51 protein-coding genes (2 of these 51 cut by a window edge) are annotated in these 57,394 nt (G+C 71.6%); 29 read left to right on the forward strand and 22 right to left on the reverse strand.

Annotation, left to right across the window (positions count from 1 at the left end):
• Nucleotides 1–221: the 5' end (the start) of a putative bifunctional diguanylate cyclase/phosphodiesterase gene (locus ACFQV6_RS24645; RefSeq protein ID WP_378029938.1), read on the reverse strand. It extends 2,041 nt beyond the left edge of the window; only the first 221 of its 2,262 coding nucleotides appear in the window; it begins with the start codon at nt 219–221; its stop codon lies beyond the left edge, outside the window.
• 124 nt (nt 222–345) lie between these two features.
• On the opposite strand from ACFQV6_RS24645, the gene ACFQV6_RS24650 reads away from it, so the two are divergent.
• From ACFQV6_RS24650 to ACFQV6_RS24660, 3 genes are all read left to right on the forward strand, one after another.
• Entirely contained in the window at nt 346–3,138 is a 2,793-nt protein-coding gene (locus ACFQV6_RS24650) for an FAD-binding and (Fe-S)-binding domain-containing protein (protein ID WP_378029939.1), read from the forward strand.
• 99 nt (nt 3,139–3,237) lie between these two features.
• Nucleotides 3,238–6,108 (forward strand): RICIN domain-containing protein, encoded by a 2,871-nt coding sequence (locus ACFQV6_RS24655; RefSeq protein ID WP_378029940.1) that lies wholly within the window; start codon nt 3,238–3,240, stop codon nt 6,106–6,108.
• Nucleotides 6,108–10,604, forward strand: coding sequence for a glycoside hydrolase family 2 TIM barrel-domain containing protein (locus ACFQV6_RS24660; RefSeq protein WP_378029999.1), 4,497 nt, complete (start codon nt 6,108–6,110; stop codon nt 10,602–10,604). Before ACFQV6_RS24655 ends, ACFQV6_RS24660 begins: the two co-directional genes overlap by 1 nt.
• A 10-nt stretch (nt 10,605–10,614) precedes the next feature.
• Here ACFQV6_RS24660 and ACFQV6_RS24665 read toward each other — a convergent pair whose 3' ends face one another.
• Nucleotides 10,615–11,532, reverse strand: a complete 918-nt coding sequence (locus ACFQV6_RS24665) for a saccharopine dehydrogenase (protein ID WP_378029941.1) — start codon at nt 11,530–11,532, stop codon at nt 10,615–10,617.
• A 71-nt stretch (nt 11,533–11,603) separates the two neighbouring features.
• On the opposite strand from ACFQV6_RS24665, the gene ACFQV6_RS24670 reads away from it, so the two are divergent.
• From ACFQV6_RS24670 to ACFQV6_RS24680, 3 genes are read left to right on the forward strand one after another with little or no spacing between them, the layout of a single operon-like run.
• The gene (locus ACFQV6_RS24670) at nt 11,604–12,551 is read left to right on the forward strand and encodes a helix-turn-helix domain-containing protein (RefSeq protein ID WP_378029942.1); all 948 of its coding nucleotides are present in this window, start codon (nt 11,604–11,606) and stop codon (nt 12,549–12,551) included.
• 3 nt (nt 12,552–12,554) lie between these two features.
• A complete protein-coding gene (locus ACFQV6_RS24675; protein WP_378029943.1) occupies nt 12,555–12,935 on the forward strand; it encodes an ArsR/SmtB family transcription factor in 381 nt (126 codons plus the stop codon).
• Nucleotides 12,932–13,411 (forward strand): SRPBCC family protein, encoded by a 480-nt coding sequence (locus ACFQV6_RS24680; RefSeq protein WP_378029944.1) that lies wholly within the window; start codon nt 12,932–12,934, stop codon nt 13,409–13,411. The genes ACFQV6_RS24675 and ACFQV6_RS24680 overlap by 4 nt, the downstream gene beginning before the upstream one ends.
• 106 nt (nt 13,412–13,517) lie before the next feature.
• Here ACFQV6_RS24680 and ACFQV6_RS24685 read toward each other — a convergent pair whose 3' ends face one another.
• Nucleotides 13,518–14,402 (reverse strand): alpha/beta fold hydrolase, encoded by an 885-nt coding sequence (locus ACFQV6_RS24685; protein WP_378029945.1) that lies wholly within the window; start codon nt 14,400–14,402, stop codon nt 13,518–13,520.
• Between the two features lie 124 nt (nt 14,403–14,526).
• Here ACFQV6_RS24685 and ACFQV6_RS24690 point away from each other — a divergent pair, with 124 nt between their 5' ends.
• On the forward strand, nt 14,527–15,312 hold the full coding sequence (locus tag ACFQV6_RS24690; protein WP_378029946.1) for a polysaccharide lyase family 7 protein: 786 nt from the start codon (nt 14,527–14,529) through the stop codon (nt 15,310–15,312).
• Nucleotides 15,313–15,403: 91 nt separating this feature from the next.
• On the opposite strand, the gene ACFQV6_RS24695 is transcribed toward ACFQV6_RS24690, so the two are convergent.
• On the reverse strand, nt 15,404–15,739 hold the full coding sequence (locus ACFQV6_RS24695; RefSeq protein WP_378029947.1) for an STAS domain-containing protein: 336 nt from the start codon (nt 15,737–15,739) through the stop codon (nt 15,404–15,406).
• A 293-nt stretch (nt 15,740–16,032) separates the two neighbouring features.
• Between ACFQV6_RS24695 and ACFQV6_RS24700 the strand changes: the two genes are divergently transcribed.
• The 6 genes from ACFQV6_RS24700 (at nt 16,033) to ligA (ending at nt 23,432) form a co-directional block, all read left to right on the forward strand.
• Nucleotides 16,033–17,184 (forward strand): sensor histidine kinase, encoded by a 1,152-nt coding sequence (locus ACFQV6_RS24700; RefSeq protein WP_378029948.1) that lies wholly within the window; start codon nt 16,033–16,035, stop codon nt 17,182–17,184.
• Nucleotides 17,181–17,840, forward strand: a complete 660-nt coding sequence (locus ACFQV6_RS24705) for a response regulator transcription factor (RefSeq protein ID WP_378029949.1) — start codon at nt 17,181–17,183, stop codon at nt 17,838–17,840. The genes ACFQV6_RS24700 and ACFQV6_RS24705 overlap by 4 nt, the downstream gene beginning before the upstream one ends.
• Nucleotides 17,841–18,155: 315 nt before the next feature.
• Nucleotides 18,156–18,557: a hypothetical protein gene (locus ACFQV6_RS24710; protein WP_378029950.1), complete on the forward strand. Its 402-nt coding sequence runs from the start codon at nt 18,156–18,158 to the stop codon at nt 18,555–18,557.
• Nucleotides 18,554–20,767 carry a hypothetical protein gene (locus ACFQV6_RS24715; RefSeq protein ID WP_378029951.1) on the forward strand — a complete coding sequence of 738 codons (2,214 nt, stop codon included), beginning with the start codon at nt 18,554–18,556 and terminating at the stop codon, nt 20,765–20,767. The genes ACFQV6_RS24710 and ACFQV6_RS24715 overlap by 4 nt, the downstream gene beginning before the upstream one ends.
• Before the next feature lie 115 nt (nt 20,768–20,882).
• Nucleotides 20,883–21,404: a winged helix-turn-helix transcriptional regulator gene (locus ACFQV6_RS24720; protein WP_378029952.1), complete on the forward strand. Its 522-nt coding sequence runs from the start codon at nt 20,883–20,885 to the stop codon at nt 21,402–21,404.
• Between the two features lie 51 nt (nt 21,405–21,455).
• The gene (gene ligA, locus ACFQV6_RS24725) at nt 21,456–23,432 is read left to right on the forward strand and encodes an NAD-dependent DNA ligase LigA (protein ID WP_378029953.1); all 1,977 of its coding nucleotides are present in this window, start codon (nt 21,456–21,458) and stop codon (nt 23,430–23,432) included.
• A gap of 498 nt (nt 23,433–23,930) precedes the next feature.
• Here ligA and ACFQV6_RS24730 read toward each other — a convergent pair whose 3' ends face one another.
• Nucleotides 23,931–24,755, reverse strand: a complete 825-nt coding sequence (locus ACFQV6_RS24730) for an AraC family transcriptional regulator (RefSeq protein WP_378029954.1) — start codon at nt 24,753–24,755, stop codon at nt 23,931–23,933.
• 180 nt (nt 24,756–24,935) lie between these two features.
• On the opposite strand from ACFQV6_RS24730, the gene ACFQV6_RS24735 reads away from it, so the two are divergent.
• Both ACFQV6_RS24735 and ACFQV6_RS24740 read left to right on the forward strand, forming a co-directional pair.
• Nucleotides 24,936–25,571: a class I SAM-dependent methyltransferase gene (locus tag ACFQV6_RS24735; RefSeq protein WP_378029955.1), complete on the forward strand. Its 636-nt coding sequence runs from the start codon at nt 24,936–24,938 to the stop codon at nt 25,569–25,571.
• 50 nt (nt 25,572–25,621) lie between these two features.
• Entirely contained in the window at nt 25,622–27,097 is a 1,476-nt protein-coding gene (locus ACFQV6_RS24740) for a hypothetical protein (protein WP_378029956.1), read from the forward strand.
• Nucleotide 27,098: 1 nt separating this feature from the next.
• Here the strand turns inward: ACFQV6_RS24740 and ACFQV6_RS24745 are convergent, their stop codons facing one another.
• Together ACFQV6_RS24745 and ACFQV6_RS24750 are read right to left on the reverse strand one after the other, a co-directional pair.
• Complete coding sequence (locus tag ACFQV6_RS24745) at nt 27,099–27,539, reverse strand: hypothetical protein (protein WP_378029957.1); 441 nt, start codon at nt 27,537–27,539, stop codon at nt 27,099–27,101.
• A 150-nt stretch (nt 27,540–27,689) separates the two neighbouring features.
• On the reverse strand, nt 27,690–28,247 hold the full coding sequence (locus tag ACFQV6_RS24750) for a GtrA family protein (protein WP_378029958.1): 558 nt from the start codon (nt 28,245–28,247) through the stop codon (nt 27,690–27,692).
• Between the two features lie 76 nt (nt 28,248–28,323).
• On the opposite strand from ACFQV6_RS24750, the gene ACFQV6_RS24755 reads away from it, so the two are divergent.
• A complete protein-coding gene (locus tag ACFQV6_RS24755; protein WP_378029959.1) occupies nt 28,324–28,764 on the forward strand; it encodes a pyridoxamine 5'-phosphate oxidase family protein in 441 nt (146 codons plus the stop codon).
• A gap of 148 nt (nt 28,765–28,912) precedes the next feature.
• The gene (locus ACFQV6_RS24760; RefSeq protein WP_378029960.1) at nt 28,913–30,109 is read left to right on the forward strand and encodes an FAD-dependent oxidoreductase; all 1,197 of its coding nucleotides are present in this window, start codon (nt 28,913–28,915) and stop codon (nt 30,107–30,109) included.
• Between the two features lie 393 nt (nt 30,110–30,502).
• Here the strand turns inward: ACFQV6_RS24760 and ACFQV6_RS24765 are convergent, their stop codons facing one another.
• A complete protein-coding gene (locus ACFQV6_RS24765) occupies nt 30,503–31,000 on the reverse strand; it encodes a hypothetical protein (RefSeq protein WP_378029961.1) in 498 nt (165 codons plus the stop codon).
• Between the two features lie 121 nt (nt 31,001–31,121).
• Between ACFQV6_RS24765 and ACFQV6_RS24770 the strand changes: the two genes are divergently transcribed.
• Nucleotides 31,122–32,084: a helix-turn-helix transcriptional regulator gene (locus ACFQV6_RS24770; RefSeq protein ID WP_378029962.1), complete on the forward strand. Its 963-nt coding sequence runs from the start codon at nt 31,122–31,124 to the stop codon at nt 32,082–32,084.
• Here ACFQV6_RS24770 and ACFQV6_RS24775 read toward each other — a convergent pair.
• A complete protein-coding gene (locus tag ACFQV6_RS24775; RefSeq protein ID WP_378029963.1) occupies nt 32,075–32,989 on the reverse strand; it encodes an SDR family oxidoreductase in 915 nt (304 codons plus the stop codon). The genes ACFQV6_RS24770 and ACFQV6_RS24775 overlap by 10 nt on opposite strands.
• A gap of 727 nt (nt 32,990–33,716) precedes the next feature.
• Nucleotides 33,717–34,379: an HAD family hydrolase gene (locus ACFQV6_RS24780; protein ID WP_378029964.1), complete on the reverse strand. Its 663-nt coding sequence runs from the start codon at nt 34,377–34,379 to the stop codon at nt 33,717–33,719.
• Nucleotides 34,380–34,437: 58 nt separating this feature from the next.
• Here ACFQV6_RS24780 and ACFQV6_RS24785 point away from each other — a divergent pair, with 58 nt between their 5' ends.
• A complete protein-coding gene (locus tag ACFQV6_RS24785; RefSeq protein WP_378029965.1) occupies nt 34,438–34,767 on the forward strand; it encodes a hypothetical protein in 330 nt (109 codons plus the stop codon).
• A 368-nt stretch (nt 34,768–35,135) separates the two neighbouring features.
• Nucleotides 35,136–36,029, forward strand: coding sequence for a DUF6745 domain-containing protein (locus tag ACFQV6_RS24790; protein WP_378029966.1), 894 nt, complete (start codon nt 35,136–35,138; stop codon nt 36,027–36,029).
• 80 nt (nt 36,030–36,109) lie between these two features.
• Here ACFQV6_RS24790 and ACFQV6_RS24795 read toward each other — a convergent pair whose 3' ends face one another.
• The 8 genes from ACFQV6_RS24795 to ACFQV6_RS24830 all read right to left on the reverse strand — a co-directional run bounded on the left by ACFQV6_RS24795 (nt 36,110) and on the right by ACFQV6_RS24830 (nt 44,164).
• Nucleotides 36,110–37,048 carry an STM4011 family radical SAM protein gene (locus ACFQV6_RS24795; RefSeq protein ID WP_378029967.1) on the reverse strand — a complete coding sequence of 313 codons (939 nt, stop codon included), beginning with the start codon at nt 37,046–37,048 and terminating at the stop codon, nt 36,110–36,112.
• Nucleotides 37,045–38,349 carry an STM4012 family radical SAM protein gene (locus ACFQV6_RS24800; protein ID WP_378029968.1) on the reverse strand — a complete coding sequence of 435 codons (1,305 nt, stop codon included), beginning with the start codon at nt 38,347–38,349 and terminating at the stop codon, nt 37,045–37,047. Before ACFQV6_RS24800 ends, ACFQV6_RS24795 begins: the two co-directional genes overlap by 4 nt.
• Nucleotides 38,346–39,143 carry an STM4013/SEN3800 family hydrolase gene (locus tag ACFQV6_RS24805; protein WP_378029969.1) on the reverse strand — a complete coding sequence of 266 codons (798 nt, stop codon included), beginning with the start codon at nt 39,141–39,143 and terminating at the stop codon, nt 38,346–38,348. Before ACFQV6_RS24805 ends, ACFQV6_RS24800 begins: the two co-directional genes overlap by 4 nt.
• Nucleotides 39,128–40,183, reverse strand: coding sequence for an STM4014 family protein (locus ACFQV6_RS24810; protein ID WP_378029970.1), 1,056 nt, complete (start codon nt 40,181–40,183; stop codon nt 39,128–39,130). Before ACFQV6_RS24810 ends, ACFQV6_RS24805 begins: the two co-directional genes overlap by 16 nt.
• Nucleotides 40,184–41,104, reverse strand: coding sequence for an STM4015 family protein (locus ACFQV6_RS24815; protein WP_378029971.1), 921 nt, complete (start codon nt 41,102–41,104; stop codon nt 40,184–40,186).
• A gap of 94 nt (nt 41,105–41,198) precedes the next feature.
• Nucleotides 41,199–41,978: an MBL fold metallo-hydrolase gene (locus ACFQV6_RS24820; protein ID WP_378029972.1), complete on the reverse strand. Its 780-nt coding sequence runs from the start codon at nt 41,976–41,978 to the stop codon at nt 41,199–41,201.
• Between the two features lie 40 nt (nt 41,979–42,018).
• Complete coding sequence (locus tag ACFQV6_RS24825; protein ID WP_378029973.1) at nt 42,019–43,437, reverse strand: sensor histidine kinase; 1,419 nt, start codon at nt 43,435–43,437, stop codon at nt 42,019–42,021.
• A 46-nt stretch (nt 43,438–43,483) separates the two neighbouring features.
• Entirely contained in the window at nt 43,484–44,164 is a 681-nt protein-coding gene (locus ACFQV6_RS24830; protein WP_378029974.1) for a response regulator transcription factor, read from the reverse strand.
• Nucleotides 44,165–44,230: 66 nt separating this feature from the next.
• Here ACFQV6_RS24830 and ACFQV6_RS24835 point away from each other — a divergent pair, with 66 nt between their 5' ends.
• The gene (locus ACFQV6_RS24835; protein WP_378029975.1) at nt 44,231–44,809 is read left to right on the forward strand and encodes a hypothetical protein; all 579 of its coding nucleotides are present in this window, start codon (nt 44,231–44,233) and stop codon (nt 44,807–44,809) included.
• Here the strand turns inward: ACFQV6_RS24835 and ACFQV6_RS24840 are convergent.
• Nucleotides 44,806–45,843, reverse strand: coding sequence for a DMT family transporter (locus ACFQV6_RS24840; RefSeq protein ID WP_378029976.1), 1,038 nt, complete (start codon nt 45,841–45,843; stop codon nt 44,806–44,808). The two genes, ACFQV6_RS24835 and ACFQV6_RS24840, sit on opposite strands and share 4 nt — an antisense overlap.
• Nucleotides 45,844–45,913: 70 nt before the next feature.
• On the opposite strand from ACFQV6_RS24840, the gene ACFQV6_RS24845 reads away from it, so the two are divergent.
• Nucleotides 45,914–46,462 (forward strand): CGNR zinc finger domain-containing protein, encoded by a 549-nt coding sequence (locus ACFQV6_RS24845; protein ID WP_378029977.1) that lies wholly within the window; start codon nt 45,914–45,916, stop codon nt 46,460–46,462.
• 25 nt (nt 46,463–46,487) lie between these two features.
• Here ACFQV6_RS24845 and ACFQV6_RS24850 read toward each other — a convergent pair whose 3' ends face one another.
• Nucleotides 46,488–47,651: a CynX/NimT family MFS transporter gene (locus ACFQV6_RS24850; protein WP_378029978.1), complete on the reverse strand. Its 1,164-nt coding sequence runs from the start codon at nt 47,649–47,651 to the stop codon at nt 46,488–46,490.
• 254 nt (nt 47,652–47,905) lie between these two features.
• On the opposite strand from ACFQV6_RS24850, the gene ACFQV6_RS24855 reads away from it, so the two are divergent.
• The 5 genes from ACFQV6_RS24855 (at nt 47,906) to ACFQV6_RS24875 (ending at nt 52,418) form a co-directional block, all read left to right on the forward strand.
• A complete protein-coding gene (locus tag ACFQV6_RS24855; protein WP_378029979.1) occupies nt 47,906–48,916 on the forward strand; it encodes an agmatine/peptidylarginine deiminase in 1,011 nt (336 codons plus the stop codon).
• The gene (locus ACFQV6_RS24860) at nt 48,913–49,836 is read left to right on the forward strand and encodes a nitrilase-related carbon-nitrogen hydrolase (RefSeq protein ID WP_378029980.1); all 924 of its coding nucleotides are present in this window, start codon (nt 48,913–48,915) and stop codon (nt 49,834–49,836) included. Before ACFQV6_RS24855 ends, ACFQV6_RS24860 begins: the two co-directional genes overlap by 4 nt.
• A gap of 159 nt (nt 49,837–49,995) precedes the next feature.
• On the forward strand, nt 49,996–50,664 hold the full coding sequence (locus ACFQV6_RS24865) for a hypothetical protein (protein ID WP_378029981.1): 669 nt from the start codon (nt 49,996–49,998) through the stop codon (nt 50,662–50,664).
• A gap of 286 nt (nt 50,665–50,950) precedes the next feature.
• The gene (locus ACFQV6_RS24870) at nt 50,951–51,160 is read left to right on the forward strand and encodes a dodecin (protein WP_378029982.1); all 210 of its coding nucleotides are present in this window, start codon (nt 50,951–50,953) and stop codon (nt 51,158–51,160) included.
• 250 nt (nt 51,161–51,410) lie between these two features.
• Nucleotides 51,411–52,418 (forward strand): hypothetical protein, encoded by a 1,008-nt coding sequence (locus tag ACFQV6_RS24875; protein ID WP_378029983.1) that lies wholly within the window; start codon nt 51,411–51,413, stop codon nt 52,416–52,418.
• A gap of 163 nt (nt 52,419–52,581) precedes the next feature.
• On the opposite strand, the gene ACFQV6_RS24880 is transcribed toward ACFQV6_RS24875, so the two are convergent.
• The gene (locus ACFQV6_RS24880) at nt 52,582–54,066 is read right to left on the reverse strand and encodes a diguanylate cyclase domain-containing protein (RefSeq protein WP_378029984.1); all 1,485 of its coding nucleotides are present in this window, start codon (nt 54,064–54,066) and stop codon (nt 52,582–52,584) included.
• A 201-nt stretch (nt 54,067–54,267) separates the two neighbouring features.
• A complete protein-coding gene (locus tag ACFQV6_RS24885) occupies nt 54,268–55,755 on the reverse strand; it encodes a hypothetical protein (protein ID WP_378029985.1) in 1,488 nt (495 codons plus the stop codon).
• A 158-nt stretch (nt 55,756–55,913) separates the two neighbouring features.
• On the opposite strand from ACFQV6_RS24885, the gene ACFQV6_RS24890 reads away from it, so the two are divergent.
• Nucleotides 55,914–56,471: a hypothetical protein gene (locus tag ACFQV6_RS24890; protein ID WP_378029986.1), complete on the forward strand. Its 558-nt coding sequence runs from the start codon at nt 55,914–55,916 to the stop codon at nt 56,469–56,471.
• Between the two features lie 70 nt (nt 56,472–56,541).
• Nucleotides 56,542–57,394, forward strand: the 5' portion of a protein-coding gene (locus ACFQV6_RS24895; RefSeq protein ID WP_378029987.1) for a phosphatidylserine/phosphatidylglycerophosphate/cardiolipin synthase family protein. The gene runs 251 nt beyond the window's last position; only the first 853 of its 1,104 coding nucleotides appear in the window; it begins with the start codon at nt 56,542–56,544; its stop codon lies off the right edge, out of view.

Below are 57,394 nucleotides of genomic sequence, written 5' to 3' on the forward strand. Positions count from 1 at the left end.
AGGATGGTCGCCGCCGAGACCAGGCCGACGGAGGCGTAGAACAGGTTCGACGCGAGGCCTCCGGTGGGCAGCAGGTAGTAGCCGACGGTGGCCAGGACCCCCGCCGCGACCCACCAGCGCCACAGCGTCGAGAGTTGCACGAAGGTGTAGATCGGTGCGGCTCGTTCGAAGTTGAGGGTCTTCCGGGCCACACCCGGCGGATTCCAGGCGAGAGACCTCACACCGCCCACGGCACCGCGCGGGGGTCATCGGGGCGGCGACTACCATGTGCGCGACGTCCGGAGCGCGTTCACCGCCGAACCCAGGCCCGGGGCGGACCAGCCACCAGACAGCCTTGGAGATCGCGTGACCAGTGCTGACCTCGCCGCCCGCCTGCGCGCGGCCGGTGTCGCCGACGTTCTCACCGACGCGGCGCACCGGTCCGCCTACGCCAGTGACGCCTCGCTCTACCGGGTGGTCCCGCAGGCGATCGTCCGGCCGCGCCACGACGAGGACGTGGCGGCGTCGCTGGGCGTGTGCCGTGAGCTGGGGGTGCCGATCACCGCCCGTGGTGCGGGCACCTCGGTGGCCGGCAACGCCATCGGGCCGGGCCTGGTGCTCGACTTCAGCCGGCACATGAACCGGGTTCTGGAGGTGGATCCGGGGTCGCGGACCGCGCGGGTGCAGGCCGGCACGATCCAGGCGACGCTGCAGGCCGCGGCCAAGCCGCACGGGCTGCGCTTCGGCCCGGACCCGTCGACGCACACCCGCTGCACCATCGGCGGCATGATCGGCAACAACTCGTGCGGTTCGCGGACCCTCGGGTACGGCCGCACCTCGGACAACGTGGCTGGCCTGACCGCGTTCACCATCGACGGCGAGCAACTGATCACGGCACCGCTGACCGGTGCGGAGAAGGTCACCGGCGCGCTCCGCGAGCTGGTCGGGGCCAACCTGGCCACCGGCCGGACCGAGTTCGCCACGTTCGGCCGGCAGGTCTCCGGTTACGCCGTCGAGCATCTGCTGCCGGAGAACGGCTTCAACCTCACCGAGTTCCTGGTCGGCAGCGAGGGCACCCTCGCGGTGATCACCGAGGCGACGGTGAAGCTGGTCGCCGACCCGGTCCACCGAACGCTCGTCGTGCTCGGTTACCCCGACTTCGGCACCGCCGGTGACGTCATCCCGTCGATCCTGGAGTTCCGGCCGACCGCCTGCGAGGGCCTCGACCACCGCATCTGTGACGTGGTCCGCAGCCGCCGCGGCCCGGGCGCCGTCCCGCCGCTGCCGGCCGGCGCCGCCTGGCTGATGGTGGAGATCGCCGGTGACGACCTGGGCGACGTCCGCGACCGGGTCGCGAAGCTGGTCGCGGCCGCCCAGGCGGTTGACCACCGGGTCGTGGAGGACACCGCCGAGGCCGCACCGCTGTGGAAGATCCGTGAGGACGGCGCGGGGCTGGCCGGTCGCGCCCCGTCCGGGCTGCCCGCGCACGCCGGCTGGGAGGACGCCGCCGTCCCGCCCGCGCGGATCGGCGCCTACCTGCGTGACTTCGACGTCCTGGTGGACCGGCACGGGCTGACCGCGATGCCGTACGGGCATCTCGGCGACGGCTGCGTGCACGTGCGCCTGGACTTCCCGCTGGACCGGCCGGGCGGCCCCGCCAAGTTCCGCGCGTTCCTGGAGGACGCCGCGGACCTGGTCGTCAGCTACGGCGGGTCGCTCTCCGGGGAGCACGGTGACGGGCGTGCCCGCAGCGAGCTGCTGACCCGGATGTACTCGCCCGCGGCGATCAGCCTGTTCCGGCAGATCAAGCAGACCTTCGACCCGCGCAACCTGCTCAACCCCGGCAACCTCGTCGACCCGGACCCGGTGGACGCGAACATCCGCGTGTCGCAGGCACGCCCGGTCACCACCGAGCTGGCGCTTGCTTACCACCACGACGGCGGCGACTTCAACCAGGCGGTGCACCGCTGCACCGGCGTCGGCAAGTGCCGGGCGGACACCACGGTGCTCGGCGGGGTGATGTGCCCGTCGTACCTGGCCACCAGGGAGGAGAAGGACTCCACCCGGGGCCGGGCGCGGGTGCTCCAGGAGATGCTCGACGGTGACCTCGCACCGGATTGGCGCGCGGACGCCGTACACGATGCGCTTGATCTGTGTTTGTCCTGCAAGGGTTGTGCGTCCGACTGCCCGACCGGCATCGACATGGCGGCTTACAAGTCGGAGGTTCTGCACCAGAGCTACCAGGGGCGGGTCAGGCCGCGGTCGCACTACTCGCTCGGGTGGCTGCCGCGCTGGTCGCGCCTGGCGTCGCGGATGCCGAGGCTGGCGAACCTGATGACGAGCCTGCCCGGCATCCGTGGCCTCGCGCTGTATCTCGCCGGCGTGGACAAACGGCGCAACATTCCCGCCTTCGCCGATCGGACCTTCCGCTCGTCCTTCACGCCGGGGCAGACCGGCAAGCCTGTCGTGCTCTTCGTGGACAGCTTCACCGACCATTTCTCGCCGGAGGTCGCGCGGGCCGCCGTCGACGTGCTGACCAGCGCCGGCTACGCGCCGCGGATCACCAGCCGGAAGGCCTGCTGCGGGCTGACCTGGATCTCCACCGGTCAGCTCGACGCCGCCCGCCGGATTCTCGGCGCGACCGTCGAGGAGCTGCACGAGGCCGCGAAGCAGGGCATTCCGATCGTCGGCCTGGAGCCGTCCTGCACCGGCGTGCTGCGCGCCGACGCGGTCGAGCTGGTGGACAACGACGCGGCTCGGGCGGTCGCGAAGGCGACCATGACGGTGGCCGAGCTGCTTGCGGCCACTCCCGGCTGGGAGCCTCCGTCGCTGGCGGGGGTACGGGTGATCGCCCAGCCGCACTGCCACCACCACGCCGTGATGGGTTGGGACGCCGACGCCCGCCTGCTCAAGAGGGCCGGTGCGACGGTGAAGCGGCTCGGTGGCTGCTGCGGGCTGGCCGGGAACTTCGGGGTCGAGCGCGGGCACTACGAGGTGTCGGTGCAGGTCGCCGAGCAGCAGCTGCTGCCCGCGCTGGAGAAGGCCGAGGAGGGTGACATCTTCCTGGCCGACGGCTTCTCCTGCCGCACCCAGGCCGAGGACCTGGCCGACACGCCCGGCAAGCACCTCGTGCAGCTGCTCCAGGAGCACCTCCGCTGATCCCCGCCGGCGCCTGAGCGCTGGCGTGTGATCCGCCGAATGGTAACGTAACCATCGATGGTGCTCCATGCGCCGCGTTGCCGTTCGAAGGAGCCCGCCATGGCCGGACGTGTCGCCCAGCGCCTCGTGGCGGGAGTGGCCGCCGCTCTGCTCACCGTGACGCTCCCGGCCGTTCCCGCGACGGCCGCCGACGACCCGCTTCCCGGCGTCACGATCGGCATCGACCCGTCCTACCAGCAGCCGGCCTTCGAGGGGTGGGGGACCAGCCTCGTCTGGTTCGCCAACATCACCGGCGGCTATCCGGAGCCGATCCGCCGCAGGCTCGCCGACATGCTCTTCGGGGACGACGGGCTGCGGCTCAACATCGCCCGCTACAACATCGGCGGCGGCAACGCTCCAGGCGTTCGCGACGACTACATGAAGCGGGGCGCGACGATGCCCGGCTTCTGGCGGGCCCCGCCCGGCACCACCCAGGCCGATCGGGACTGGTGGGATCCGGCCGACCCGGACCACTGGGACCTGGACGCCGACGGGAACCAGCGCTGGTGGATCGACCAGATCAAGGACAAGGTCACGCACTGGGAGGCGTTCAGCAACTCCCCGCCGTGGTTCCAGACGGTCAGCGGTTACGTCTCCGGCGGTTTCAACGCCGGCACCGACCAGATCCGCACCGAGACCCTCGACGACTTCGCCACCTATCTGGTCCGGGTCGCCGAGCACATCGAGGACACGCACGGCATCACCTTCGACACCATCGACCCGCTCAACGAGCCGAACACCAGCTACTGGGGTACCACGCTCGGCGCGGACGGGCAGCCCACCGGCGGGCGGCAGGAGGGCGCGCACGCCGGGCCGGCCCTGCAGCAGCAGGTCATCCTGGCCCTGCGCGACAAGGCCCGGGCCGCGGGGCTCGGCGTCTCCGCGATGGACGAGACCAACCCCGGCATCTTCATGACCAACTGGAACGCGTACACCGCCGAGGCGCGGGCAGCTGTCGACCAGCTCAACGTGCACACCTACGGCACCGGCCAGCGGACCAGCGCCCGGGACGCGGCGAAGGCGGCCGGTAAGACGCTCTGGATGAGCGAGGTCGAGGGCAACTGGGGACCGGGTACGACCGACTACACCGGGATGCTGCCGGGCCTCGGCATCGCCACCCGGATGATCGACGACATCCGCGAGCTGGAGCCGTCCGCCTGGGTGCTCTGGCAGCCGATCGAGGACGCCGGGCCGCAGCAGGCGGGCAACGGCAACTGGGGCAGCATCCACGTCCCGTTCACCTGCACCGGCGCGGACACCCTGGAGACCTGCCCGGTCCGGACCAACACGAAGTACGACACGATCCGCAACTTCACCCACCACATCCGGCCCGGCGACCGGTTCGTCAAGGTCGACGACACGTCGAGCGTCGCCGCGATCAAGCCGGCCGGCGCGAGGGCGACGGTGGTGCACGCCAACTCGGGCACCACCGCCCGGTCCGTCACGCTGGACCTGTCGCGCTTCCGTACCGTCCGGCCCGGCGCCACGGTCACCCCGATCGTGTCGAGCGCCGCCGGTGGCCTGGTCCGCGGCACGCCGGTGCGGGTCCGGCACCACCGGGCCACGCTGACCGTGCCCGCCCAGTCGGTGACCACGTTCGTCGTCGACGGCGTGGCGGGGGCCGCCCGCGACGCCGCGCTGATCCAGCCCGGGCACGTCTACCGCCTGGAGGGTGTGCCCAGCGGCCTGTCGCTCGCCCCGGACGCCTCCGGCACTGGTGCGGTGCTGCGCGACGGCGCTCTCTGGGAGTTCCGCGCCTCGGGCGAGGTGGTGAGCGCGACGAACGGAAAGCGGCTGGCGGTCCGGGACAGCGCGCTGGTCCTGGAGGGCGTAGGGACCGGAACCGACGAGGCGGCCCGGTGGCTGAGATCCACCACCGGCGACGGCACCTGGACCCTGGTCAACGCCGGGACCGGCCGGCTGATCGACGTCACCGGGCAGGCCACCACCAGCGGCAGCCCGGTCGGCACCTTCACGCCGACCTCGGGGGCCAACCAGCGCTGGACCATCGTCGACGAGACAGTCCTCCGCACCGTGACCGCTGAAGCCCACACGGTCCCGAGGCTGGCACCCGTGCTCCCGGCGACGGTCACCCCGGTCTACCGGGACGGCGCGCGGGGGAGCCTGCCGGTCACCTGGAAGCTGCCATCCGAGCGTGCCTGGCGCCGGCCGGGTCAGGTGAAGGTCACCGGCGTCGCGACCGATCCGCTCGGCGGCAGGCACCGGGCCATCGTGGTGGTCACCGTCGACACCTTCACCCGCACGCTGCCCACCGAAGCCACGACCTACACCGGCGGGCGCCCGTCGCTGCCGGCGACCGTCACCGGCATCGGCCGCCATGGCGGCCGCGCCGACCTCCCGGTTTCCTGGGAGACACCGCCGGCGGGCACGTTCGACCAGGTCGGGGACGTTATCGTACGGGGAACCGCACACGTCGCCGACGGCTCCACCCGCACCGCCACCGCCCGGGTCCGCGTGGTCCAGCCGGTCGAGGTGAACGCGGCGCTCGACAACGGTGTGGCGGTGACCGCGACCTACACCGAGAGCGGCTACTCGCCCGCCGCGCTGCGTAACGGCAACCGCACCGAGAAGGCCTGGTCCAACTGGCGCTCCGGCACCAAGAACCCATCGGACACGATCACCGTGGCGCTTCCCGCCGAGAAGGACCCGACCCGGGTCGTCACCTGGTTCCACCGGGACGGCACCAACGTCAGCTTCCCGCAGAGCCTGCGGATCCAGACTCGGGACCCGGCCGGCACGTGGTCCGACGCGAGCGCCGAGATACCGGTCGGCAGCGAGGGCACACCCGTGATCGACGTTCCGTTCAACAGCGGCCCGGTCACCGGGGTACGCGTGGTGATGACCGCCCGCCCGTCGGGCTACATCACCGCCAGTGAGGTCGAGGTCTACGTGAAGGCGGTGCCCCGGTGATGAACCGGCTCCTGCACGCGGCGGTCGCCGCGGTGCTGCTGCTCAGCTTCCCCGCGGTGCCGCAGTTCGCCTCCCGGGTCGCTCCCGGTGACGGTCCGCGCAGCGTCGAGGACGTCTACCGCTACCTCGAGAACCCGGAGATGACCGCCGAGGGCCAGGAGGCGCCGCACGCCGACCTGCGCCCCTACGGTGACCTCGCCACCGCCGCGAAGGACACCACCGAGCACGCCGCCCGCTCACCGTTCGTCACCAGCCTGAACGGCGGCTGGCGGATGCGGCTGTTCGACCGGCCGGACGACGTGCCCGCCGCGTTCGCCGCCGCCGGGTTCGACGCCTCGTCGTGGCCGAAAGTGACAGTGCCGCACACGTGGCAGTCCGATTTCGCCGACCACCCGATGTTCCGCAACATCCCGGAGGAGGTCTGGCCGGACAGCCCGCCGAACGTGCCCCGCGACGTCAACCCGACCGGCGCCTACGTGCGGGACTTCGAGGTGCCGCGAAACTGGGACGGTGGCCGGGAGTTCCTCCGCTTCGAGGGCGTGACCAGCGGTTACTTCGTCTGGGTGAATGGCTCCTACGCCGGTTACGACCAGGGCGGCTACACGCCGGCCGAGTTCGACGTGACGAGCCTGGTCAAGCCGGGCCGCAACACGGTCGCCGTCCAGGTGCACCGCTGGGGCTCCGGCTCCTACCTGGAGGACTTCGACCAGTGGCGGTACAGCGGCATCTTCCGGGACGTGTGGTTGTACCGGACGGAACAGGTGCGGCTGCGGGACGCGTACGTCACGACCGATCTTGACGACGCCCACCGGGACGCGCTGCTCTCCGCCCGTGTCGACGTGGCCGGCGAAGCGGAGGGTTACGCGGTGCGCGGCACGCTGCGCGACGCCGGCGGCCGGACTGTCGTCACCATGAGTGAGCCGGTGGGGCAGGACGGGCGGGTCACCCTGAGCGCGCCGGTGAGCAACCCGGCGAAGTGGACGGCCGAGGAACCCAGCCTCTACACGCTGGGCCTGGAACTGCTCGCGCCGGGTGGGCGCGCCGCGCACATCACCGCGCAGGCGGTCGGGTTCCGCGAGATCTCGGTACGGGACAAGCAGCTCCTCGTCAACGGACAGCGCATCCTGGTCAAGGGCGTGAACCGGGCCGAGACCGATCCGGACACCGGCCGTCACGTCACCCGCGCCGCGCAGCGCAACGACGTGTTCCTGATGAAGCGGCTGCACCTGAACGCGGTCCGCACCGCCCACTACCCCTCCGACCCGCACCTCTACGACCTGGCGAACCGATACGGGCTCTGGGTCGACGACGAGGTCGACATCGAGACGCACTCCCGGGAGAACTGCCCCGCCAACTGCCTGGCGTCGCGCCCGGAGTGGCAGGCCGCGTTCGCCGACCGTTTCCAGGCGATGGTGGCCCGGGACAAGAACCATCCGAGCGTGCTCATGTGGGACACCGGCAACGAGGCCGGGCTCGGTACCGCGCACCACGCGATGGCCGCCTGGGCGGACACCGCCGAACCGACCCGGCCGCTCTACCACCAGTCGAACTCGCCGGACGGTGACGCGCCGTTCGCCGACGTCAGCGGTCCGCGCTATCCGACACCCGCGTCGGTGGAGAACAAGGCCCGCACCGGCACCAAGCCGATCGTGATGGGCGAGTACGCCCACGCCATGGGCAACAGCATGGGCAACTTCGACCAGTTCTGGGCGATCGCCCGGCGCGAGCCGTCGATGCAGGGCGGCTTCGTGTGGGACTGGGCCGACCAGAACCTGCGCCAGCCGCTGTTCACCACCCCCGACTCGTCGGGCAACCGGATCCAGGCGTTCCTCGTCGGCAAGCCCTCGCTGGTCGCCGGGCACCGGGGGCAGGCGGTCAGCCTGTCCAGCCTCGACGACTTCGTGGACGTGTTCCGCGACCGGCGGCTGGACGTCAGCTCGGCGGTGACGCTCGACGCCTGGGTACGGCCGGGGCAGTGGGCGAGCAGCTTCCCGATCCTCACGAAGGGCCGGGCGTACGCGCTGCAGATGCGTGACCAGGACACCCTGGAGTTCGGCGTCGACACCGGTTCGTTCACGACCGTCGCCGCTGACGTTCCGGCCGACTGGTACGACAACTGGCACCGGGTCACCGGCGTCTACGACGGGTCGGCTCTACAGCTCTACATCGACGGCACCCTCGCGGGTTCCGTCGCGCAGACCGGCGCTGTCGACCCCGGGCTCTACGAGGTCAACGTCGGCCGCAACGCGGAGACCCAGCAGGACGACCTGCGCGGGCGCACCGGTCGCGGGCTCGTCGACGACGTACGGATCTACGGCTCGGCGCTGACACCGGCGCAGCTCGCGGCGGACCCGTCCGGCGACGCGCTGCTGGCTCTCGGCTTCGACCGGGCCGATCGCCGCGGTGACTTCCTCAGCCTCGGGCTCAGCCTCTCCGGCACCGACGGCATGGTCACCTCGGACCGGCGGCTCCAGCCGGAGACGAACGAGGTGGCCTGGGCGCACTCGCCGCTGCGGATCACCGCGGTGGACGCGGCGGCCGGCCTGGTCCGGGTGCACAACGAGCAGCCGGCGGGGGAGTTGAGACTGCGGCTCAGGTGGTCGCTGACCGAGGTTGACCGGCGGTTGCGTGGCGGGGCCCGGGACGTGGTCCTGGCACCCGGGCAGAGTGTCGACCTGAGTCTCGGCGCGGTGCCGGCGAACCCGTACGACCGGCAGCGGTGGCTCACCGTGGCGGCCGAGACGCTCACCGATCTTCCCTGGGCGCGGCGAGGGTGGAAGTTCGCCGAGGAGCAGTTCGCGGTGGGCGGCCGCGTGGTGCCGGGCATCCTCCCGGGACCGCCGGCGGGCGGGGCGCCCGCGCTGACCCGGGACGGCGACGCGATCACGGTGCGCGGGGACGGCTGGCGGTACCGGTTCGAGGACGGAGCGCTCACCTCGTTCGCCGCCGACGGGCGTGAGCTGCTGAAGGCCGGGCCGGAACTGGATGTGATCCGGCCGCCGACGAGCAACGAGACGTACGGCTGGGGCACCGCCGACCGCAACGTCTGGCACGACGTCGGTCTCGACAACCTGCGCACCACTGTCGAGGAGGTCACCACGTCGGCCGGGGGCGGCGCGGCGGTGATCACGGTGAAGAGCACGGCGGCGGGAACCGGCGTGTCGTTCCGGCAGACCATGAGCTACCGCATCGACGCCCGGGGCACGGTGACGCTGGCGCACGACGTGCGGGCCGCCGGCACCATGCCCTACCTGCCGCGGCTCGGTGTCGCGCTGAAGGTGCCCGGGTCGATGGACGACTTCGCCTGGTACGGGACCGGGCCGCACGAGACCTACAACGACCGGCAGAGCGCGGCGACGACCGGGGTGTGGCGGAGCACGGTGGACGAGCAGTACGTGCCGTATTCGCGGCCGCAGGCGTACGGCAACCACACCGGCACGCACTGGGCGACCCTGAGCGACGGGCGCCGGTCCGGCCTGCTGGTCGGCAGCCCGGTGGGGTCGGACCTGGACGTCAGCGTGACCCGCTACGACGACCTGGACCGGGCCGAGTACGACCATCAGCTGCCGCTCGTTCGCAACCGGGACTGGGTCACGCTGCACGCGGCGACGGGCGAGACCGGCATGGGGGAGACGCCGAACTCGGTGCTCGCGCCCTACCGGCTGTCGCCGAACGGCACCTACAGCTACGAGCTGGTGCTGCGGCCGCTGACCGCCCGGGAGATCCGCGCTGGTGGGGTGGTCGACTCCCGGGCCGCCGCGCCGTGCCCGCCGGACGTCGAGCTGCTCACCGACGGTGAGATGGCGGCCGGGGCCACCGAACGGGTCACGGTACGGGTCACCGAGCGCTGCGCGGCCGGACTGCGCGACGTCACGGCGGCTCTGGCGGTGCCGGCCGGCTGGGAGGTTTCGCGGGACGGCCTCGCGTTCGACGTCACGGTTCCGGCGGGTGCCGACTGGGGGAGTCATCAGCTGACGGCCACCGTCACGTCGACGTCCGCGGACGGGTTCCGCAGCACGGTGGCGGATACGGCGACTGTGCGTACGCCGCTGCCGGCCGGGTCGCTGTGGGTGAGCGATCTGCCGTTTGTGGAGTCCGTCAACGGCTGGGGGCCGGTCGAACGGGATCGCAGCAACGCCGAGCAGCCCGCGGGTGACGGCCGGCCGCTGACCGTCGGTGGTGTCGTCTACGACAAGGGCCTCGGCGCGCACGCGGTGTCCCGGGTGGCCGTCGACCTGGCCGGGCGTGGGTGTACGGCGTTCCGGGCTGATGCCGGGGTGGACGACGAGATGGGGTCGTCGGGGTCGGTGACGTTCGAGGTGTGGGTGGACGGGTCGCTGCGTGCGCAGAGTGGGCGGCTCACGGGGTCGGCGGGCGCCCAGGCGATCGAGGCTGACGTGACCGGCGGCAGCCGCCTGGAGCTGCGGCTGACCGACGCCGGTGACGGCAACGGAGCCGATCACGGTGACTGGGCGGCCGCCCGGCTGACCTGCTGAAGGCCGCCGTTCACCACTCGCCCGTCAGGAAGGACGGGCTCAGCGACTCCAGGAAGTCCTTGGCGTCGAACCGGGCGCCGGCCGTTGCCACGCCCGCCCAGGCGCCGTCGCCGGCCAGCACCCGGCACGCCGCCTCCACCACCAGCGGAGCGGTCACCGCGTAGATGTCCCGGCCGCTCGCGACCGCCCGGCGCTGCTCGCCGCCCGATCTGGCGGTCACCTCCACCAGGAACCGCTGGTCGGATCGCGGTCCGAGCGGGTTCCCGGCGCGCAGGTCCGCCACGGCGTTGCCGGTCATGTACGTGGCGATCTCCGGCACGTCGAGGTGCGTCGGGATGGTCGCGCTGTCGGCCATGGTGAACTCGCCGATCACCGGCTGGGTCCCGATCGGAGCGGGGAAGGTCCACTCGCCCCGCGGTGCGTCGCCGGCCCGGAAGCGCAGGCGGCTGCCGGTGTAGGCGATGCGGCGACCGTCGCGGCGCTGCGCGGACACCCGGCCCGTCGCCAGGGTGCCGGCCGTGGGGTGCCAGCTGCTCAGCGCGTACGCGATGGTGATCTGCTCCAGGGCCGGCCACGTCCCCGCCGCAGCCGTCGCGAGAAGGTCTCCGAGCCCGCCGTAGAAGGCCACCGCGGGCACGATCGGGATCGGCGCGCCGGCGAAGCCCGCGAAGGTGTCCGCGACGACCTCGAGTTCCGCGGTGACGTCGAGGTAGGGGATGCCGGCCCGGATCGCCGCCTCGATCACCGGCCGTGCCGTCGCCGCGAACGGCCCGGCGCAGTTGATCACGGCGTCGGCGTACCGCAGGGCGGTGTCCAGGTCGGTGCCGCGCCCGCAGGGGATCGGGGTCAGGCCGCGCCGCCGCAGCTCGCCGACGACAAAACCGCCGGTGTGACCGGATGCGCCCATGACCGCTACTCGCTTGTTCATGCTGATCAGCGTTCCTCCCACGGCCGGGAGCCGACAGTGTCCGTAACGACGTCTCCCGTACAGTTTCGGACATGGCCTCGGTCGCCCTGGCCGTCACCGACGGCACCCCCCTGTTCGAGCTCGCCCTGGCGTGCGAGGTCTTCGGCGTCGACCGGGACCTCGCCGAACCCTGGTACGACTTCACCGTGTGCGGCGAGGACGACGCGCGGGTCGGCGGCTGGCTCCGGGCCGGGATCAAGGACGGCCTGGACGTCCTGGCCGGCGCGGACACCGTGATCGTCCCGTCGGTCGGCGACATCGCCGGTCCGCAGCCGCCCGCGCTGGTCGAGGCCGTCCGCGCGGCCCACGAGGCCGGGGCGCGGGTGGCGTCGCTCTGCACCGGAGCGTTCGTCCTCGCCGAGGCCGGGCTGCTCGACGGCCGCCGCGCGACGACCCACTGGGCGCACACGGAGTTGCTGCACGAGCGGTTCCCCGGGCTGTACGTCGACCCGGACGTGCTCTACATCGACGAGGGCAGCGTCCTGACCTCGGCGGGCAAGGCTGCCGGGCTGGATCTGTGCCTGCATCTCGTACGTCTTGATCACGGCGCCGCGGTGGCCAACGCCCTCGCCCGCAGCCTGGTGGTTCCGCCGCACCGGGAGGGCGGCCAGGCGCAGTTCATCCCGGCCGCGGTGACGCACGGGCGCAACCACGCGCTGGCCGGTCTGCTGCCCTGGGTGCTGGACCGTCTCGATCAGCCGCTCACCGTGCGTGAGATGGCCCGCCAGGCCGGGATGAGCTCGCGCAACCTGGCCCGGCACTTCACCGCGGTGACCGGTACGACGCCGTTGCGCTGGCTGCTCACGCAGCGGGTGCGGCGGGCTCAGGAGCTGCTCGAGACGTCGGATCTGAGCGTGGAGCAGGTCGCCGCCCGCACCGGGATGGGCACCGCGACGACGCTGCGCCGGCACTTCAGCTCGCGGGTGGGCGTGCCTCCGGAGAGTTATCGGCGCACGTTCCGGGGGTCGCCAGAAGCGTAACCGATGGGTTACGCTTCCGCGGTGGACGACGTCGCGGCAGCCATCGCCGACCCGGTGCGCCGCGGCATCCTGGAGATGCTGCGGGACGGGCCGCTGGCCGCACGCCTGATCGCCGGGCGGTTCTCGATCACCCGGCCCGCCGTCAGCCGGCACCTGCGGGTGCTGCGCGAGTGCGGCCTGGTCCGGGATGCGCTGGTCGGGCGCGAGCGCGTCTACTCGGCGGATCCGTCGCGGCTGGCCGAGCTGCGCGACTGGATCGACAGCTTCGACCGGGCCGCCGCGTGGGACCAGCGACTCGACGCGCTGCGGATCGAGGTCCACCGCACCCGCCGCGATCGCCGTCAGGGTGGCGTGGCTCCCGACCGGCACGAGGAGACAGCGTGAGGCGTTTGGTCCGTACCGACAAAGGCAGTGATCTTGTCTTGACCCGCAGCTTCCGTGCGGAGATCGAGGACGTCTGGGCGAGCGTCACCGAGCCGGAGCGCACCGCGAGGTGGTTCGGCGCCTGGGAGGGCGAGGCGGCGCCGGGCCGCACCATCAAGGTCCAGATGGCGTACGAGGAAAGTGCACCCTGGATGGACATGCGCATCGAGGCATGTGAACCGCCACGCAGGCTCGAACTCTTCAGCAGCGACGAGAACGGCGAGTGGCGGATCGAGCTGCTGCTGACCCACGACGGCGGCCGCACCGAGCTCAGCCTGATCCATCACCTCCTCAGCGACGAGGGTGTCGGCGAGTTCGGCCCCGGCTGGGAGTATTACCTGGACATGCTCGTCGCCGCCCGCGACGGCACACCCCGGCCCACCTTCGACGACTACTACCCGTCGATGAAAGCCGACTTCGAGGCCCTCCGCAACTGACCGCGGTGCGGGGAGGCGGGGTACGCGCACACGGTTGGGATTGTGTGCGCGTCCACCCTCGTCCCGGGCCCCACCCGCGCACACGCAACCCCAACGTGCGCACCTGCTAACGCCGGTGAAGCGCGTCCAGGGCGTCCACGACCGCCTCCGGGTTCTCCTCCGCCATGTGATGACCCGACTCGACAGCCAACCCCTGAACCTCACGCGCCCAGGACCGCCAGATCGCCAGCGGATCCCCGTAGAGATCCTCCATGTCGTCCCGGGCCGACCACAGGAACAGCGTGGGACACTGCACCACCCGCCCGGCCGCCCGATCCGCCTCCTCGTGAGCCCGATCGACTCCGAGACCGGCCCGATAATCCTCCAGCATCGCCCGCACCGTCTCCGGGTCGTGAATCGCCGCCCGGAACTCCTGGTAGTTCTCCTGCCCCATCACGTCCGGATCCCCGCCGTACCAGGCATCCGGGTCCGCCATGATCGCCCGCTCCGGCTTGTCCGGCACGGCGAAGAAGAACCAGTGGTACCAGTCCCGGGCGAACTTCGCGTCGCACCGGGCCAGCGCCTCGCTGATCGGCACACCGTCCATCACGGCGAGCCGGGTGACCGCCCACGGATGGTCCAGGGCGAGCCGCAGCGCCACGTAGCAGCCGCGATCGTGCCCGGCGACCGTGAACGTGTCGTGCCCGAGACGCCGCATGAGCTCGGCCAGATCACCGGCGACGGCCCGTTTGGACTGCTGGGAGTGGTCGGGAAGCAGGGCCGCCGTGCCGGACCGCCCGTAGCCCCGCATGTCCGGGCAGACCACGGAGTACCCGCGTTCCACCAGCGAGGGCGCGACCCGGTGCCAGGTCGAACCGGTCCGCGGATGACCGTGGATCAGCAGCACGGGTGGTCCCTCGCCGCCGTGCCGTACCCGCAGTTCCACCCCGGCGACCCGGATGCGCTCGTCCTCGAAACCTTCGAACATGACCTCTCGGTTACCCGAGATCACGCGCCGATCGTACATTTAAGGTTATTTAAGGTTGGAAGAGCCGGGGGATTCTTGAGCGTCGATCGAGGGGCTGATTTCATTTAAGTGTCTTACCGATTCCCCCCACCGGTAAATGAGGTCCCCCATGCGCAGGCGTACCCTGCTCGCCGTTGCCCTGTCCGCCACCGCTGCCGGCGCTCTCGGCGCCGTCGGGATGACCAACGCGTCGGCCGCGACGCTCGACCCGAACCTGCCGCCCGGCGGCAACTTCGACCTCTCGGTCTGGTCGCTGCAGCTGCCCGTCGGCTCGCCCGGCAGCCCCGAGACCATCTCACCGGCGCGTCTCAAGGGCGCCGGCGGTTACACCAACCCGACGTTCTTCTGGACCGACAAGAACGACGGCTCGATGACCTTCTGGGCGCCGGAGAAGGGCGTGACCACGCCCAACTCGAAGTACGCCCGGTCCGAACTGCGGGAGATGAACGCCAACGGCAGCGCGGCGAACTGGACCCTCGCGGGCAACCACACGCTCAGCGCCCAGCTGCGGGTGGTGTCGGTGACCAAGAACGTCGCGGTCGGCCAGGTCAAGCTCGGCACCGGCGGCTCGTCGACCAAGCCGCTCGCGGAGCTCTACTACCGGCCGAACGGCGACATCTACTTCGGCACCCAGAACTCGCCGGACGCCAGCGGCCAGACCCTGCACAAGGTAGGTAACGTGCCGCTCGGCGTGAAGTGGACCTACGTCATCAACGTCAACGGCAACAAGATCAACTTCACCATCAACGGTACGAAGACGACCTACACGATTCCGTCGGCGTTCAACCCGTACCGGCAGTACTTCAAGGCCGGCTCCTACAACCAGTCCTCCTCGGAGAGCACCTCCAACGGCGCGAAGGTCAAGTTCTACAGCCTGACCGTCCAGCACGCCTGACCGGGGGCGAAGGCCGGCTCCCGGCGCTGCACTCGGGGCGAGGCCGGCTCCTGGCGCTGCACTCGGGGCGGCGCCGGGAACCGGCCGCCCATCACCGATCCACGAGGTGCCCGAGCCCGACGACCGTGATCACCCGGTCGACGATGCCGGTGGTGCCGGCCAGCCGGAACACGATGCCGGCCTGCTCGGCGGCGAGAAACGCGTCGATGATCGCGCTGATCGCCTCGGAGTCGATGAACCGCACTTTGCGCATGTCGACGACGACGCGGCCACTCGTACCGGCGTCGATGGGTGCGAGCATGGCGTCGCGGAGCTGGTCGCGCGAGTCCAGGTCGAACTCGCCGCTGAGCAGAATCCGCGACGTCACCACGCCGTCGGCGCCGGTGCCCGGAGGCTCCGGGAGAATGGTGAAGTAATCGTCCGTCACGGCTATTTGTCTACCAGCAAATATTTACAGTTCCACAGCGGCTCGGTCACGATCCCGACGAGTTCACCCGCTTCTTGACGGTCCGGCCGGGCGCGGGGTCCGGCTCACCCGCGGCGAGCACGCTGAGAGCCGCGACGGCGAGGGCGGCCAGGCGGGCGGGGCTGCGGTAAGACGTCCACTCCGCAGTAGTGATGTGATGCTGTGCATGCCGCCGTTTCTACGGCGCGGGCGGTAACACGGCGGGAACGGGCGCTGTCACCCCCCTGTTATGCGCGGCCGGGCATGCTGGGCGGATGTTCGGGTTACGCCGCGGCACCGTGGGCGCACAGTTCACCCTCCTGTACGCCACCGTCTTCCTCGTCTCCGGCGCGCTCCTGCTGGTGCTGAACCTCCTGCTCTTCGAGGGCGGCATGAGCCAGACCGTGCCGGCGGGCGACCCGCTGGTCCTGGCCGGCCCGTCCGCCGCGCAGCAGCGCATCCAGGCTCTGGAGAGCCAGCTGACCGAGGCGCAGACACAGCAGAGCCGTCAGCTGCTGACCGGGGCGCTGGTCGCGCTGGTCGTGATGGCGCTGGTGTCGCTGCCGCTCGGGCGGCTGCTGGCGCGGCGCGTCCTCCAGCCGCTGCGGCTGATCACCGGGGCGACCCGGCGGATCTCCGCGGAGAGCCTGGACCGGCGGTTGTCGGTCACCGGGCCCGCCGACGAGGTGAAGGACCTCGCCGACACCATCGACGAGCTGCTGGAACGGCTCGAGGCGTCGTTCACCGCGCAGCGCCGTTTCGTCGCCAACGCGGCCCATGAGCTGCGGACGCCGCTGGCGACCATGCGCGCCTCGGTCGACGTCGCCGCCGCGAAACCCGAGCCGCACGCGTCGACGGTTGCGCTCGCGGATCGGGTACGCGTACAGCTGGATCGTGTCGACCATCTGCTGGATGGGTTCCTGGTGCTGGCGCGTGCCGAACATGGGGTGCCGGCGGACACCGTACCCATCGATCTGAAGCCTTTGATCGGCACTGCCCTGGGTGAGCGAAGCGCTCAGATCGCCGCGAAACGGCTCGGTGTGACCACCGATCTGCCGGAGGGTGCCGTTGTGCTCGGTAGCCCGGTGCTGCTGGCTCGGCTGGTGTCGAATGTCGTCGACAACGCGGTCACCCACAACGGGGACGACGGCTGGATCACCGTCACCGCGTCGGTCGCCCCGGGTGAGACGGCCTTGGTGGTCGAGACGGGTGGGCCGGTGCTGGACCAGGGTGAGGTCGACCGGCTGGCGCGGCCTTTCGAACGGCTCGGCACCCCGCGCGTCGGCTCGGTCGGGCTCGGGCTGTCGATCGTCGACGCGGTCGCCGGCGCCCACGGAGGGCGGCTCACCCTGCATGCCCGCCCCGAAGGTGGTCTTCGCGTCACGGTCACCCTGCCCGGGCCCGCTGGTGATGTGGAGCGCGCATGAGGATCCTCGTCGTGGAGGACGACCACCCGCTCGCCGACGTCGTCGCCGAAGGACTGACCGACGCCGGGATGGCCGTCGACCTCGCCCACGACGGACTGAGCGCCGCCGCCAAACTCGACCTCACCGACTACGACGTGGTGGTCCTCGACCGTGACCTGCCCGGACTGCACGGCGACGCCCTCTGCCAGATGATCACCGACTCGGCGGCCCGGCCGATGGTCCTGATGCTGACCGCCGCCGGCGCGCCCGGCGACCGGGTCAGCGGGCTCACCCTCGGCGCCGACGACTACCTCGGCAAGCCGTTCCACTTTCCCGAACTGATCCTGCGCGTCCGCGCCCTGGCCCGCCGCAAACCCGACGCCCGCCCGCGCACCCTGCGCGCCGCCGGCATCGAGCTGGACCCGGTTCGCCGCACCGCCGTACGCGACGGCCGCGACCTGAACCTGTCGGTCAAGGAGTTCGCCCTGCTCGAAGCGCTGCTGCGGGCCAGCCCCGGCTTCCTCAGCGCCGAATCCCTGCTCGACCAGGTCTGGGACGAGAACGCCGACCGCTTCACCAACACCGTCACGGTGACGATCGGCCGCCTCCGCCGCAAACTCGGCGACCCACCGATCCTCACCACCACTCCGGGGGTCGGCTACCGCATCCAGCTCTAGTTCGCTCGGCTGGCGCTCAGTGGTGCTTTTCGGGCGCGGGGGCACCGCTCACGTCCAGCCGGTTCGCTCGGCTGGCGCTCAGTGGTGCTTTGGCGGCGCGGGGGCACCGCTCACGTCCAGCCGGGGTGGGGGACACGGATCGGGGACCCTCGATCGAGGGAATCTGGTGGGTGGGGGTGGGTGTTCGCGCTGGTCAGGCGTTCAGGGTGGAGGGCTCGGACGTCTGCCCGGCTTGCCGCGCGCCGGCGGCGGGTCAGAATGTGCGTGCTCCCGGCCGAGCGCGACCAAGCATTCACCCATGCCCGAAGGCAGATGATGTCCACTCATCCTCAGGGCGGTTCAGCCGTCCCCACCGACCGGCCGGAGTACTACCAGAACGTCGTGTCCGGCAACGCGCACGTCGGCGTCCAAATAGGCAAGAACACCGGGAATGTCACGGTCGGCCAGGCTGCCGTACCGGACGGTGTCGCCGCCGAACTGGACCGGCTCCTCGCCGAGATCCGGCAGGCGCACCGCCGCGGCCAGATAGACACCGGCACTCTCGCGGACGCCCAGCACGAGGTCGAGGTGACCCGGGCCGCGATGTCCGAGCCCGCACCGGACTCCGGCCGGGCGATCCGGGCGATGCGCCGGGCGGGCGGCATGCTCGACGGCATCGCGGGCCTCGGCGCGCTCGCCGGCAGCGTCGTCGCCGCAATCGAAAGCCTGACCCCGTGACCGCCCCCCATCACCAGCCCGGCCCGGGTTACCAGAACGGCCCGGGTTATCAGAACGGCCCGGGTTACCAGAACGGCCCGGGTTACCAGAACGGCCCCGGTGGCCAGTACACGAACTCCGCCGACGGCAACGCGCACGTCGGGCTGCAGGTCGGCGTCCTGCACGGGAACGCCTACGTCTATCAGACCAAGGACCAGGCCACCCCCGAGGACAGGCTGCGGGTGGCGATGCACTACCTGCGGGGCGGGTCGCCGGGCGAGGCACGCCGGCGGTTCCACGCGCTGGTGGCCGAGGACGGGATGAGCTCCGCGGAACTCGCCTACCAGTGGGTGTTGTCGCTGCTCAGCGGCCGGTCGCTGACCAGCCTGGGCGAGCCGGACATGCGGCTTCTGGAGCAGGCGTTCGCGATGGCCGACAGGCACGCGAGCGGGCGGTGGTGGCGCTGCGTGGCGACGCTGCGGATGCTGGTGAACGCCCTGCTGGACGTCGGCCCGGACGGCCAGCCGGCGACAAAGGGCCTCAGTGAGGCACTGCATGTGTACGGGTCGCTGCCCGGCGACGACCGGCAGGACATCGAGCGGCACCTCAGTCTCACCCTGTCCGGAATGGCGCAGGACCACGTCGAGAACCTGAACGCCGAGCATGTCCGGGTCGAGCGGATGGCCTCCGACCGTACGGTGCGCGTACCAAAATTCTTTGAACCTGATCCGGCGCAGCCGGTTGCCAAGATCGCCCGCGGGGCCGCCGCCGAATCGACCTGGCTGCCCCTCGCCGGCGGTGGATTGATGTTGCTGGCCGGGGTCGCGATCCTCGTGCAGGCCGCGGCCGCGACGAACGTCCTGGCCGGCGTCGTGGTCTTCGGACTGCTGGCGGGCGGCGGTTACGCGGTCGTCCGGCATGGCCTGGAGCGAGCCTTCCTGCGAGAGCGGCGAGCGGCGAGGGAGGCCGAGTTCGCCGCCGGGACGCGGCCCCCGTTCATTGGACCAGGCGGCGATTCGCTGCGCGGAGACTTCGTGTCGTCGATATCAGCGATGATCGATGCGGCCTTCGCCGGGCACCAGCCGCGGGAGGAACACCTGCGGTCCGCGTTCTGGCGGGACACTCACGGTCTGCGGGTGGCATTGCAGGGCGACTGCATCGATCTGTACGGGCGAAGCGGTACCCGCGCCGACGCCGTGCGGTGGCTGGTCCACCATCACGCCGACGACATAGCCTGCCGCTGGCGTGACGGTTCGCTGGACGACTTCCGCCGCCGCGACCAGCCGTCCGCGATGCCGCCGGCCCTGCTCGCCGGCCTCGCCGCGCTGGCCGGCGCCGCTGTCGTCGTGGTGCTGTCGATGAACTCGATGACCTTCTGCTCGCTGGTGTTCGCCGGTCCGCTGCTGTATTTCGGTGGCCGGTTCGCGCACCGCGGCGGCATCGCCCTCTACGGTGAGCGGCGCCGGATCGCCCTCGACGGTGCGGAGTTCGAGCAGCGCCATCAAGCGGAGTGCGCGGCGTACGAGCGCTGGACCGCCTGGCTCGCGGACCGTCCCACCGACGTCGAGATGGGACGCTGGCTCAGCCTCGACATCGCCTTCTGGAAGCGCGGTGTGATGGCCGACTACCGACTGACCAACCGCGACACGCTCGCCCACCTGGCGCTCACCGAGGCCGCGCCGGGTAGCCGCCGCGCCCGTGATGTCGGCGGCCCCTTCCGGCACTCCGCCTACACCGTGTTGCTCTTTCTCCTCACCGAGGGCGGCGTACGGCAGGTGCAGGCCCGCCTCGACTTCGCCACCGGCATCTTCACCGGGGAGAAGCGGACCACCTTCCGGTACGACGCGATCGGTTCCGTGCAGGTCACCGAGGTCGGACTGCGCTTCGACGACGGGCGTGAGACACCGGCCGCCGACGAGTACGGCCGGGCGCTGCCCCAGAAGATCGTGACCCGGCAGGCGTTCCAGCTGTCCCTGGTCCACGGGCAGAACATCCGGGTGCTGCTCGACGACTTCGCCGGTGAGACGATCGACCACCTGCGGGAGAGCCCGGAACGCCTCGCCGAGCTGATCTCGGACGCCGCCGGTGTCACCAGCGCCCTGCACATCCTCGAGGCGGTGGCCGCCGACGGCCGGGACTGGATCGCCCTGGAACGCCAGCGGATGCACCGGCGGATGCCCCGGCAACAGCGCATGCCGATGCCCGTCACCTATCCCCAGCTGCCCACCTGACCAGCGGTTGTCACCCGGCGGTTGGTACCCCGGGTGACAACCGCCGGGTGACAACCGGCGGTTGGTACCCCGGCCGATACCGGTTGTAGGCTGCAAGTGGTTCGGAGGGGGAGCAGTGGGAATTGTCGAGGAGCACCGGTCCGGGTGCCCGATCAACCTGTCGCTCGAGGTTCTCGGTGACAAGTGGTCGCTGCTGGTCATCCGGGACATGATGTTCGGCGACCGGCGTCATTTCCGCGCGCTGCTCACCGGGTCGGAGGAGGGCATCGCCTCCAACATCCTGGCTGACCGGCTTCAGCGGCTGACCGCGCTCGGGATGATCTCGTCGGCGCCGGATCCGGGGCACAAGCAGCGGATCCGGCTCAGCCTGACCGAGCCGTCGATTCAGCTGGTTCCGGTTCTGGCGCATCTCGGTGCGTGGGGGCGGCGGCATCTGCCGGTGACGCGGGAGCTGGCGATCCGGGCGGAGCTGCTGGAGCGTGGGGGTCCGGAGCTGTGGGAGCGGTTCATGGACGAGTTGCGGGAGCTTCATCTCGGGGTGCCGCGGGCGGTGGGGACGCCGTCGGTGCTGGCTGAGTTGACGGCGGCTTATCTTGCTGAGGTTGCCGCGGTGCCGGGTGGTTCCGCGGCTCATTAATGTCGGACCCCGGCCGTATTCTCCTGGCATGACGATCCCTTTCCTCAGCGCATGACGATCCCTTTCCTCAGCCGTGACGAGTTCGACGGAGCGGTGAAGGAGGCGCGCCGGGCCGCTCAGGCCTATTACGACACCGGTGACGCGCTGCTGACCGACGCCGACTACGACCTGCTCGCGGACCGGATCGCCGCCACCGTCGCGGCCAACCCGTCGTGGGACGACCACGGCATCACGACCGCTGTGGCGGCCGGTGCGTCGGCGGGCGGCGACGTGCGACATCCGACGGCGATGCTCTCCCTCGACAAGATCAAGACGCCGGAGGAGGTGGCAGCATTCGTGACCACCCTCGGCGGCGACGGCTGCCTGGTCGAGGTGAAACTGGACGGGCTCGCGATCCGCGCCGAATATGTCGAGGGCCGTCTCGCGCTGGCGGCATTGAGGGGAGACGGCACTACCGGGGAGGACGTGACCACCCAGGTGCGGCGCGGGATCGCCGGGCTGCCCGCGGAGCTGCCCTCGGCGTGGAGCGGTGAGGTGCGCGGCGAGGTCTACATGACGGTCACCGACTTCGAGGCGGCCAGCGCCAACCGGGTTGCCGCCGGTGGCAAGGCGTTCGTGAATTCGCGCGGGGCGGTCGCGGGGGCGATCCGGGCGATCGATCGGACTTACGAGGCGCCGATGACGTTCGCGGCCTATGAGGTCAGCGGCACCTACGGGAGTCATCTGGCAGCCATGGCGCACGCCGGGAGCCTCGGCTTCCCGCCGGCCTGCGAGCTGATCGCCGAGGCGGCGGGTGAGTGCTTCACCGCCGAGCAGGTGATCGCGGCCGTCGAGACGATCGGGGCGCGCCGTTCCGGCCTGGCGTTCCCGATCGACGGGGCGGTCATCAAGGCCAACCAGGAGAGCACCCGGAGGCGGCTCGGGCTCGCCAGCCGTACCCCGTATTGGGCTGTCGCCTTCAAATACCCGCCGGACACCGCTTCCACGGTGCTGCGCGACATCGAGGTGCGGGTCGGGCGGACCGGGCGGATCAGCCTGCGCGCGATCATCGACCCGGTCATGGTCGGCGGGACCACCGTCACCAAGGCCACCCTGCACAACCCGCAGTGGGTCGCCGAGCAGGGGCTCGCAATCGGGCAGACCGTGGCGGTGTGGCGCGCCGGTGACGTGATCCCCCGCGTGACCTCACCGATCGGCGAGCAGCCGCACGGGCTGACCCCGTGGCTGGCGCCCGAGGTGTGCCCGCAGTGCGGCGAGCCGTGGGACAAGACCAGTCTGCTCTGGCGCTGCCACACCGCCTCGTGCGCCGCCGCCAACGCCCTGGCCTACTGGTGCAGCCGCGACGCCCTCGACGTCGACGGCGCCGGCGACGCGTTCTGCGACGTGCTCGTCGAGGCGGGAATCGCCCGCACCGTCGCCGACCTGTACGACTTGACCGCCGACTCCATCGCCGAACTGGCTGTCGGCAAGACAGCCGCCGGCGGCACGGTGACGCTGGGCCGCAACAACGCGGAGCGCATCATCGCCGGCCTGGAGGCGAGCAAGAAGCAGCCCTTCAACAGGGTCGTCACCGGCCTCGGCATCCGAATGACCGGCCGCAGCGTCGGCCGGTGGCTGGCCGCCCGCTTCAAAACGATGGACGCACTCCGGGCAGCCGGCGTCGAGGAGATCGCCCAGATCGACAAGATGGGCCTCATCAAGGCCCAGCACGTGGTCGACGGTCTCGCCGGCCTGAGCGAGGTCATCGACCGCCTGGCCGCACACGGCCTGACAATGCGCGTCGACGACGACGGCGGGGAGAAGCCCCTCGCCGGGAAGACCTACGTGGTGTCCGGGTCCGTGCCCGGCTACACGAGAACCACAGTGAGCGAACGCATCGAGGCCCTCGGCGGGTCGGCCAGCAGCAGCGTGTCCGCCAAGACGACAGGGCTGGTGACGGCGGAGACGACGACGAGTAAGGCCAAGAAGGCAGCTCAGCTGGGAATCCCGGTCATCGATCCCGAGGAGTTCGCCAAGTTACTCGCCTAATGCCCCGCGCCCACCCGAGGCTCCGGCGCGGGTGCCGGCTTCGGCATGAGCTCACCGTCAGCTCACTGCCCGCCGCCGGCCGCGCCTGCGCCGCCAGGCCCGCGCGCCTGCGTCGTCCGTGCCGCGCGTCTGTGCCGCCAGGCCCGCGCGCCTGCGCCGCCAGGCCCGCGCGCCTGCGCCGCCAGGCCCGCGCGCCTGCGTCGTCCGCGCCGCGCGCCTGCGCCGCCAGGCCCGTGCGCCTGGCCCGCCCGCGCCGCTTGCCCGCGTCGAGCGCTCGTCCTCGTCCGGGGCGGTGTGTTGCGAGCTGTTGGGTGCCTCAGCTACGGCTCATTGTTTCTCGGCCGTAGCGCAGGTACCTGACGGCGGGCTCATTTGGTGGCTCGGCTACGGCTCGGCCATCCCGGCTGTCGGTCAGCCACCTAACCGGGCTCGTGAGAGAGCGGGTCGGCCGGGGATGAGCCCGGCCCGGGGCCGGTCGGCGAGCGGGGCCGCAGGGTGCTATGACCGATCGGTCCGTGCATCGGTGACAGCGGGCCCGCCACGCCACCGCGCCGGGGTCATGCCGTGGTCGGTGCGAAACCGCCGGATGAAGTACCCCGCATCCGGATAGCCGACCCGCCGCGCGATCGCCGCGACCGTCAGATCGGTCTCCGCGAGCAGCCGCCGGGCCTGCTGCATCCGCCGCTGCGCGAGCCACTGCTGAACCGTGCGACCCGTCTTGCGGCGCACCACAGTGGTGAGATGCCCGGGGGAGATGGCCAGCTCAGCCGCCACATCCGCCAGTGACACCGGCTCGGAGAACCGCCGCTCGACCACCTCGAACACCGCCGCCAGCAACGGCTCGTCCGACGCCCGCAGCGCGTCGGCGACGCCGGTCAGGCGCGACACCGCCACCAGCATCAGCGTCAGGTGCGCCAGCGCCGCCTCCCGGTAGCCGTCGCGCCGGTCCCGCAACTCGTCGTCGAGCGCGGCGAACCGTTCGATCCACGTCGCGCGCTCCCCGGCGGGGACTCTCAGCCGTTGCGCGCGATCCGCTCCGCGTGCGAAGGGAAAGAGCAGGGGATGCGTACGCCATGACGGGTACGCCTCCGCCGCCCGGATCACGTCGGCCGGGAACCACACCACCCACCCGTCCTCGACGGACGCCCCCGACGCACCGGTGAAGCGCACGACCTGCCCCGGCGCGATGACGAACAGGTCGCCGTCGGACACCGTCCAGCTCCGCCCGTCGAGTTCGAACCGGCTGTCGGCACGTTCCGCGTAGAACAGCACGAGGAAGTCGTGCGCGTGTGCCCGGTCGTCGGCGGGTTCCGCACCGCGCATCCGGGTGACGGCAACGGGTGGCGCTCCAGGCCTGCGGTCATAACCAACAACACCCGAGCGCAGTCGGTCGGGGTCGATCCCCGCCGGGTGGTGGCCGTGACCATCAGCAACCGAAGAATGTCCCATCGCCCCCACAGATCCGCCATCGTCAGCACGTTGCCGGCCCATGAGGCTGATCCTATGACCAAAACTTCCTCCCATCCGGATGACTACATCCCCGCGATGGGCAAGCACTGGCTGCTCTTCCTCTACGAACCGCTGACCCGCTTCTGGGGCGTTCCCCGGGTGCACGCCGAACTGCTCGACCGGGCCCGCATCGAGGAGGGTCACCAGGTGCTGGAGATCGGCTGCGGACCCGGCGACCTGCTGAGGGCGCAGGGTCGGCGCACTCCAGGCGTACAGCTGCATGGCATTGATCCGGACCCGGCGGCGCTGCGGCGTGCCCGGCGTAAGTCCCGGCGGGCGGGTCTCGAGGTCTCTTTCAAGCAGGCGTACGCGGGAAGCCTTCCCTTCCCCGACGCCGTTTTCGACCGGGTCCTGTCCTCGCTGATGCTGCACCACCTGGACCCGGAGGAGACCGCTCGCGCCGTGGCAGAGGTCCGGCGGGTGCTGCGCCCGGGCGGTGAGCTGCACATCGTCGACATCGCCGGGCTGCCGCCGGGCCACCGGGCCGCCCGCCGCCACCCGCAGCTCGTCGGCGATCTGCCCGCGCGCGTGCTCACCACCCTGCGCGACGCCGGCCTGACCGATGTCGCCGAGACCGGGCGCGGCCACCGGCGCTTCGGCGACTACGTGTTCTACCGCGCCCGTGCCTGACGTTTCCGGCGGGACTCCGCGCGGGACCGAACATCGATACTCTTCCCCGCGTGGAGTTCGTCCGGATGTTCGTCAGTTACTGCCAGTACGAGGTGTTAACCGCGACGGGCAGCGACCGTCGCCTGGACATCTACACGGTCGGCGACGAGCTGCTGCATGTCGGCGGGCGGTCCGTGTGCACCGCGTTCACCGGGCTGCACACCGGACACATCGAGCTGCGCGTGGTGGTCAGCGACGAGGCGCCGCCCGGCCCGGACCGGGAGGACTGGGACGCCGTCAGTGAGACGACGATCTGGTGCCCGGACGGCCGGTTCACCGTGCTCGGCCTGATGGGTAACCCGATCGACCAGCTCCGCCACGTGGCGGTTCCGCGGCCGGGCCTGATCCGGGTGCGGGTGCACGCCCGCGACCGGATCCACGAGTCGGTCCGTACTGATGACGACCCGCCCGAGCAGCACGAGGTCCACGTGTGGCCGGTCGAGGAGGAGACCGGGCACCGCACGGTGTTCGCCGACGGCATCCGCGCCGGCTGGGCGCAGAAGACCGGGCAGGCCGCCGGATGGGCGATGGCCGGGCTGGTCACCCCGCAGCAAGCCGGTCCCGGCCAGGACGGCGCCGAGCTGCCGCGGGTGACGGTGGTGCGGCGACGGCCCGCGCCGGTGCGGCTGCCGGAGGAGGCGGTGCTTCCGGCGGGCGATCTGGAGATCCGGCTGAGTGCCGGTGCCGGGAAGGACACCCTGACCTGGGAGTGGGCCGTGGCCGCGGCGCCGATCTTCCCCGTTCCGGTGACCGCCCTGCCGGACGACCGGCCGACCACCGTACGGCTGCACCTCGACGAGGCCGGCGATCTGACCCTGCGTCACGAGGACGTTCCCGGCAAGGACGCGGTCACCCTCGGTCTGCTCTGGGATCACCTGCTCGACGGGCCGGCCGTTCCGGCCTGGCAGGCGCCTCTCGAGGCGGAGGCGGCCGCCGCCACGGAACGCGCCGAGAGCTATCGCCGGCGCAATACCGAACGCCTCGCGGCGGCCTGGGGTGGCACCCCGCCTTCGGAACGGGTTCGCACGCTGATCGGCCGCGCGAAGGCGCTGGCGAAACTCGACCGCCCGCTGCTCGACCGCCTCGCCGAGCTGCCGCCCGCACGCCAGCGCGAGGTCGCCCGCCGGGCCGCCCGGCGCGCCATGGAGGTGGCCGGCCTGGACCGGATCGACTGGATCGCCGAGGCGCTGACCGCTGCCGACGCGGGTGAGCCGCTTCCGCCGGGGTTCGCCGACTTCCACACCGTCTTCAACCGGCTCCTCAGCGACCCGGGCCTGCCGCAGGAGACCGTCCGGATCCCGGCCGCCCCGGCCGGCATGCGCGGCGGGCCGGGGAACATGCTCCGGGCGGCCCTGGCCTTCCCCGCCCTGCTCGCCGTCGGCAAGGACGATCCGCTCGCCGCGGCCGTCGACGCCACCTACATAGCGGCGATCTCGTTCGGCGACGACTACCGCCAGTTCCTCGCCGGCCTGCGCGAAGAACTGTGACTCAGCAGCCGTCCTGGCGCCAGTTCCCGTCCTCGCGGACCCACGGTTCGTCGAGCTGATTGACGGCGGTCACGGAGAAGGTGTAACTGACCTGTGCCGAATCGCCGGAAACGGCGGCGGCGAAGGTGACGAAAGGCAGGGCGGTGCCGTACATCCGCTGGGCGGCGGTGAGCATGGCGGCGAACCGTTCCGGCGATGTGCGCTTGCGGCAGCGTTCGGAGAGCAGTGTGTACCCGGCCGTCGCCTGCCCGGTCAGGAACGCGTCGCTGTAGGCCTGGGCCGCCGCTCTGAGCTGCCCCTTCGCGGTCGGGGCCGACGTCTCGACCGCTGCCGGAGCGGCGGGCGCGGAGGTGCCGGCGGCCGGCACCGGCGAGGGGGACGAGGAGCATCCGGCGGTGACCGAGCAGGCGGCCAGTACCGCAGTGATGATCTTGTTTCGCACCGGCACATGGTGCGCTATCGCGACGGGCGTCGAATCCACGATCAGGGGTCGGCCGAACGGCCGGAACGGCTACCGCATCGGCCCCTGAAACCGGTCCGACACGCCATGCGCGCGCCCGATTCCGGCAAGCATTGGGGGCAGCGGGCCCGTTCAGGGATGCGGTTCCGGGTCGCGGGCCTCGGACTCATGCCGCAGGACGCCGCTGCGCAGGACACCACTGCGCGGGCCGCGCCTCATCCGCCGCGCCGGCCGGACCCGGGCCTCGGCGTGCGGGAAGACGAACCGCTTGAACGCCCAGAGGCGGAAGCACATCGCGATCAGCGTACCGATGATGATGCCGCTCACGAAGTCGGCGATCTCCTGCACCGGCCGGGTCACCAGCGGTACCTGGAGGTCCAGCACATACCGCGAGACGGCCAGTGGCAGCGAGTTCAGGGCGATGCCGACCGCGCTGACCGAGAAGAACAGCGCTGCCTCATGGTGGCGTTCCCGCCCGCCGCGGGTGCGGAACGACCACTCACGGTTCAGCACATAGGACAGCACGGTGCTCACGAGGGTGGCCACGGCGAGGGCCGTCACCGGCTTCTCGTGCAGGACGGTCAGCTTGAGCGCGTAGTTGACGACAGTCGTGGTCAGGAAACAGGCCCCGCCGACCACCAGGAACTTCGCCACTTCGTGATGCTTGCGCACCAGGCCGGTAAGCCACATTCCGGCGAGCATAGGGCATCACCGGCCGCGGCGCCGACCCCCGCGGTGTGAGCCGGATCGCTGGCATGCTGAACGGGTGGACCCTCAGGAGATCATCGACGCGAATCACTACATGACCCTCGGTACGGCCGACGCGTCCGGCCTGCCGTGGCTGTCACCCGTCTACTTCGTGGCCGACGGCTACCGCGACTTCTACTGGATCTCGAAACCGTCCGCCCTGCACTCGCGCAACCTCGCCGTGCGCCCCGAGCTCAGCATCGTGATCTACGACTCCACGGTGCCGGTGTACCACGGCGAGGCGGTCTACCTCGCCGCCGAGGGCGCGCTCGTGCCGGACGAGGAGCTGGACACCAGCCTGGCGATCTACAACAGCCCGGCCGGCGTACGCGGCGCCCCGCTCTTCGATCGCACCGAGCTCGAAGCCGGCGCCCGGCTGCGGTTGTACCGGGCTTCGGTCCGCGAGGCTTGGGCGCTGGACAACACCAGGGACGAGCGGATCCCGGTACAGCTGTCCTGAGCGCGCTCTCCCCCGCGGGCAGCAGGTCCGCGCGGCGGGTGCCGTGCGGGCCGCACTTTGCGTAACGTCGGCGGGAAACCCGCCCGGCCCCATCGACAGCGCGAGTCCCAGCGTCCACTATGGCCTGGGAAATCGAGTGAGGGAGATCATGACGGATCCGACGTACGACGTCATCGTGGTGGGTGCGCGCTGTGCCGGTGCGCCGCTCGCGATGCTGATGGCCCGCCGCGGCTACCGGACCCTGCTGGTGGACCGGGCGACGTTCCCCAGCGACACGGTGTCCACCCACGTCATCCACCCACCGGGTGTCGCCGCGCTGCAACGCTGGGGCCTGCTCGACCAGATCGCCGCGACCGGCTGCCCGCCGGTCGGGCGCTACTCCTTCGACTTCGGGCCGGTCACCGTCGCCGGTGCGCCGGGCACCACCGAGACGCCGTACGCCTACGCGCCCCGCCGCACCCTCCTCGACAAGATCCTGGTCGACGCCGCCGCGGCCGCCGGAGCCGAGGTGCGCGAAGACTTCACCGTCGACGAGGTCTTCCTCTCCGACGGCAAGGTCTCCGGCATCCGTGGCCACGACCGCAGCGGCGTCTCGTTCGTGGAGCGGGCGCCCGTCGTGGTCGGCGCGGACGGCCGCAACTCGGTGGTGGCGAAAGCCGTCGAACCGGCCGTCTACGAGGACCAGCCGCCGCTGACCGTCGGGTACTACGGTTACTGGAGCAACCTGCCGACCGACACCTTCGAGGCGTACAGCCGGCCCGGGCGGGGCTGGGCGGTGTGCCCGACGAACGACGACCTGACGCTCGTCATCGGCGGCTGGCCGTACGCGGAACTCGCCACCCACCGCAACGACATCGAGACCGAGCTCCTGAAGACGTTCGACCTGTCACCCGCGTTCGCCGACCGGATCCGCGAGGCCAAGCGCGAGACACGTCTCGCCGGGACGTCCGTGCCCAACTACTTCCGCACACCCTTCGGACCCGGCTGGGCACTGGTGGGCGACGCCGGTTACAGCCGGGACTTCATCACGGCCCAGGGCATCACCGATGCCTTCCTCGACGCCGAGAATCTCACGCTGGCACTGGACGAGGCCTTGGGGCAGGGCATCCCGTACGCCGAAGCCCTGACCGGTTATCAGACGCGCCGCGACGCCCGCGCCATGCCGGTCTACCAGATGACCCTGGGGATCGCCTCGCTCCAGCCGCCGGACCCGCAGATGGTCGGCCTGGTCACCGCCATCGCCGGCAACCAGGCGAAAATGGACGCCTTCGCCCGGCTGAATTCCGGCGTGACGTCCCCCGCCGAGTTCTTCGCCCCCGACCACATGGCCCGCCTCCTCAGCTGACCCCACCCATCCCCGCCCCGCCGCCCATCCCCGCCCCGCCGCCCGGACCCGGCCGGCCCCTCTGGCCGCCAGCCGATCAACCCAGCTGGCTCTGAGGGGTGCCTTTCGGCCGGAAAGGCACCGCTCACGCCCAGCCGATCAACCCAGCTGGCTCTGAGTGGTGCCTCCAGGCCCGAAAGGCACCGCTCACGCCCAGCCGGGCGACCCGGCTGGCCGTGAGGGGTGCCTTTCGGGCCCGAAAGGCACCGCTCACGCCCAGCCGGGCGACCCGGCTGGCCGTGAGGGGTGCCTCCAGGCCGAAAAAGCACCCCTAAGGGCCAGCCGAGCGAGCGCCCAGCCCAGCGAGCGCCCGGTCAGCGAGCGAGCGGCCGGGGACCTCCGTGCGGGGAGGTGTCAGCTGTTGCGGCGGCGCTTGTCGGCGTAGGTGGTCTCGACCTCGGCGATGGTGACGGCCTCCCGCCAGCCGTCGGGGAGCGTGCCCGGTCCGGGGCGGGTGCGTTCGGCCCTGCCGCCGACGTGGAGGCGCATCGTGATCGACTCGGGGGTGCCGTCGTAGAGGGTCCGGCAGACGTCGATCCGCCGCACCTGCGAGGCCGGAACGGTGGTCCGGCTGCCGTCGCGGCGGACCAGCGTGAACTCGGTGCCGGCGAGCTCGACGTCGACCAGCGCGCGGCGGTCCCGGAAGATCGACCAGCCCGCGTAGGCCGCCGCGACCGGCACGAGCAGCAGCGCGAGCCAGAACGCGCCGGTGAACGCGTCCATGGCGGCGCCGGCGCAGAGGATCAGGACCGCCGGAATGAGGGAGGCGGCGACGAGCTGGCCACCCTCGCGCCACGCGTGCCCGGGATCATCCGTCTTCGCACGCCAGACCACCGGCTCGCTGATGTTCACGCCGCCATCATCACGGTCGCTGTCAAAACCACCGTGAGGGGCCCCTTCACTTAGCGGAAGAGGAAGAGGAGAGGAGGGAGGTGACGGGCACGCGCGCACGGTAGCGGCCCACAATGGGCGGGTGCGTGCCGCCCGGCTCATCAACCTCGTCCTGCTGCTGCAGTCGCGCGGCACCATGACCGCTGCCGAGATCGCCGCTGAGCTCGAGGTCTCCGAGCGGACCGTCTACCGCGACGCCCTCGCACTCTCCGCCGCCGGGATCCCCGTCTACGCGGAGCAGGGGCGCTCGGGCGGTTACCGGCTGGTCGGCGGGTACCGGACCCGGCTGACCGGGTTGAGCCAGAGCGAAGCCGAGGCGCTTTTTCTTGCCGGACTGCCGGGGCCGGCGCGGGACATGGGGCTTGCCGAGCCGGTCCGGGCCGTACGGCGTAAGGTCCTCGCCGCGCTGCCGCCGGGATTGCGGGACGCGTCGGAGCGGGCCGGGCAGCGGTTCCATCTGGACGCGCCGGGGTGGTTCGGTGACACCGCGCCGCCGCCGCTGCTGGCCGAGCTGGCGCAGGCGGTGTGGCAGGACCGGGTGCTCACCATGCGGTACCGCCGTAAGGACGAGGTGACCCGCACCGTCGAACCGTACGGGCTGGTGCTGAAGAACGGTGTCTGGTATCTCGTGGGGAAGGTGGGCGACAACCTGCGGTCCTACCGCGTGGACCGGATCACCGGTGTCGAGGCGGGCGGGGACACCTTCGTCCGGGACCCGGAGTTCGACCTGCCGGCGTTCTGGGCGGAGCGGGCTGCCGAGTTCATCCGGCAGATGATGAAGGACACGATCACGCTGCGGCTCAGTGAGCACGGGCTGCGGATGCTGCGGCACGTGGTGGAGCCTTACGCCGTACAGGAAGCGTTTGACCTTGCTGGTGAGCCGGACGCGGACGGCTGGGTCCGCACGCGCCTGCCTGTCGAATCGCTCGACGTGGCCTACTCGTACGTCCTGCGTCTCGGACCGGAAGCCGAAGTCCTCGACCCGCCCGAACTCCGCACCCGGCTCACCGAAGCCGCGCAGCGGCTCGGCGACCTCTACCGGTAGCCGGTCACATCGGCCGGTTTGCCGGGATCCTGCACCTCGACCATGTAGCGCCAGGCGTCCGGCCGGCTTCCGTCGAGATCGGTGAAGCCGTAGACCTGAGCGAGCTCACCGCTGGACACCGACTTGCCGTTCCACCTGGCGCGGTCCGGGTCGGCGGCCAGAGCCGCCACCGCGCGACCGACATAGGCCGGTGATTCGGAGATCGCGAAGTGCGGCTCCTTGGCCGTGGCGTCCCGCCAATTGTCCTCGGTGACGCCGAACAGATCCAGCATCATCTCCGACCGCAGCCAGCCCGGTGTGAGCGCGACGGAGGTCCCGCCGTGCTCCGCCAGCTCCTTCGACCAGGCGAACGCGAGCCGGTTCACCGACCATTTCGCCAGGTCGTAGAAGACCGACAGCCGGTAGTTGACCTCGTTGTACCGCGTGGTCCCGTCACCCATCTCCACCACCAGGCCGCCCGGGTTGCGGATCAGCAGCGGCATCGCGAAATGGCTGGTGATGATGTGCGTGTCGACGGCCAGCCGCAGCAGCCTCTGACCGGCCTCCAGCGGCTGCTCCCACACCGGCTTGTCCCACGTCGCCAGCGGATCACCGCCCCACACGTCGTTGACCAGCACGTCGAGCCTGCCCTGCTCGCTGTCGATCCGTTCGACGAGCGCCTTCACCCGCTCCGGTTCCAGGTGGTCGACCGCGACGCCGATCCCGGTGCCGCCGGCGGCCGTGACCAGCTCCGCGGTCTCCTCGATCGTCTCCGGGCGGTCCATCTCCGAGCGCTTACCGCGCGTGCTGCGGCCGGTCGCGTAAACGGTCGCACCGGCCGCGCCGAGCTGCACCGCGATCTGCCGCCCCGCACCCCGCGTCGCCCCGGCGACCAGGGCGACCTTTCCGGTCAGTGGTTTAGTCATGCTGTCGATCGTGGCCTCAAAACCTGACAGCCGGTGTCTGGTTTCCCGGCGCTCTTCACGACAAAAATGCAGGGGTACGCCCGGCGCGGAGTCCTCCACTGTGCGCGCGAGGCGGTGCCGGGCCGGGGCCGATGCGCGACAGCCGGGCTGAAGTGGGCGGTCGCGCTCACCCCGAGTGGGGTTCGCCGCCCTGCCTCGCGCGGCTCCCGAAGCCGGCTCGCTCGCTCAGCCGCCGCGCTCGCTCAGCCGCCGCGCTCGCTCAGCCGGGCGGTCGCTCAGCCGGCTCGCTCGCTCAGCCGGGCGGTCGCTCAGCTGGGCGTGAGGGGGGTGTTTCGGGCGTGGGGGCCCCGCTGAGGGCCAGCTGGGTTGGTGGGCTGGGCGTGAGGGGGGTGTTTTGGGCGTGGGGGCCCCGCTTAGCGCCAGCTGGGTTGGTGGGCTGGGCGTGAGGGGGGTGTTTTGGGTGTGGGGGCCCCGCTCAGCGCCAGCTGGGTTGGTGGGCTGGGCGTGAGGGGGGTGTTTTGGGCGTGGAGGCCCCGCTCAGCGCCAGCTGGGTTGGTGGGCTGGGCGTGAGCGGGGTGGGGTGAGGGTGACCGGGGGCTTCAGCCCGGCGGGCGCGCTGCGGCCTGGAGTGGCAGGGGGTCGCGGTGTAGCTCGGGGACTTTGCGTGGGTCGTACGAATGCATTGTGATCTTGAAGGAAGCGGGAGAGGGACGCCTGGGGTGAGCGGTCAGGGGGTTTCGAGGGCGGCTACCGCGGCGGGGAGTTCGGGGAAGGAGTCGATGGCGGCGGTGACGTGGTGGGGGTCGAAGTCGTCGAGGCGGCGGACTCCGCTCTGGAGGCAGGCGATGAAGCGGATGCCGGCGCCGGATGCGGCTACCGCGTCGCCGGGGGAGTCGCCCACGTAGACGCAGTCCTCCGGTGGGAAGCCGGTTTCGGCGAGGAGTTCGTCGAAGGCTCGCGGGTCGGGCTTGCGGAAGCGGGTGTTGCCCTGGTGGTAGGCGTGGGTGACGCGGCCGGCGAGGACGTGATCGGGTTCGAGCATGTGCTGGATCTCGGCCTCGGCGCGGGAGGTCAGCAGCATCACCGAGTGGCCCGAGGCGACCAGGTGGTCGAGGGCTCGCAGGTTGTCCGGGGGGATGACGTCGAGGCGGCCGTCGGCCAGGTACTCCTGGTGTGCGATGGGGAACAGCGTGGCGAAGCGGTCCAGGTCGATGCCGGGGGAGCGGTGGGGCATGGCGTCGAGGAGGACTTCGCCCCAGGTCGACAGGTGTACGTCGCGGGGCATGGGCGGGCGGCCCATCCGGGCGAGGACCTCGTTCTCCAGGTCGAAGGAGGCGGCCTCGGTCAGGCACAGGGTGTCATCCACGTCAACGATCACTGCCTTGATCACGGCGTCAGCGTAAATGTCGTACCCCGGCGGTAGCGTGCGGCCTCACTGAGAAGAGAGCGTGGGAGGTTCGATGTTCCGGCAGGGCGATGTGCTGATCATCCCGGTGGAGCGGGCCGAGGTGCCCGCCTGCGCTCCGGTGCCACGTGACCGGCGCGGGCGGATGATCCTGGCGCACGGCGAGGCGACCGGCCACGCGCACGTTGTCGGCGGTCCGGGCCTGCGGCTGCTGGCCGATCTCGACGATCCCGACCGGATGTTCGTCGAGGTGCCGGCCCACGGGCGGGTCACCCACGAGGAGCACGGGCCGATCTCGCTGCCCGCCGGGCACTATCGGGTGGTGCGGCAGAGGGAGTACATCCCGGGGTCGTTCCGGCCGGTCGCGGACTGACGGGGGCCGGGGAGATGAGGCTGACTCACGCTCAGGAGGCGATGGCCGCGGCCATCGAGGACCAGTGGCTGGCGGCGGCGCTGCAGACCGGGCCGGGGGTGCGGGCGGCTGCGGAGCGGGGGGTGCGGGAGGCGTACCGGCTGGCTGGGGTGGCGGGGCCGGAGAGGATCTACTGGTTCGGGTCGCCGCGGGCGGGGGCGGCTGCTGTGGGGTTGCTTTCCGGTGCTGCCGCGCTGGAGCCTGGCGGGCCTGGCGGGCCTGGCGGGCCTGGCGGGCCTGGTGGGACTGGTGGGACTGGTGGGACTGGTGGGCCTGGTGGGACTGGTGGGACTGGTGGGCCGGGCTGGTTTGCTGAGGTTCGGGCTGGGTTGCTGGCGCAGGGGTGGGTGCCGGGGGAGACGGGTGGGCCGTCGTTGCGCCGCCGGGTGCGGACTGAGCCGTGGGCGGCGGCGCGCAAGGCGGCCGCGGAGGCTCTGGGCACCGACGGCTGGGCTCAGCTCAGTGCGGCCGCGGGGCGCCGATCGTGGCCGCTGGTGATGGACCTGATCGCTGGTCGGCTGCGGCTGCGGCTCGGGGAGGATCTGATCGCTGACCTGCCCGGGGACGCCGGCCGGGCGGTGCGGATGCCGATGCTCGACGCGATCTACGGGCAGCACGACGGCACGTGGCTGAGCACCTTCGAGGCGGCCGACATGCTGAGTCCCGGTGCCGGTCTGATGACCCGGCTCGCCGGTCTCGCCGAGGTGGCCCGGCACTGCGGCTGGTGGTGGGCCAACGAGCGGGTGGCAGTGCTCACCGAGCGGCCGGCCGGGCTGGAGCGCGACAACGTCGGCCGCCTCCACCGCGGCGAGGGTGCCGCCATGGAGTTCCCCGACGGTTATGGGCTGTGGGCCTGGCGCGGCATGCCGATCCCCACCGACCTGGTGACCGAGCTGCCCACCCTCACCGTCGAGCGCATCCGCGGCGAACAGAACGCCGAGATTCGCCGGGTGATGCTGGAGCACTTCGGGTATGAGCGCTATCTGCACGAGGCCGGGGCGCGGCAACTCGGCTCGGACGAGACCGGCGTGCTGTGGTGGCTGGATCTTCCGGGCGACGAGCCGCTGGTCATGGTCGAGGTGGTGAACTCGACGCCGGAGCCTGATGGGACGAGCCGGGTCTATTGGTTGCGGGTGCCGCCGCGGACTCGGACGGCACGGGAAGGGGTGGCGTGGACGTTCGGGTTGACGGAGGAGGAGTATCGGCCGCTGGTGCAGACCTGAGCTGAGGGCCGCGGTGGTGGCTGGCTCCGGGTGCTGACTCGCGACGCCGGGCACAGCACCCACAACCAGCCGGACCGGGGTCAATGGGTATTCGAGCCGCTGCGGACCTTCGAGGATGAGCCGCCACCCGGAGGCAGAAGCGGGAGACCGGCGACCGGAGGGGTCAGCGGCCACACTGCGGGGATGCGTTCGAGCACCCCACCGGCGTACACGTCGCGCAGGTGGAGAGGCTTGAGGTGCACGTAGCCGATATGGCAGTCGCACAGTGAGTTCGTGCAGGGCCGGGGCCGCAGGGCCGCCCGCCAGCTCCCGTCGTAGAGGTTGCCGATCGGGGTCTGGATGAAATGGCACCGGCGCACCGTCCCGTCGCCCAGCACCGAGATCGCCGTTTCGCCGGCGTGGCAGGCCGCGCCGAGCGACGGATGCGGGCGGACGCTGTCACCGAAGTGCGGGTCCAGTGCGGTCCACCGGCGTTCCTCCTCGCCGGTGTAGACGTGCCCGTCGGCCGCGTTGATCCACAGGTAGACCGAGGGGGGCAAGGCCTCCCGCAGGGCGACGGCCGCCGAGTGGTGATCCGGCAGGCCGACGACGCCGACCGAGAAGCGGACGCCCAGTGCCAGGAGTTCCCGGCAGCGGCCGAGGAAACGGTCGAGGGTCACCTGGCCGGGGTGGTAGGTGGTCCACAGCGCCGCCACCCGGGGGTTCGCCTCGGACAGCCACGCGGTGCGGGTGGCGAGGTTCGTCTGGATGGCGACGCGGGCCACGTGCGGCAGGTGGGAGAGGCGGACGATGGCGTCGCGGTACCAGGAGCGGGTCAGGCCCTCGCCCCACGGGGTGAACAGGACGGAGAGCCGCCGGTCGGTGGTCGCCTCGGCCCAGTCGGTGAAGCGGGCCAGGTCGGCGCGGTCGGCGCGGAGCAGGGCGGGCGGGTCGACGCGCTTGGCGAAGGGGCAGTAGGGGCAGTCGTAGTTGCAGCTGGCGAGGGGGCCGCGGTAGAGCACGTACAGGTCGTCGGTCATCGGGGGACGTAGGCTCCCATCGCCTCGCGGACCGGGCCGGAGACCAGCCACGGGCCGATCGCGTCGGAGTGGGCGAGGCCTTCGGCGGTGAGAACTGTGCGGGATTCGTCGAGCCAGCCGCGGTCGACCAGGACGGAGAGCTGGGCGAAGTCGGTGACGTGGGACGTGCCGAACCGGGACCGGTAGGCGGAGGCGTCGACACCCTCGGCGCGGAGCAGCGATTTGAGCAGCCAGCGGCGGCGCTGTTCGATCTCGTCGAGGTGGAAGCCGATCTCGGCGTGCCGGAAGTCGCCGGCGGGGCGGGCCAGGTAGTCGTCGATCACGGCGCGGACCTCGGAGACGGCGACCGCGTAGTCGAAGGAGTAGTGCAGCCGCGTGGTGTACGACCGGGCGCCGCACCCGAGGCCGACCATGCCGTCGTCCTGGCAGCAGTAGTCGGGGCCGTCCGGGACTGGGGCGCCGGCGCGGCGGAACTGCCGCATCGAGTGCCGTACGTAGCCGGCGGCGGTGAGCACGTCGACGGCCTGCCGGTACAGCTCCTGGCGCTGGCGGTCCCAGTCGGCGCGGGCGTGGGCGCGGCGGCCGAGGCCGGTGAGCGGGCGCACGTAGAGCGGGTAGAGGTAGAGCTCCTCGGGCCGCCACCGCAGGGCCGTGTCGAGGGAGTGCTGCCAGGTCTGCGCGGTCTGGCCGTCGATGCCGTAGATCAGGTCGATGTTGAGCACCGGGATCCGGGCGTCGCGGATGGCGTCGAGGGCGGCGTGCACCTCGGGCAGGCGCTGGGGGCGGCCGGCGGCGCGGGCCTCGGTGTCGAGGAAGCTCTGCACGCCGATGCTGATCCGGGTGGTGCCGTGGGCGGCGAGCACGGCCAGGCGGTCGGGGCTCGCGGTGGCCGGTGACGTCTCCACGGACAGCGGGACGCCGAGCCCGCCGAACGTGTCCCGGACGATGCCGAACAACTCGGTCAGCTCGGCAGCGGTCAGGTAGGTCGGGGTGCCGCCACCGATCGCCAGCCGGGAGAAGGCGGCGCCGGGGGAGAGGCTGTCGCGGATCGCCTCGCCCTGGAGGCGGAGCTGGCGCAGGTACGCCGTCACCTGCTCGGCGGGCGGGTTCGCCCTGGTGAACAGGTTGCAGAACCCGCACCGCATCTCGCAGAACGGCAGGTGCACGTAGCCGAAGAGGGAGTCCTGCTCCTCGTCCGCCCAGACCTCCTTGAGCTGCGGGCGCGGGTCGAGGGCGCGGTAGGCCGTCTTGTGCGGATAGGCGTACAGATAGCCCTGGTAGGGCGAGATATCAAGGCTCATGATGCGTCCAGGATGAAGTCGGCGTAGGGAACGGTCCACACCGATGAGTGAGCGACCCGGTGGCCGACGTGCCCGTCCTCGCCGTACAGCGTGCCGTGATCCGAGCAGATGATCACCTGGCAGGGCCGTCCCCTGCCGGTGACCACGGCGAACAGGCGCCCGAGGAGCCCGTCGACGTATTCGAGTGCGGCCGCGTGCGTGTCCAGGCTGTCGGCCGCGGCCCCCGGAAGGTAGTGCCGGTTCGGCTGGTGCAGCGCGGCGACGTTGACGAACGTGAACAGCGGCCGCTCCGCAGGCAGAGCGCCGACGATGGTCTCCAGGCGGTCGATCTGGGCGCCGAAGCAGTCCGGAGCCGTCACGCCGAACGCCGTCTCCCAGTGCGACTCGGCGAACAGGCCGGGCAGCACCCGGCCCAGGGGAGCGGCCGGGTTGAAGAACCCGACACCGCCCAGGCAGACCGTGTGATAGCCGGCGGCGGCCAGCCCGGACGGCAGGTCGGGGGCGTCGAAGACGAACGTGCCCGGCCCGCTGGTCTCGCTGCCGCCGAACCGGGCGGCGAACAGCCGCTCGTGCGGGCCGGGCGTCACCGGGGTCGGCAGGAAGCCGGCGAAGAAGGCCTGATGCGCCGCGTACGTGAAGGTGGCCGGCGTGTGCCGCTCCTCCCACACGCCACCGGGAAGCACCCCGGCCAGCCGCGGCGTGCGGCCGGCCGCCAGGCACCCGGCCGCCACGTCGTAGCGCAGCGTGTCCAGGGTGACGAACAGCAGGTCGTGACCGCCTATCCGATCGCGCACGCCGACACCTGCGCGTCATAGGTGTCCCGCCCGCCGGCGAGCACTCCCGGCAGCAGGTCGCCGAACGCGTTCACCTCGGCCACCGCATGGCCACGCCACCCCGCCCGGAACATGAGATCAACACCGACCTGAAGGGTACGGCCGAAACACTTCGCCACCCGGGCACAGCTCTCCATGGCCGCCGCCCACTCCCGCTCACCGGCCGCGGCCCGCACCGCCGCCACCTCCCCCCGGGCGTTGCCGAGATGCAGGTTCGTCATCGGCGACCGGCTCGTCCGCACCACCACGTGCCCCGGCTCCCCGCCGATCACCACCACCCGCAGGTCGAGCACCCGGTCACCGAGCGACGCCTTCGGGAACCACCGCTCCACGTGCAGCCCGTCGGGCGCGAGCCGGTCGACGATCGCCGCGACGGAGGATTCGTCGTCGTACCGGCGTACGCGAAGGTTGTTGAAGATCCGCCCCTCGCTCAGCTCGACCGACGTGACCGCCGCGATCCGCCCCCGGCGGTCCACCGCCAGCGCCAGCACCCCCGACGCCGACGACCCGTAGGCCGGTTTCACGAACACCCGCGAACACCCGGCGGCCGCCATCACCGCACGCAGCGACGCATAATCGCCGACCGGACCGAGCGCGGCCGGCACCGGGATCCCCGCGGCCGACAGCACCGCGTGGCAGCGCGGCTTGTCCGTCATCGTCAGGATGTCGGCGGGCTGGTTCAGCAGGTCACCACCACCGGCAGCGACCCGCGCCAGCCCCACCCGCAGCCCGGCGAACGCCGCCGCCCCGCCGACGATCTCCCCGTGCTCGGCCGCGACGGCGGGCCGCCCGCTGCCCGCCTCCCGCAGCAGCCGGTCGACCTCGGAGTCCTCACCCGGCGAGTCGATCCGCACGCGGGTGCCCGCCCCGGGAACCCGCCCGGACCGCAGCACCTCGCGCCACGGGAACACCTCGGGCGCCGGCAGGCCGGCCCGGGACACCGCGGCCGTGAACAGGGCGACCCGGCGGTTCGCCGGATTGCCGACGACAGCGAGACGCATCTATTCCGAGACCGCGGTGTAGCGGCCCCACTCCTCCTCGCGCTGCTGGTCGGAGACGTCGACGGCGACGCCCGGCAGCTCGTCGACGACGCGCTGCGCCATCTCCGGTGACATGAAGTGGTGGCTCAGGTTCAGCGACGTGAGGTGGGTGAGCGGCTGCCCCGCGAGCAGGGTCTCCGCCCCGGTGTCGCCGAGGACACCCAGCGACAGGTCGAGCGAGGTGAGCCGGGCGACCACCGGCGCGGCGGCGACGGCCGCGGCGACCTCCTCGGCGATCTCGGCGTTGCGCAGGCCGAGGTGGGTGAGCGCGGGCAGCGACCGGCCGGCCAGGATCGGCGCCAGGTCGTCGGCACGGGCGTCGCCACCATACTGATCGACGCCGAGCCACAGCTCCAGGTGCGTCAGGTGGGGCAGCTCGCAGGCGCCGACCGCCCGGATCACCTCGGCAGGCAGGCCACCGGTCTGGATGACCAGCTCACGCAGGCCCTCGTGCCGCACCGGCTTGAGCGCCAGGCCCTGACCCCCGCGGATCCACAGGCGCTCCAGGGCCGGGAACGCCTCCAGCACCGGCGTGACGTCGGTCTGGTTGATCCACGAGATCTCGCACTGCTCACCGCTCAGCTCACCGAGGAACAGCGCCCGCAGGCCGCTGAGCCGCTCCGCGTGGCGCACCAGCAGGTCGAGCGGGGGCGGTGTGTCATAGGCCGAGCCCCACTCGGCGATGATCAGCGCGGTCGGGCCGCCCGGCCCGGCCACCTCCAGCAGCTTGTCGAAGGCTGCCTCGAACTCCTCCCGGCTGGCCTCGAAATCCTCCATGTCGATCCGCCACGCCACCGCGGCCGGGTCGGCGGGCCTTTCGTCGTCCTCCAGCGCGACGACCGGCAGGCCCGCGAACGTCGTCACAAAGTCATAGATGCCCACCGGACTCCTTCGGCCGAAACAAGCTCTTCGCGGAACAGTGCCGAGACGCTAGCAGGCCCCACCGACACTCTGGTGAACCACACGAACAGCGCGGTCAGCCCCGCGCGCGCCGCAGCAGCTCAGGGTCGTGCGCGTTCACGATCGTCAGCCCCGGGTCGGCCGCCGCCCACAGCTCCCGCAGCCGCTCGTGGTTGGCCCGCACCCGCTTGCGGTCATGAGCGATCGCCATCTGCGACCGCATCAGCGCCCGCGGAAAAACCCCGCTCCCGTCCACCTCACCCCGGTGATAGAACGCGTCACCGGCGTGCAGGATCCATCGCTCCCCGGCGTCGACCGCCACCGCGGCGTGCCCCCGCGTGTGCCCCGGCAACCCGATCAGCACCACGCCCGGCACGATCTCGGAGGCGGCCGCGAACCCACGCCACACGCTGCCCTCGTCCGGACGGTGTTCCACCAGCTCGGGCCGGTGCTCGCGAATCGCCGGAAGATACCGGTACCGCTCGTTGATGTTCCGCGGCCGCCGAGCCGCGTCCGCCTCCGCCGAGGTCACGTGCACGCGCGCCCACGGGAAATCCGCCAGCCCGCCCGCGTGATCACCGTCGAAGTGCGTCAGCACCACATCCCGCACATCGTCCGGCTCATACCCCAGCGCCCGCACCTGCCGAACCGCCGTCTCCGCCTCGTCGAGCACCGGCCGGATCAGGAACCGCGCCCCACCGATGCGCCGCCGCGGCTCCGCGACATCACGCAGCCCGAACCCGGAGTCCACCAGCACGAGCCCGTCACCGGTCTCCACCAGCAACACATGACACACCAGCCCGCCGGGCGTCAGCACCGGCTGGAGACTTCCGCAGTTCAGATGACGAACTCTCACCCGCGCGACCGTACCCCGGTGGTCACCGCGGGGGAGTCACTCACTCTTCTTTATTTCGTACGGTCAGCGCGGAGCTCTCCTGTTCACCTCCCGCGACCACCCGCCCACTCGCGCCAGGGTGCGCGAGGGACGCTGGGACGTCTCCCGCGACCATGTGCCCACTCGCGCCAGGGTGCGCGACGGACGCGGCGACGTCTCCGAACCGGACGTCCACCCGCGTGCCGCCGGACGGGCCCGTCGGACCGCAGGTCAGCGTGGCATGTGCCGCCGCCGCGATCCGGGTCGCGATCGCCAGGCCCATGCCGGTGGAGCCGGTGCGCGGGCCGGGATCCATGCCGGGCCCGTCGTCCTCGATCCACAGGATCGCGCCGCCGTCGCTGCTGCTGCCGTCGCTGCCGCTGGTGGTGCCGTCGCTGCTGCTGACGACGCCGACCACAGTCCGGGTGGTGGCCGGGGTGTGGGTGAACACGTTGTCGAGCAGGACGTCCACGAGCGTGGCGGCGTCCTCCGCGGACAGCCGCACCGGGACCGGGCCGGCCGGGAGCACCGCCTCGACGACCCGGCCGGTCTCCTCGGCGAGGGGCGCCCAGAAGGCCAGCCGCTGCCGGACCACGCCGGCCAGGTCCGACGACGGGAGCAGCCCCTCGCGGGCCGGGCGGCGCGACGCGCGGATCACCTCGTCGACAGCGCTGCTCATCCGGTGCACCGCGTCGATCAGCCGCGGGGAACCGGCCGAGCCGGCCTCCAGCCGCAGGGCGGTCAGCGGTGTGCGAAGGCTGTGCGCCAGCTCGGCGGCCTCGGTGCGCTGGTCGTCCAAGAGTTCCTGGATGCGGCCCGCGAGGCGGTTGGTGGCGGTGGCGATCCGTTGCAACTCGAGCGGGCCGGTCACCGCCGCCCGGGCGGTCAGGTCGCCGCCGGTGAGCCGGTCCGCGACGCCGGCCAGCTCGCGGGTCGCCGACACCACGCGCCGGGCCAGCCGGTCGGCCACGATCAGCGCGAGGGCGAACAGTGCGGCACCGAGCAGCGCGAGGCGGAGCATGGTCGCCCGTACGCCGTCATGCAGTTGACCGGAAGTGACCGCGACCCGCACGACTGCCGTGCCCTCCGGTCGCGGCGCGGGCACCAGCACGTCGACGCCGTCCGGCGACCGGACGGTGACCAGCCCGCCCAGCGCGGCCAGCTCGACGGCGGCGGTGCGCGGGGCCCGCGTACCGATGAGGTCGCCCTCCGGCAGGAACACGGTGACGCCTGGTTGCTGTGCCGCCAGGGCGGGTTGCCCGGCCAGCCGCGGTGCCAGCGCGAGCGCACGCTGAGTGGCCGCGTTGACGGCGCGGTGCTGAGCGGCGCGGTCCAGCACCAGCCCGAGCGGAGCCAGGAACGCCAGCAGGACAAGAAGGGTGACCGCGCCGGTCTGCGCCACCAGCCGGCGGCGCAGGGTGGACCGGTTCGTGAGCCTCATCGCGGTGCCGCCGGCCGGCGGCGCAGGGTGGACCGGTTCGTGAGCCTCACCGCGGTGCCGCCAGCCGGATCCCGACGCCGTGGACGGTGTGCAGGTAGCGCGGGCGGGTGGCGCTCTCGCCGAGCTTGCGGCGCAGCCAGGACAGGTGCACGTCGACGGTCTTCTCCGCACCGCCGTACGAGTGCTGCCACACCTCGGCGAGCAGTTCGCGCTTGGCGATCACCTCGCCGGAGCGGCCGGCCAGGTAGGCGAGCATGTCGAACTCGCGGGGCGCCAGGTCGAGCGGGGTGCCGTCGAGCCGGGCGATCCGGGCCGCCGGATCGATGACCAGGCCGCCGACCTCGATCACCGCCGCCCTCGCCGGTGACGCCGCCCGGCGCAGCAGCGCGTTCACCCGGGCCGCGAGGTGCGCCGGCCCGAACGGTTTGACCAGGTAGTCGTCGGCGCCGAGGTCGAGGGCGAGCACGATGCCGGCCTCCTCGTCGCGGGCGGTCGCCACCAGCACCGGCGCCCGGCTGACCGCCCGGATCATCCGCAGCACGTCGATTCCCTCGACGTCCGGTAGCCCCAGGTCGAGCAGGATCAGGTCCGGTCGCTGCCCGGTCACCGCCGCCAGCCCGGCCAGTCCGGTGGCGGCCGAGGTGACGGCGAAACCGCGCTCGGTGAGGTGGCGGTGCATCGCCGTACGCACGCCCGCGTCGTCCTCGATGAGCAGCACCCGTGGCATGCTGCGGACGATAGCTTGGGAACGTCTTAGCACCTTCATAACCGTCGACCCGGGACAGTCCTCGGCATGCGCATCAACCGGAACATGATCCTCTGGCCGCTCGCCGCCGCCGTCGCCATCGGTGCCGCCACCGCCGCGGTCGCCGTCGCCGACCCGGGGCCGGAGACGCTCACCGAGGCCCAGGTGAACGACCGTCTCGCCGCGGCCCGCTCCTCGTCGCCGCCGGAGGAGGAGTACACGCTTGCCGAGGACGAGTGGTACGCCGGCCTGCCGAGCGCCGGCATCGTCGCCCGCTGCGTCGGCACCGACATGCAGCTCGTCCGGTGGACCGGCCCGAACGCCCTGAGCGACGTACAGGCCGGTCCTGGACCGACGGTGTCGGGTGCTGTCGACATCGACAACGACCGGGTGACCTTCACCGGCCGCTGCGTCGACGGGAGGACGACCGGGTCTTATCGCTGGCTGCCGATGGGCACCCACCGGGAGCCGGAGCCCGCCGAGGAGCTGCGCTTCGGGAAATGGATCGCGTCGGGGATGCAGGGGTGCGCGGGTCCGCTGACCGCGGCGGAGGCCGCGGATCCCGAGACGTGCCGGCGGGTCCCGCTCCTGGTGCTGTCGGAGAGCCCGGGACGGCCGATCCGCTAGATCTCGGCGGCCGGCTGCGGCTCTCTGCGGCCGGCGGCTTCCGTGGGCTCTTCGTGATCGGCGGCTTCCGCGGGCTCTTTGTCGCCGGTGGCGACGGCGGGCGCTGCGGGCTCTTTGTCGCCGGTGGCGACGGCGGGTTCGGCGGGGATGGAGGCGATGCCGGCCAGGATGAGGAGGCCGCCGGTCATCTGCAGCAGGGAGAGGGACTCGCCCACCACGAGCCAGGCGAAGACCGAGGCGAAGACCACCTCGAGGAGCCCGACGAACGACGCGAGCCGGGAGCCGAGGCGGCCGGAACCGAAGATCCCTGACGCGTACGCGATCGCGGTGCCGAAGATCGCGACAACGCCGAGCGGCACCCACCACGGCGCCGTCGAGCCGAGCAGCGGCACGTCGGCCGCCGCCGCGGTCATCGGCACCAGGCCGGTCAGCCCGATCAGGCCGAGCAGGACACCGCCCAGCAGCAGGCCGGCGCCGGCCAGGACGACGGGCGGGAGGCCGTCGGCGGGGCGGGCGGCGACCACGAAGTAGACAGCGCAGCCGATGGCGGCGGCGAACGCCATCGCGAGGCCCGCCGGGTCGACGGCCTGGAGGGCGCCCGGGCCGATGACCAGGACCAGGCCGCCGATCGCGAGCAGGGAACCGAGCAGCACGGCGGGGCGCGGCAGCCGCCGGGTGGTGACCGCGGCCCAGATCACCAGCAGCAGCGGTGCCTGGTATTCCACGAGCAGCGCGGTGGAGACCGGGATGCGGTGGATGGCGGCGAAATAGGCCAGCTGGGTGAACGCGACCGCCACGGCGCCCATGCCGAGCACCCGCCAGCGGGCCCGCCACAGGGCGTCCCACCGCCCGCGCAGCGCGAACAGCACGAACGGGAGCAGCAGTAACCCGCCGGTCAGCGCGCGCACGGTCACCGCCGCGGCGGGTGACCATCCGGCCTCGAGCAGCGGCTTGATGAACGCACCGGACGTGCCGAAGCTGGCGGCCGAGAGCACCGCGACGGCCAGCCCGGTGGACTGGGGCGAGAACTTCACGGCGACACTCCCGTCATGGGCTAAAGTGCTTACGTTCCTGACGCTAGGCCGCCTCGGATAAGGAGTCAACTTGCTTTTTGCCCCTGACACGGAGGAGGCGCTCGACTTCGTGGTGGCGCTCGCGAACACCGCGCCGGGCGCCAGCCGCTCCGGCGAGGATGAGCTCGTCACCGTCGAGCAGCTGAGCGAGCTGCTGGTTCGCTATTCCTACTCGGGGCGCGTCGACCGGGACGAGGCCGAACTGCGTGCGGTCCGGACGGCCCGGGAACTGCTGCGGGAAGTGTGGACGCTGGAGCGGGACGAGGCGGTCGGCGCGGTGAACAGCATGCTGCGGGAGGCACGGGCGCTGCCGTACCTCGCCCGGCACGACGGCTCGGACTGGCACATCCACGCCACCGAACCGGGCGCGCCGCTCGCGGAGCGGATCCGGGTGGAGGCGGCGCTGGCGCTGATCGACGTGATCCGTACGAACGAGACCGGCCGGCTGCGCGTCTGCGGCGCCGATGACTGCACCGGGCTGTTCCTCGACCTCTCCCGCAACGGCTCGAAGCGTTTCTGCAGCGTGCGCTGCGGAAACCGGGTCAACATGATCGCCTTCCGGGCCCGCAAGGCGGAGTAGGGGCCGGCAGGCGTCTTTCCGGGCCCTAGGTCGCGGCGGACCTCGCTGGGTGCTGGAATGCTGTGCGGTCGCGCCCGGCGGCGGCGCCGGCGACCAGCTGGAGCACGCTCAGCACCACCACAAGGACGAGTGACGCCTGCCAGGCCCCGGTCCGCTCGGCGAGGAGACCGGCGGCTACCGGCCCGGCCGCCGCCAGCAGATAGCCGAGCGACTGCGCCATCCCCGACAGCCGGGTGGTCTCGGCCTGGGTACGCCCACCCAGGCTGATCAGCGTGAGCGCGGTGACCAGCGACGCACCCTGCCCGACCCCCGCCACCCCGGCCCAGAGCACCGCCAGCTCCGGCACCGCGAGCAGCCCCAGGATCGCGGCGAGCGTCGGCACACCGGCCACGACCGCACCGAGCGACCGGCGCCCCGGGTGCCGCAGCAGGATCGGGATCGCGAGGCCACCGAGAATGCCCATGCCCTGGAAGAGGAACAAATGCACGCCCGCGGTCCGCTCGGTCACCCCGCCGGCGATCTCGATGGTGGGCAGCCAGGTCACCAGGATGTAGAACGACGTCGACTGCAACCCCATGAACGCCGTGATGAACCAGGCCCGCCGCTGCCGCCACACGTTCACCGATCCGATCGGCCCCCCGGCAGCCGCCGGTACGGGCCGCGGCCGGGCCCGGGGCAGCCACACGACGGCGATCAGCAGCGCGAGCCCCGACCACACGGCGAGCGACAACCGCCAGTCCACGGCGTCCGCGATCGGTACCGCCAGCGCCGACGCCACCGAGGCACCGATCGTGATGAAGGCCGTGTAGACGCCGGTCGCCCGGGAGACGTTCGAGGCGTAGTCCCGCTTGACGATCGCCGGGACCAGGACGTTGCCGACGGCGATCGCACACCCGATCACCAGGGTGCCGATCCACAGCCCGGCGTCACCGGTGTACGACCGGACTGCACCACCGGCCGCCAGCACGAGCAGCGCCCCGAACACCGCCCGCTCCGCACCGTGCCGGCCGGCCACCCGGTGCACCTGCGGCGACACCAGCGCGAACGCGAGCAGCGGCAGCGCGCCCAGCATGCCCGACGCGGCCTCGCCGAGATGCTGGTCGGCGCTGATCTGCGGCAGCAGCGGCCCCACCGAGGTGATCGCCGGGCGCAGGCACAGCGCCACCAGAAAGATGGTCGCGGCAGTCATGGGCACCTCTCCGCCGGATGCCCAACACTCGCACAGGTGCGCGCGGCGGCGCCGCCCGGCTCACGCGCTTGATCGAAGCGGTCCACGCCGCCGGCCGATGACCAGGACGGCCACCGGCCCGCCGCCGGGATCCCTAGGGTGGGAGGCGGCGCTGTCGCACACCGCTGTCGCACACCGCTGTCGCACACCGCTGTCGCACACCGCTGTCGCACACCGCTGTCGCACATCGCCGTCGCACGCCGAGGAGGAAGCTGATGCCCGATCGGATGCCCGCGGAGTGGGAGCCGCATCGCCGCACCTGGATGAGCTGGCCGACCCGCAACGCGACCTTCCAGGACGCGGCCGAGCTTGCTGCCGCGCGCACCGCGTGGGCGGCTGTCGCCAACACCATCCAGCGGTACGAGCCGGTCTCCATGCTGGTCAACCTGGGTGACGACACGGGTGACCTGCTGCACCCCGGCATCGAGCCGGTGTGGGTGCCGCTCGACGACGCCTGGCTGCGTGACAGCGGCCCGACGTTCGTGCACACCGGGGACGGCGAGCTGGGCGCGGTCGACTGGACCTTCAACGGCTGGGGTGCGCAGTCCTGGGCGAAATGGGATCTTGACGCGGAGCTGGCCGGTGCGGTGGCGGCGACGGTCGGCGTACGGGCGGAGGCGTCACCGCTGACCCAGGAGGGTGGCGGTTTCCACGTCGACGGGAAAGGGACGGTGCTGCTCACCGAGACGGTGCAGCTCGACCCGTACCGAAATCCGGGTTGGAACGCGGAGCGCGTGGAATCGGAGATTCACGCGCGGCTCGGCACCTCGCGGGCGATCTGGCTGCCGCGGGGCCTGACCGCGGACTACGGCGAGTTCGGCACCCGCGGGCACGTCGACATCGTCGCCGCGTTCACGCCGCCGGGACGCGTGCTCGTGCACACCCAGACCGACCCGGGCCACCCGGACCACGCGGTCAGCCAGGAGGTGACCGCGATCCTGCGGGACGCCGGCCGGGAGGTCACCGAGCTGCTCGCGCCGGCCGTCACCGAGGTTGACGGCGAACTCGTCGACTGGTCGTACGTGAACCACTACGTCGCCAACGGCGTGGTCGTGCTCTGCGGCTTCGACGATCCGCGCGACGACGACGCGGCGCGGGTGCTGGCCGGGGCGTATCCCGGCCGGCACGTGGTGACCGTCGACGCCAGGGACATCTTCCGCTTCGGCGGAGGCATTCACTGCATCACCCAGCAGCAGCCGCTGGCGCCGACCGGGGAGAACCCATGAAGCTGATCAAGGCCGAGCCGGCCGCGTCGCCCGCCCGCGTCGACCCGCCGGTGCGCGGCTCCCTGGTCGCCGGGCTGGTGCAGACACGCTGGCACGCCGACCCCGCGGAACACACCGGCGTGCTGCTCGACGGCATTCGGACCGCGGCAGCGGCCGGCGCCGAGGTGGTCTTCCTGCCGGAGCTGACCCTGTCCCGCTATCCGGCCGACACCCGCCCCTCCGGCGACGCCACCACCACCGCGGAAAACCTGTCGGACGGCCCGACGATCACCTTCGCCCGGACGGCAGCCGCCGAAGCAGGCGTCCACGTGCACGCCTCACTGTTCGAGCGGAGCCCCGGCGACGACGGGCTGGGCTTCAACACGGCGATCCTGGTCGCCCCGGACGGCACCCTCGTGGGCCGGCGCCGAAAGACGCACATCCCGAGGACCGCGGGGTACTACGAGGACCACTACTTCCGGCCGGGACCGGCCTCGCCGGACGCCTACCAGCCCGTGTCCCTGGCCGGCGGAGCCCGGATCGGCATGCCGACGTGCTGGGACGAGTGGTTCCCCGAGGTGGCCCGGGCGTACTCGCTGAACGGCACCGACGTCATCGCCTACCCGACGGCGATCGGCTCGGAACCCGACCACCCGGACTTCGACACCGCCCCGCTGTGGCGCCAGGTGATCGTCGCCAACGGGATCGCGAACGGCACGTTCATGGTCGTACCCAACCGGTGGGGCGAGGAGGGCCTGATCACCTTCTACGGCAGCTCGTTCATCTCCGACCCGTACGGCCGGGTCCTCGCCGAAGCACCGCGCTCCGGTGACGCGGTGCTGGTGGCGCCGCTCGACCTGGACCAGCGGCGGGACTGGCTGACCCTCTTCCCGTTCCTGGAGACCCGCCGCCCCGACACCTACCAACCCCTCACCGGATAGCCCCTCTTCGTTGTGGAGGTCTGAGCTGCGGCCCCCTCCGACGTCGGAGGTTGGGTGAGAGCTGGTTGTTGCCCCGGCGTGGGTAGTGCCTCCCGCCGGTCTGCTGCCCGGCCTCTGCGCGATCGGATCCGCGCCTGGGCGGCCACTATGATGCTGCCCATGACCAACTGGGCGCGCGTGTCGGACTTGCTGCAACACACGTCGGACCTCCCGGCCCTCGTCCTGCGCGGCTCCTGGGCCAACCGCCCGCCGATCGCCATTCCCCAGCAGGGCCGCTTCGAGCTGGTCCACCTCCTCAGCGGCCACTGGCTCCTGAACTCCCCTCTCTTCCCCGGCACCCCGTCGTCCGCGGGCACCTCGTCCGCGGGCACGTCGTCCGCGGGCACGTCGTCCGCGGGCACGTCGTCCTCGTCCGGCTCGTCCTCGGCCGGCTCGCCTTTCGCGCGCGAGTCGTTCGTCAGCGGCGAGCCGTCTTTCGTCGGCGCCGCGGGTGACCCCGCGTGGGTGGGCCAACCGGCCGGCATCGTCGCCGCGCCGACCGCCTGGTTCACGAACCCGGCCGAGACCGAAGCCGTCCCGCTGCCGGGCCGCGAGATCATCGCCGGTCGCCCGTGCTCCCGCCTGCGGGTGAGCTATTCGCGGCACAGCCGGCACTCCATGACCCTGTGGCTCGACGACGAGTGGCCGCTGGTCCTCGCCGCCCGCTCCGGCGAGCAGGACCCGGCCCGCTTCGAGGTCCGTGTCACGGAACTCCACCAGCCCTCCACCTCCGAGTCCCGGCGCTACACCGCACTCGCCTCCGAAGCGCACCTTTCCTCCACCCGCTGACGCACCCCACCCGCTGACGCCACCCCGCCCGCCGGCCCTCCCCGGCCCGCCCCACCCACCCAGCCGCCAAAGCCGGCTCGGCTGGTCGTGAGCGTTGTTCCATGGCGGTTGGGGCACCGCTGAGGGCCAGCCGCGTGGCTCGGCTGGTCGTGAGCGTGGATTCGGGGCGGTTGAGGGGCCGCTGAGGGCCAGCTGGGTGGGGTGAGCGTTGATCCGGGGCGGCAACGTTCGCTGTGCGGGGGCCGGTGCTGGCAGGCTGAGGGGAACCAGCATCGAGGAGGTTGTCGTGTCCCATCACGTGTACCGGCTCACCGAGGTGGTCGGGAGCAGCCCGGACAGCATCGAGGACGCCGTTCGCACCGCTATCAGCAAGGCTTCCCGGACCGTTCGCAACATCGAGTGGTTCGAGACGAAGGAGATCCGCGGTCAGGTGAACGACGGGGAGGTGGCCCACTTCCAGGTCACCCTGAAGATCGGCTTCCGCGTGGACGACTGACGCGCGCGGGATCGGCGCGGGCGGGATCGGCGCGGGCGGGGCTCAACTCACCTGCTTCGGGGTGTCACCCGGGTGGCACCCCGTTCCGCAACCGTCGCGGCCGGCCTGTCCCTCGTGCCGACGCCCGCATCCCACCCGTTCTGCGCGTCGGCGAGCCACCGTCGTCGCCCGCCTGGCCCAGCGCAACGCCGCCGCGCGGCCACCTGACGGAGATCTGGATCGATCGACTGAATGGTGCCACGATGACCTCATGGGGGTACGGGGGTGGCCGCGCAGCCGCATCTGGCTCTCCGCCGTCTACGCCGGGATCGGCGTGGCGCTGCTCACCGGGGCCTTCCTGCTGCTCTACCCGATCCGCAACACCGAGGGCTTCGGGACCGAGTTGCGGCTCGCGATCGGATCGAACCTCCTCGACATCGTCCTCGTCGTCATCGTCCTCCAGCCGCTCGTCGTCTACTTCAGCCGTAACGCCGTGCGCTGGCGCAACAGCCTCGACTACGGGGACGTGATCCGGCGCATCAACCGGGCCACCGAGCAGGTCGACGTCTGGAAACACTGGACCGGCCTGCTGGAGAACCAGTTCGAGCCGCGGTTCACGGCGGCCGTCCGCGGCGCCCTGGACCGCGGCGTGCGCTTCCGGATCATGCTGACCGACCCGTCCTGCCCGGACGCCGCGGACCGCGCCCGGCAGGTCGCGCCGCTCGACGCCCTGGCACTGATGCGCCAGAACGTCGAGCGGCTGGACGCCTTCCTCAGCGGGCTGCCGCCCCTGCGCCGGGAGCAGTTCCAGGTACGGGTCAGCTCGGTCGGTCCCGCGCACGCCCTCTATCGCGTGGACGACTGGATGTCGTACGGGCTGTTCCGCAACCGCCGGGTGAGCGAGAGCTCCCAGCGTGAGGTGCCGGTTCGTGGTGACATCGGCGAGCTGGCCCTGGAGGCGTTCGACGCCCGCTGGAACGGCACCGGCCTGACCGGGATAGCCGGCCACTACCGGATGCCGTTGCGATTCACCATCGACGACAAGTCCTCCGACCACGAGCTGCACTACGTCGTCCACGAGGGCGAGCGCTGGGTCGACGTCAACCCGGGCGCCCTGACGTATGCCTTCCACCCGAGCCACGAGGTGGAGATGCCGGGCGACGGCCGGTACGTGCTGGCCGAGCCGGACGCCGAGACGCGGGAGCGGGTGCTGGCCCTGTACGCCGCGAAGTACGGTCCTGGCCGTGGTGCCGTGCTGCTCCGCCTCAGCGCCGCCTAGAGCGGTGACCACCGGGAGCCAGCCACCATGATCCAGCTGGACGTGAGTGCTGTGCCCGGAACCGCGAGTCAGCACCGGGAGCCAGCTGGTTACCGGGCGATCCAGCGGGGACGGCCTCCCGCCCAACGAGGGTCCATCGCGCGAAGACCGACCTCGTTGAGCACTAGCCGGCGATGTGCAGGGCGCCCTTGCCGCCGTGCTTCGCCCGGTACATCGCCTCGTCCGCGGTGCGCAGCAGGGTGTCCGCCTCCACCGGACCGGCCGGTGACACGGCCAGCCCGACGCTCGCCCTGACCTCGACCTCGACGTCCGCCGCGATCCGGCACGGTGTCTCCAGCGCCTGCACGATCCGGCTCGCCGCGGAGGTGAAGCCGTCCGCCGGTGGCTGCCGGACCAGGACCGCGAACTCGTCACCGCCGAGGCGGGCGACGACGTCGGCCTCCTCGGTCATCGCGCGCAGCCGGATCGCCGTCTCCATCAGGACCGTGTCGCCGGCGGCGTGGCCGTACCGGTCGTTGACGGGTTTGAAGTCGTCGAGGTCGATGAGCAGGACGCCGATGTCGCCGGGCTCCCGCAGTGCGGCTTCCAGCTCGTCCAGGAACATCGCCCGGTTGGCGAGCCCGGTGAGGCTGTCGGTGAACGCCATCGTGTGCAGCCGGGCGGCGAGGACGTCGCGCTCGGCGAGCAGCTCCGCGTTGTCCCGGAACGCCACGATCTGCCGGGCCACCACGATCGCGGTGCTGCCGACCGCTCCGGCCAGGATCACCCAGGCCCGTACGTCGAGCCCGTGCACGATCAGCGTGCCGATCAGCAGCGAGTAGGTGGCGGCCACCGCCAGGTACGGCATCAGGCTGTACGGCCGGGTGCGTGCCGGCGGCCGGGCGGCGGCGCCGGCGCGGTACCGGCGGTGCTGCCACCAGCCGAGGATCATGAGGACGCCGTGGGCGGCGACGGTCATCGCGAAGATCGGGCCGGGGCGGCCGGCGCGGGCGAGTTCCGGCCCGAGCACCCGGGAGATCCCCTCGGCCACCGCGGCTACCGGCCCGAGGACACCGATGTGCCAGGTGAACGGTGCGGTGCCGCTCAGGTAGAGCCGGCCCACCACGAACGCGGCGAGCATCGCCGCAACCGGGCCGAGCACCACGCCGGCGACGTCACCGGCGGCCAGGACGTCCCAGCCGCTGGAGATGGTCCAGTAGAGCCCGTAGGCGCCGGCGGCCGCGATCACCGTGGCCATGTCGAGCAGGTAGCAGAGCCGCTCGCGGCGCGACCGGTGCGGCAGCGGGTAGGTCATGACGACCGCGACGAGCGTGAAGGAGCCGAGGCCGAGGCCGATCGTGCGGGGGATACCCGTACCGGTCAGGGAGCCGGCCGCCAGCGGCGCGGCCAGCGAGGCGAGGAACTGCACGGCGTCACCGAGGGTGAAGATCACTCCGGCGAACGCGAAGCCGACCCAGAACCGCCGCTCCGGATCGTCGCGGCCCATCAGCCGGGTCGCCCGGAACGCGTGATAGGTCATGGCCGCGGCGAACGACGCCACGACCAGCCAGCAGACGATCGGCTGCCACGGCTCGACCTGACCGGGGGAGAGGAACAGGAAGGCCAGCACGGCCGTGAGCGCCAGAACGCACACCGGAACGGCGCTCATGACCCTCCCGGTGTGCGCATCCGCTACCTCGAACTGTTCCCCCATCGGTCGCCCCGGCGGCCGCTTGAGGAAAACCCCCTTCGAAGCCGGCCCAACGAGCCGCACGCGTCGGCCGCTGGACGACAGCGGTCCGGGCGCCGACACGCGCGACGCCGCGATGCTCGCTGCCGCGGCCGCCTCGGTGTGCCGGTGAGGGGCGTGTCACCGTTGCTGGAACACGTCGGTCGACAGTACGGCGCTGCGTAGCCGGACCAGGCCCGGATTCGTCCAGCGGCAGCGCTCGATCAGGACGTCACTCATGTCGTCAGCGGGCGGAACCCGGTTGTTGGTGCCGGCCTGCTGCCAATCGTCGCCGGCCTCGCCGAACGGGGTGTCGTCGTGCAGCACGTTGTCCACGAACACGTCATGGGTTTGGGGCTTCTTCGGCAACGCGGACAACGTACGGCTGTGTGAGAACCGGTTTCCCTCGAGGCGGAAAGGCAGCTTGGTTCGCAGGATGGCGCCCAGGTCCTCGGGGTTGTACGGATGGATGAAGGAGACGATGGCCGACCGCACCGTCACCTCCCGGTCCCCCTGGTTGGGGTCAGTCACCTTCCGGCCGCCACCGATCGGGAAAGCCAGGTCGCGCACGACTTCGTGGAAGGCGATCGGGCAGTCGAAGATGACGTTCTCGGCGAAGAGGATCCGTTGCGCTCCCCGGTGGATGGTGACAGCGGCGCCGTCGGATTTCTGGGCAGAATTCGCTTCCGGTGCCCGGAAGCCCCAGATGCGGTTGCGCTCGAACCTGAGTGGTTGCGTACTGGTTCGCGGACCGGCCTTGATGTCTATGCCGTTCTCAGCTCTCGCGTGGACCCGTGGATAACCGGGGCCGGGCGGGAAAACGGGTTCGGGCCGGTGGACGTAGTGGCCTTCGGTCAGGTAGATGTCGTTGCCTTCCACGACCAGGTCAAGGCATTCCTGGTACGGGTTGGCGCCACCGTCGTCCCAGGTGACGCCCACGCCGTCGACGCAATCGCAAATTTCGTTGTCGAGCACCCGGTTGCCGACGTTGGGCACCCCGTCGACCCTGATCAGGACGGCCACCGAATCGTTCGGCGATGCCCGGCGGATCACGCAGTTCTGCACTGTGCAATGGTTCCCGACGAGCTGGATCCCGTGGGTGTCGACATCCTCGATGAACAGCGAGTCGAAGGTGATGTGTTCCGCGCCTTGCTTGACGATACAAGTGGCCAGCCCGGGCCCGCGAATGGTCAAGCCGTGCACGGCCCAGTGGGCGGCGCCGGAGGTGAACTGGAAGCCATCGGTCACCGCCTCATTGTTGATGCGGTTCCAGGGTCGCTTCGTGGTGTCGATGAACCGGATGAGCCGCCGGTGCCCGGCCGGGTTGGCTCGGTTGATGACACATTTGCCCCAGGCGCGATAGTCGCCGGGCTCAAGGATGTAGGTTCCGGCATTCGGGGATGCGTCGAATGCGTCGTTCCAAGTGGCGAAGTCGCCGGGCCGGAGGACGGCCGACGGTCCACCCGTCGCACCGATTTCCGGCAGCGGGTCGAGAAGAGGGCTCGACACGAGCGCGATTGTCTGTACCATTATTCCCCTTCGAATTCCCCTTCCATTTCCTTGCCCCCGCCACTGAGGCGACAGTACCGAGCCCCGAATCGGGACGGGAAGTCGTCTGTTTGCACTCATGCGGCATTCCGGCCCCGCCGTAAACGGCCGGTCCGGGATCCGGCCGGCCCGCGAGGCTCTGCAACTACATCCAGGTGGTGCAAGAACTTGCAGATGGCCCTAAGGTGGGCACGCAGCCCTCCGTCGAGGATGCCTAGCCTGCTCACCCCGGGAGATTTGTGCGCTCGTTCAGCAAGTTCTTGCTAGCCCTGTTCGTCGGCCTCGCCGGTGTCCTGGCCGTCACCGGCTCGGCCGCCGCCTCACCGCCGCCGCCCACCCCTCTCGGCGCACCCGACCTCGGCGGCTACTGCCGCTCGATCGGTTACGCCGGCGTCACCCTGACCGGCTCGACCGCCTACGACTGGCACTGCGCCGGCGACGGCGGCAGCCGGGGTGACCTCGGTTTCGACGCCGCCTGCCGCTGGACCTACGGCTCGGAGCACGCCGTCGACCGGATCGCGACCTTCACCGACCCCGCGTCGGTGACCTGCTGGATGGTCCAGCCGGACGTCGTCACGCCGGACTTCGAGCGATACTGCACGTCGACCGGCCACAGTGCCGCGGCGCTGCTCGGAACCACCGTCTACGACTGGCACTGCGTCAACTACAACCGGGCCGGACCGACCTACTTCGACATCGACGTGGCCGCCGCCTGCCAGGCGCTCACCCACGGTTACGCCCGGCTCGACCGCTTCGCCGACTTCCGCGACGCCTCGTCGTGGCAGTGCCGGGTCTGACGCCGTCACGACGGGGTGGTCGTCCGCTGACCGACACCACCCCGTCACCGTGCGGGTCCACACTGACAACATGGGCGTGGACCTGGGAAGTGTCGAGTTCTATGCGGGGCCGACGGTGCTCGGCGCGCCGGACGACCTGGACGAGGTCATCCGGAATTTCATCGCGGGTGCGACAACCAGCCTCTACATCGCCGTCCAGGAGCTCAACTCCCGGCCGATCGCCGAGGCCGTGCTCGCCGCCAAGGCACGCCGGCTACGGGTGCAGGTCATCCTCGAGGGCGACTACCTCACCGAGGAGAAACCCCCGGACGACCCGTGGAGCCTCACCGGCGAGAACGAGATCAACCGGGTCATCCACGCCGCCCTGCTGCGCGGCGGCGCCGACCTGATCACCGACCTGAACCCGAAGATCTTCCACCAGAAGTTCATCGTCCGTGACCCCGGCCTGCCCACCGCGGCGGCCCTGACCGGCTCGGCGAACTTCACCCTCACCGACACCGGCACCAACCCACCCGGGCTGCCACCGGGCGAGTCCGGCAACAACCTGAACCACCTGGTGATCCTGCACGGCAAGACAGCCGCCGCCCTCTACCTGGCCGAGTTCCAGCGGATGCGCACCGGCACGTTCGGCGCCATGCAGGAGCGGGTGCCCACCCGCCCCTCCGAGATCCGCCTCGGCAAGATCCGCGTGAAGCCCATCTTCGCCCCCGACCAGGGCCCGGAGATGGAGATCATGAAGCAGATGCTGAAGGCCCGCGAACGCGTCGACTTCGCGATGTTCACCTTCGCCCAGAGCTCCGGCATCGACGACACCATGATCTCCCTGCTCCGCGCCGGCCTGCCCATCCGCGGCGTCCTCGACCGCGGCCAGGGCGTCCAGAAGTGGGCCGCCACCCAGCCGTTGAAGGCCGCCGGCGCCGAGC

It is taken from the genome of Actinoplanes sp. GCM10030250 (genome assembly GCF_042666575.1).
Classification (GTDB): Bacteria; Actinomycetota; Actinomycetes; order Mycobacteriales; family Micromonosporaceae; genus Actinoplanes.

Coding starts and splice junctions, on each gene's coding strand:
- ACFQV6_RS24675 (WP_378029943.1), top strand. CDS start 12,555: ATGGGTTACGCTTCCGCGGTGGACGACGTCGCGGCAGCCATCGCCGAC.
- ligA (WP_378029953.1), top strand. CDS start 21,456: ATGACGATCCCTTTCCTCAGCCGTGACGAGTTCGACGGAGCGGTGAAG.
- ACFQV6_RS24865 (WP_378029981.1), top strand. CDS start 49,996: ATGACCAACTGGGCGCGCGTGTCGGACTTGCTGCAACACACGTCGGAC.
- ACFQV6_RS24825 (WP_378029973.1), bottom strand. CDS start 43,437: ATGAGGCTCACGAACCGGTCCACCCTGCGCCGCCGGCTGGTGGCGCAG.
- ACFQV6_RS24700 (WP_378029948.1), top strand. CDS start 16,033: ATGTTCGGGTTACGCCGCGGCACCGTGGGCGCACAGTTCACCCTCCTG.
- ACFQV6_RS24710 (WP_378029950.1), top strand. CDS start 18,156: ATGTCCACTCATCCTCAGGGCGGTTCAGCCGTCCCCACCGACCGGCCG.
- ACFQV6_RS24690 (WP_378029946.1), top strand. CDS start 14,527: ATGCGCAGGCGTACCCTGCTCGCCGTTGCCCTGTCCGCCACCGCTGCC.
- ACFQV6_RS24800 (WP_378029968.1), bottom strand. CDS start 38,349: ATGAGCCTTGATATCTCGCCCTACCAGGGCTATCTGTACGCCTATCCG.
- ACFQV6_RS24660 (WP_378029999.1), top strand. CDS start 6,108: ATGAACCGGCTCCTGCACGCGGCGGTCGCCGCGGTGCTGCTGCTCAGC.
- ACFQV6_RS24775 (WP_378029963.1), bottom strand. CDS start 32,989: ATGACTAAACCACTGACCGGAAAGGTCGCCCTGGTCGCCGGGGCGACG.
- ACFQV6_RS24670 (WP_378029942.1), top strand. CDS start 11,604: ATGGCCTCGGTCGCCCTGGCCGTCACCGACGGCACCCCCCTGTTCGAG.
- ACFQV6_RS24835 (WP_378029975.1), top strand. CDS start 44,231: ATGCGCATCAACCGGAACATGATCCTCTGGCCGCTCGCCGCCGCCGTC.
- ACFQV6_RS24830 (WP_378029974.1), bottom strand. CDS start 44,164: ATGCCACGGGTGCTGCTCATCGAGGACGACGCGGGCGTGCGTACGGCG.
- ACFQV6_RS24750 (WP_378029958.1), bottom strand. CDS start 28,247: ATGTGGCTTACCGGCCTGGTGCGCAAGCATCACGAAGTGGCGAAGTTC.
- ACFQV6_RS24655 (WP_378029940.1), top strand. CDS start 3,238: ATGGCCGGACGTGTCGCCCAGCGCCTCGTGGCGGGAGTGGCCGCCGCT.
- ACFQV6_RS24850 (WP_378029978.1), bottom strand. CDS start 47,651: ATGACTGCCGCGACCATCTTTCTGGTGGCGCTGTGCCTGCGCCCGGCG.
- ACFQV6_RS24855 (WP_378029979.1), top strand. CDS start 47,906: ATGCCCGATCGGATGCCCGCGGAGTGGGAGCCGCATCGCCGCACCTGG.
- ACFQV6_RS24810 (WP_378029970.1), bottom strand. CDS start 40,183: ATGCGTCTCGCTGTCGTCGGCAATCCGGCGAACCGCCGGGTCGCCCTG.
- ACFQV6_RS24795 (WP_378029967.1), bottom strand. CDS start 37,048: ATGACCGACGACCTGTACGTGCTCTACCGCGGCCCCCTCGCCAGCTGC.
- ACFQV6_RS24735 (WP_378029955.1), top strand. CDS start 24,936: ATGACCAAAACTTCCTCCCATCCGGATGACTACATCCCCGCGATGGGC.
- ACFQV6_RS24860 (WP_378029980.1), top strand. CDS start 48,913: ATGAAGCTGATCAAGGCCGAGCCGGCCGCGTCGCCCGCCCGCGTCGAC.
- ACFQV6_RS24705 (WP_378029949.1), top strand. CDS start 17,181: ATGAGGATCCTCGTCGTGGAGGACGACCACCCGCTCGCCGACGTCGTC.
- ACFQV6_RS24665 (WP_378029941.1), bottom strand. CDS start 11,532: ATGAACAAGCGAGTAGCGGTCATGGGCGCATCCGGTCACACCGGCGGT.
- ACFQV6_RS24885 (WP_378029985.1), bottom strand. CDS start 55,755: ATGAGTGCAAACAGACGACTTCCCGTCCCGATTCGGGGCTCGGTACTG.
- ACFQV6_RS24880 (WP_378029984.1), bottom strand. CDS start 54,066: ATGAGCGCCGTTCCGGTGTGCGTTCTGGCGCTCACGGCCGTGCTGGCC.
- ACFQV6_RS24730 (WP_378029954.1), bottom strand. CDS start 24,755: ATGCGCGGTGCGGAACCCGCCGACGACCGGGCACACGCGCACGACTTC.
- ACFQV6_RS24760 (WP_378029960.1), top strand. CDS start 28,913: ATGACGGATCCGACGTACGACGTCATCGTGGTGGGTGCGCGCTGTGCC.
- ACFQV6_RS24875 (WP_378029983.1), top strand. CDS start 51,411: ATGGGGGTACGGGGGTGGCCGCGCAGCCGCATCTGGCTCTCCGCCGTC.